We start from the raw sequence: 57495 nt of genomic DNA, 5'->3' as shown, positions 1-57495 counted from the left end.
GTCCACAGCCGTCGATGAAGCCGAGCAACTGAATCAACCGGTAGTGCTCTATGACCCGGAGAGCCCAGCCGCACAAGGGTATAAGCGGGTCGCGGAGATCCTGAGCAATGGCAAGTAGAGACTTCAAGAAGCAGTTGAGCGAGCGGAAGGCGAGTACACCTCGCGTCGCCATCCCGCAAGTTGATCCCGAGGCACCTAAACCGACGCCGGCCGAGCCCGTAGCTCCAGCTCAATCAACAGCCGCACCACAACAGGTAGAAACCAGCGACCATCCGCGTACCGCGGTGCCCGATGAGTCGGCCGTACCTACCGCGCAAGAGATGGCGCCTGTTCGCCTGGCGACCGTGGACACCAACGAAGCGCCCGTAAACCGGGGCTTCCACATGTACCCGTCACGCCACAAGCAACTACGAGATCTCGCCTACGTCGAGGAACGCAAGCCCTGGCAGGTCATCGAGGACGCTTTAGAGGAGTACGTCACGCGGCGCTACGGGAAGCAGTACAAGCGCAAATGAGTGGTCAGTTAAGCCCTGAAGAGTCCGTGCCCGTCGCGTCGGCTCCCAGCGACCTTACTGATAATGAGTGGAGGTATCTTGTATCCATCCTTGGTGTGCGCCCTAGAGGAAATGGGCGAAATATCAAAGAGCTGGAGGCGAAGCGACGCTCTTTCAATGGCGTTCGCTTCAAGCTGGCCAACAATCTACCATGGTCCAAAGTGCCAGCCCGATACGGCAAGGCTTATGTGTGCTACGAAAATCACCGTGGATACGAAGCGACCGGGCTATACAGCAGTCTCTACCGCAAGGCTCAAGGTAACACCTCTATGCCGGAACTGGTGGACTGGCTACGCATCATGGCAGAGAATGCGAAACAAGGGCGGCAGTCGATTGGCCCTACTGTAGATGCTTATTACGATCGGGAGGAGCCTCGGATTAATCTTAATCAGATCCTTCGTGATATCGAGATCTTCATGGAACAGAACCCATCATTTAGCGTTAAGTTCGAGGTGAAGAGTAGAGATTGGCGCGATTTGCGATAATATCTACTGGGATCATGGGTCGCACAACCTATATTTTACGACGTTAGCTAACAGGGGTAGAGTGGTGCAATCTATGGGAACGGGCCATGTCAAGGGCAACAATCGAGCAGGATGACCCCTGTTGAGATGCATATTATGCCATGTTGAATAAATTGTGTTCTAGTAGGACTCAGTCAGCTCCGCGGACACGCTTAGTCGCTGTCTTCAAGCCCTCGCCGCCGGCGCGAGGTAGATCGGCCGCTTCTACCATCCACGCGAGACCCGTGCTTCGGGCATTAAAAAAGCCTGCTCCCACCGAGCAGGTTTCGTCGCCTCAAGCTCCGTAAAAGGAGCGAGTCTTCTAAGTTGTGGCTTGCTAGCCAGGCGTCGTCGCTGGCGGCGACGTATCGCCCGGCCAGCCGCGCCATCTGTTGAGGGTATTCACTCACGGGTGCTCAGCGTGGTCGCTAGAACTGCGGCAGGAAGACTGTCTGGTTGAGTGCCAGACCCGTCTGATCCCACTGCTGTCCGCCGTAGGTCAATCCCGAGTTGTTGCCGTAGTTGTACGCCACGGCCGTATCGAACCCACTGCCACCGTTTGAAACGGTAGCGTAATACAGATCCGTATAGCCATTGCCTCTGGTGTCAGCAGGAACGAGCACGGTTGACGCGTACGGAACGTTGGGAGCACTAAACCAAATGCCTTGCCAACTCCCGTTGCCCGACGAGTCGAAGCCTTCAACCGCCATGTCGAAACCACCGTCAGGACGCTGGCTGACGTAGGCGAATGCCTCTCGTCCCGGGCCATCCCAATGAGCCGGGATGAACCGAACCTGGTTGAGTGCCAAGCTGGATTGAGTCATCTTGGTACCCGCCCACGTGAAGGGGTTGGTTCCGTCGTTCGCCATCTCTCCAGTCGAGAAGCCGGGACTACTCGGATTGGTGGAGCTGGAGTAGAGCAGATCGTCCACACCACTTCCCGTCGCGTCGATGGGAGTGAAGGTGGTGTTGTTGAACTGCACCCCGGATGAACCGGGCTCAGTCCATTTCACTCCTTGCCACGACAGGTTACCTGACGAGTCTGCCGCGAAGGTCGCGACGCTGAAACCATTGTCACTGTTCTTCGTGACGTAGGCGAACGCAGGCCCACCGTTGGACGACCACTTCCCGGCCAGGAACTTGACATCGTTCAGGGCCAAGTTGGAGAAGGTCTGCTTGGTGCCACCGTAGGTGAGACCACTGCCGGTGTTCTGCATGTACCCGATGGTGAAACCGGGCTGTGACCAGTCGGCCGACGTGGCGTAGTACAGGTCAAGCAGCCCGTCGTTGTTGACATCCACCGGAATGAACAGCGTGTTGTTGAACTGCACCCCGGACGAACCGGGTTCAGTCCACACCACACCCTTCCATTGCAGACCTGCTGAGGTCTGTTCCTGAATCGCCACGGAGAACCCATTATCTGCGTTCTTCGTGACATAGGCGAAATCCTGGCCGCTGTCTCCCGACCACCAGTGGCCCGCCATGGGAACGACGGAACCGTTCAGGGTTGTGGGAGGTGGGGGCGGAGGTGGCGGTGTACTGGGCACGTCCTTGAAGTGGATGAAGTGGTCCGGCCAGCCGGATTGACCGACATAGAACCGCTTCTTCATCGTTGTTCCGCCATAGTTGTCCTCGCTGATGTCGATGTAGGTGGAAGTCACCGCCTCGACGTATGCGACATGGCCGGTTTCAAGCGCAGGCCCGGAATATGCTTCCCAAACAGCAACCGCACCTGTGGCGGCCGTGTTATTGACTGGGATGCCGTAGGCCGTAGCGTTCTCATCCCAGTCCATGGCATTGCCAAGGTTGCCGGGATTTGTTACACCGTTCTGCCAGAGCCTGTAGGTCACATAGTTGGTGCAGTTGTGACCGTTGGCATCCACGGGGTAGCCCCACGGTTGCTGACCGGTGTAGCCCGTGTAGCTGACGCATGCGAAACTCGGCGTTTGGCCGTAGGCGCCGCAGGTGATGTCGTAGGCGTACGCCGTCCCCGAGCTGCCCATCACTCCAACGAGCGAAAGCAGCAAGGAGGCAAGCACCAAGCCCGTCGTCTTGCGGAAGATGAACATACGCAAGCGCGTCCGCCTTCCGGTTTTTCTGATTGCCAAGGTTCTCACCCTTTCCCCGGATGCTAGTGGGGGACGCGCGGCGGAATGCCGAAACCCTTCGTGATTAGCAAAGAGACGTGTCTGGTGGATTACTTTAAAACAATTGATTCAAAATCCAAAGCATGAGAATTATGAACTAGCCAGCGCTCGGCCTAGATATTGATTTCTATCCGTTTTATGCTATTCTTCAGAGAAGTATGAATGAAGCACCACTCCATAACCCACTGAAGCAAGACGGTTCAAGTAACCGCAGCACTTTGAAGACAACGTTGCTCGTCGTTCTGGCGCTTGTAGCCGTAGCCAGTATCGGTTACTCGATCTATGCCTGGATGCAGAACCGCCAGCTATCTAACGACGTCACCAACAAGAACAACCAGATAGCAACCCTGCAAAAGCAACAGACGCCTCCAGCGAAGACGACGCCAACCCCACCAGCTGATCCTTATGCGGGTTGGCAGAGTGCAACGTTGAATTATGAGAAGGCTACTTTTAAGTACCCGTCGACATGGAAGCTGACAAATACGAGTACGCCTAACGGCACCACTGGCAATATCACGCCAGGATCAGATCAAGTGAAACTATCAAGCCCTACTGGTTTGACAGTGACTATCGATACAGGCGTAAGCGGTCTTGGTGACGGCCCATACGGCAATGGTGAAGTTTTAGCTACACCAATTACAACGCTCGGTGGTAACTACTTTCTCGGCTTCGGCACGTATGGTGCTCCAACGAATTCATCGACTACAAGCGAGGGTATTGTAGGTACTACGTCAACACGTTATGCCACGTGGCCGACTGGAAAGAACACGAGTTCATCAAGCGGCAAGACCTACACTGTAATCTCAATGGCCTACTACGACGCATCTAGCCATGCCATCATTAAGCCTGTGAGTGATTTCCAATCCGATAGCTCCTACAACGACGCACTTCTTATCATTAAGTCTTTGAGTTACTAGGTATGGGCCACCGAGGCGCGTTAAGGTTGCTTAGCTTCACCGTTCTTGCCCTGGTGGCCGTTGTTGGGTTTGGCTTATCTATCTACTTCGCACAGCAAAACCACGTGCTCTCAGCTGACATCATCAACAAGAACAATCAGATAGCTGATCTACAGAAGAAGCAATCGACTCAAACGACCCCAACTCCAACAACAACGCCGACGACGCAACCCGCTCCCGCAGCAACCTACCTCGACATCAAAGAGATGGGTATTAAGATTAAGCTAAGTGACGATATTAAGGATGCGGTCTATCTTTATGACACGTCTTATCCGGCTACCCCTATGGCTAAAATATCCTCGAATACAATGCTGAATAAGCCTGGTTGGTGCGATCTCAAAAATGAGCCTGCTTTCGGTTTAATCACTGAGAGGAAGAGCTTAGCTATGCCGGACGGCGGAACGCTGAAAGTCGACAACACGACGGTCTTCCAAGTGGGAACTAACTACTTTGTATACACGTCTCCCCAGTCACCATGCGCCAAGAACTCTGATGATCAGGCTACTGAGGTCTCGCTACTTGCATCTTTCAAGCAGGCGCTGACGACTATGCAGGCAGACCAATAAGTCAGCTCTAGAAGTCGAATAGGTAAAAGCCCCCGCCCCGACAGCCCTCTAGGAGCTACCAGGACGAGGGTGTTTCCGTCTCAACTACCGGGAGCGTTGGCAGGAAGCGGAGATTGAGGGATTACCCGCCGTTCCCGATGCGGGTACCGGGCAGCCGTCCCCTCGTGCCACGAGCGTTCTTGAGAACTTCACCCATGTTCGGGGCCAGCTTGTTGAAGTCGGCCAGCTTCATGGCGATGTTCTTGGTGTGGCCGGTCGGCAGACTCACCTCCAACACCACCAGGTCGCCGATTTCCTTGAACGCCTCGACCTCGGAGGCCAGCACGTCCAAAGCTTTCGGCTGGTCGAGTTCGGGATGCTGCCGTACGACGACAGTAGCGAACTCGTGATCGGCGCCGTCCTGATTACTCAGGTCGGACACCTTGCGCGAAACGATTGCCATCTTTCTGCTCCACTGCTCGATTTTTCGGCCGATGATCCACGGCCACTCTTTATTAATTACACACAACATGCGTAGGTGGATATGGTGGAATTGGCAACGTTCGCAATAGCCGATGACTTACCGGCCGGCCTGTAATATAATTGGCCATAGATTATGACCGTCAAACAAGCCCCGACACTATCGCCAGCCGAGCAGCGGCAAACCAAAAGTCCCGCCCTCGTTAAAGAGCGGGACTGGATTGCAAAGCAGCTTGCCCGTGCGCCGAAACCGACGAAGAGTCGTCTAGCTAAAGTTCGTCAGCTACTAAACGGCTGACGCCACACGGGAGTCACGCGGCCCTCATTGTATGTCATCTGACGGCCTTTTTCGCGCACCCCTACAGCAGGAGCTATAACTATCGCCTCGAAGAGTTCCCGGATGATTGCTTGCTTCCGCTCAAACGCAAGCGTCGGCCACTCCTCGGCCACTGACATGACCTGCTTCATCTTCCGTACCTGCTGCGCCATCTGGGAGCGCAGCTTCTTCTGTTCGTCCTCAAGCTCCTTGATCGAGGGGAACACGATGGAGCCCGACATCTCACCAGCTCGGTACGCCGTCATGAGTTCAGCAATCTTCGCCGTCACCTCGTCAAGACGGGAGGTATCGGGAGTAGCTTCAGGTTCAGTCGGCTCGATCGGTTGATCGAGGTACGCCAGCACCAAGGCCGTGATCTGTTGATCGAGCCGTGGGCCTGAGATGCCCACGCCAGCGCACCCGCCTGCGTCCTTGGATTGGCAGTTGTAAGTGAAATAGCGGTCACTCCGACGCACGCGAACCAGTCGGGCGCCGCAGAGACTACAACGCAGGACAGGGCTAAGGAGCGCCTTGGTTGGTCGACGTCGATCAGGCTTCGGCTTCAAGAGTTCACAGAGCACTTCCCAGGTAGGGACGTCAATGAGACCACCGTCCTTGCGCTTGATCGGCTGACCCTCGGTGTCGCGCTGGAGCTCTTTCTTGTACTCCACGAGGCCAGCGATGCCTGGGGCGATCAGGATGCGGCGCACGGTTTCGCCAGTCACGCGACCACCGCGCGCCGTCGTGATGCCCTTCTCACGCCACTCTTCGGCGATGGCTGTCGGACGAATACCGGCGAAGACATCTGCGATGGCCCTGTGCGTGATGGTGGCCTTGTTCTCGTTGATCGACCCATCCTGGTTCCGATAGAACGCCGGGTAGTTGCTGAAGACGTTTCCCTTCAGCGCTTCGTCCCGATAGAAGTTAGTCACCCGCTTCACCGTCTTGGCGCTGGAGTGGTTGGCGATGTTCACGAGCATCCGGGCGATCATCTGGCCGTCTTCGTCCGTGAGGTCGATGCTCATGGAGGGGAGCCAGAGCACAGGCTTAGGTCGCTTCTGCTTGAAGTAGGCGTCGCAGTACGCCTTGATCACGCGTTCCAGGTCAGCGGGCTGCCGGAAGATCCGATCTAGATCCCACCCAGCGATGCCGTCGTTGTGACCTGCGATGAAGTCTTGAAGCCAGGGTTCAAAGCCTTCATCGCGGATGACCTCTGGCTTATACGCTGACTTGTCGTTGTCGATGTACTCCCGCGTGGCGACTCCACCACGCGTCTCAATGAGTGGCAGTACGGTGCGAAACTGCCGGTCAAGACCGGGGGCACGCTCTTCATCCGTATCCGAGATACGGGCGTACGGGCTAACGCGTGGTGTGGAGTTGTCCTGCTTCATGTGGATATACCCTTATTGTACCATTTTGGGTATAGTCCTCAAAGCATTGAGAGGGTTGAACGCGCACTACTCGCTCGACACCCTCGCCGAGGCGTACGCCGAGCTGCGCGAGGCCGCCGGGATCGACGTGCGCGGGACGACGTAGGGTCGCCCACATGCACAGCGAACTCGAACCTGGGACCGGACTCGAACTCGAACCTGAACCCGAACTCGAACCCGGGACCGAAGCCGAACGCGAAGCCGATGCCGAACCCCATGCCGATGACCTGGGCGGTTCCGACCCGGGCGACGCCGGTCTGGCTGCCGCTCGTCGTATGTTCGACGCCGACCGGGCCTCGGCGGGTCTCGGGATCGAGCTCGTCGATCTCGCGGTGGGGCGGGCGGTGGTGCGGATGCGGGTGGCGGGGGGCATGTTGAACGGGCATGGCATTGGTCATGGTGGGTACGTTTTTTTGCTCGCTGACACGGCTTTCGCGTTGGCTTGCAACAGTCGTGGGCCGGCGACGGTGGCGGCTGGTGGGGATATCAGCTTCTTGGCGCCGGTCGCGGAGGGCGATGTGTTGACGGCGCGGGCTGAGGAGCGGGTGGTTTATGGGCGTAGTGGGATCTATGACGTGACGGTCGTGCGCGGGGAGGAAGTGTCCAATTCGGGGAGGAATAGGCCGGAAATCGTCGCTGAGTTCCGTGGACGTAGCCGAAACGTCGCCCGTCGTTGACTTTTCGCGACGGGTCAGCAAGATGTCTGTAACCCAGATCACATCGGGGGCAGCATCTTCAGGAGGCACCGCCATGTCCTTGGCCGACCGCGACCGGTTGGTCTTCGAGGAATACTCCGACCTCGGCCGGCATCTGTCCGGTGTCTGGCGCCGCGAGCGGGTCCGCTGTCTGGCCTGCCGCTGCGGGTGGGTCGTGATGACCAGCTTCGCGCGCGCCGGTTTGACGATGGTCGGCATCAATCCGAACGAGGTTCGGAACGAGTCGGCGGAGCGGCGCCGGGCCGCGGGGGCGTCGCGGGCGGGAACGGGCGCGGAACGCAACGTGGCCGACATCGATGCCGACCGTGAAGCCGGCCTCACTGCCGACCTCGATGCCGACGTCAAGAACCCCAAACGCCGAAACGCCCCCTAACTGCCGCGGACCACGCTGTTCCGTTGATCGTCGTGCGGATAAAGTGCCCGCCATGGCTCCCCACTCCACGCTGCGCGGCTCCGATCTGCTGATCGCGGTCGACGGCGGCAACAGCAAGACCGATGTCCGGCTGGTCCGTCTCGACGGGACGGAGGTACGGCGGGCGGTCGGCGGGCCGTTCCGGCCGCAGGCGCTGGGGGTGCCGGCGGCGATGGCGGTGCTGGCCGGCCTGGTGCGGGAGCTGCTGGCGCCGGGCGACGTGGCCGGTCCGGTGCGCGGGATAGCGGCCTTCCTGGCCGGGGCCGACCTCCCCGAGGAGGTCGAGACGCTGCGCACGGAGATCGAGGCGCGCGGCTGGGCCAAGGAGGTCTACGTCGCCAACGACACCTTCGCCGTCCTCTACGCCGGGGCCGGGTCGGACCGGCGCGCGGGCGTCGCAGTGGTCTGCGGCACCGGGATCAACTGCGTCGCGGTGGCGCCGGACGGCCGCATGGCGACCTACCCGGCGCTGGGCGCCGAGTCCGGCGACTGGGGCGGCGGCGGGGACCTGGGCCGCGCCGCACTGTGGTGGGCCATCCGCGCCGAGGACGGCCGAGGCCCGGCCACCAGCCTGGTCGAGGCGGTCACCAGCCACTTCGGGCGACCGCGGGTACTGGACGTGGTCCTGGCCATGCACCGCGGCGAGGAGTCGGACCGCCGGGCGGCCGAGCTGGCCCCGGCGGTGTTCGCCGCCGCGGAGGCCGGCGACGAGGTGGCCGGGCTGCTGATCGACGTCCTCGGCGACGAGATCGCCGGGATGGCCTCGGCCGCCGCGCGCCGCCTGGGGCTGGAGGCGCCGGCGGTGCTGATCGGCGGCTCGGTGGCCGCCGCCGGGCACGTCAGGCTGCTGACCCGGGTGCGGGAGCGCGCGCCGGGGCCGGTGACGGTGGTGACGGAGGCGCCGGCGGTGGGCGCGGTGCGGTACGCCGCCGGGCGGTGGGGCGACGCCGCGGCGCGGGAGTACTGCGACGTTTAGCTTCCGGCAGGAAAAGGGTCCCGGCCCTCGCGAACACAGCGAACACTGCGAACACTGCGGACACGAACACGAACACGAACACAGCAAACACAACGGCCTGCGAAAGCCGGGACCCGGAAGCAAAGACCGGTGGATCGCGCCGTCGACAGCGGCGCGATACACCGGATCATGACAGCGTGGCAGCCGCACCTGAAGTGTTCGTGAAGGCCGCACCGATCCGGTGTTCCATCTCTGCTTCCGTCGCCGCCGGGTCCGGAGCGGCCGGTGTCCGGGGCCTGAGACCGACCCACACCAGCGCGGCGCCGCCGAGGGTGACCACGACGTCGACGGCCAGCGCGAGATGAGTGCCGGCCAGCTCGCCGGAGCGGGTGGCGGCCACCGCGCTCAGGATCGGGATGCCGGAGGTGATCGCGACCTGCTGGGTCATCAGCGTCAGGCCGGTGGCCAGGCCCTGTTCGGCGTCGGGCAGGCCCGAGGTGCCGGTGACGGTGTAGGCGACGATCGCCGAGACGTGGCCGAAGAAGCCCACGAACAGCGCCGGGACCAGGATCGCGAGCGCCCAGCGGCTGCCGCCGGTGAGCAGCAGCGGCAGCGTCGCCAGGCCCTGGACGGCCAGGCCGGCGACCAGCACCCGGCGGACGCCGTGCCGTCCGATGAAGCGGCCGGCGGCCACGCCCGCGCCGATCGAGGCCAGGCCCGGGACGCCGAAAACGAAGCCGGTGGCCAGCGGCGACAGGTGCAGCGTGCCCTGGAGGTAGAGGGTCATCAGGAAGATCATGGCCGGCTCCATGGTGAAGGCCACGAACCCGCCGGCGTTGCCCCACCGCACGGTCGGCCGCCGCAGCACCGGGATCGGGACCAGCGGGGCCGGCGCGCGGCGCTCGACGGCGAAGAAGACGGCCAGCAGCACCATCGCCACCGCGCCGACCGCCCAGCTCCGCTCGATGACGGCATAGGTCCCGGCCAGCAGACCGCCGGTGACGGTGACCGCGCCGGGCAGGTCCAGCCGCACCTGCCCGCTGCGCGCGCCCTCGACGAGCAGCGCCGGCGCGACGGCGAGGATCAGCACGGCCACCGGCACGTTGATGAAGAACGCGGCGCGCCAGCTCAGCAGGCTGACCAGGCTCCCGCCGGCCATCGCGCCGACGGTGAAGCCGCCGGACAGCAGCGCGCCGTTGAGGCCCAGGGCCCGGTCGCGGGCCGCGCCCTCGGTGAAGGTGCTGGTGAGCAGGGACAACGCGGCCGGCGTCGCCATCGCGGTGGCGAAGCCTTGGAGCACCCGCGCGGTGAGCAGCGGCGCCGGGCCGGTGGCGAACCCGCCGAGCAGGCTGGCCGCGACCAGCAGCGAGATGCCGCCGAGGAACAGCCGCCGGCGCCCGACCAGGTCGCCGAGCCGCCCGAACACCAGCGTGAAGCCCGCGGCCGGGAGCATGTAGGCGGTGGTGATCCAGGGCAGCGCGTCCCGGCTGAGGCCGATGCCCGCGCCGATGTCGGGGAACGCGACGTTGAGGATCGAGAAGTCGACGGCGAGCATGAAGCCGGCGCCGAGCAGGACGAACAGGATCATGCGTTCCCGCGTGGTGAGTCGTACGCGGGCAGGAGGTATCGCGGACACAGTGCAGCTCCGTTTCGGAAAGGAGGATGCGCGGTGGAGTACCGCAGGAGTGGATGCAGGTGTGGACCGCCGCGCGCGTGGAATTCGGGCACTGCGGAGTTCGGGCACTGCCGAGGTCAGGCACGGAATTCGGGCACTACGGAATTCGGGCACGGCGGAGGTCAGGCACCGCGGAGGTGAGGCACCGCGCGCGGCGGCCGCAGAGCGCGGACACGCCGATGGGGAGCCGGGCGATGTCGGAGTCCGGACACCGCCCGACCAGTGATGGCGACCTTTTCAGTCGCTGTCAGCCAGAAACGGAAAAAGGGGAACTAGTCGCAGCTCGCGTCGAGCGCCTTCGCCGCCGCCTCGGCGGCCTCAGCAGCTTCGGCCGCTTCGGCGACCGCCTTGATCCGGGCGAGCCGGCGGTCCCAGTCGGCGGCGAGGGTCGCCATCCACCGTGCCGTCGCGTCGAGTGCGGCGGAGCGGACTTCGTAGCGGACCTCGCGGCCGGCGCGGCGGCCGGTGACCAACCCGGCGGCGTCGAGTACCGCCAGATGCTTCACCACCGCCTGGCGGGTGACGGGCAGTTCGCCGGCCAAGTCGGTGGCGGAGGCGGCGCCGCGCGCGGCGAGCACGTCGAGCAGGCGGCGCCGGGTCGGGTCGGCGAGGGCGGCGAGCACCTCGTCGACCGGCTCGGCCGCGACGCCGCCGGACGCCGCACCGCCTGTCCTCGCCATGGAGGCCACGCTACCGGGGCGTGGCATGCTCGCGGAAACAGCCAGAGCCCTGCTGGGCGCGGCCCCGTCTCCGCCTCCGCCCCCGCCCCCGCCCGGCGCGCCCCGTGCCCGCGCCGAGCGGCCGACGACGTCCCCCTCCTCCGTCACGCCGCCTCTTCGGCGGTCTTCTTGAACGCGTCCAGCACCTGCGGCCATCCCTCGGTGTTGTCCTTCAGCGCCCCGCGGCGCTGCTCCTCGGGGGCGTCGAGGACGGAGAAGCCGCTCTCGACGACGCGCAGGCGGATGCCCTCGGCCTCGGGGATGAGGGTGAACTCGATCAGGGTGGTGCTGCCCTCGCGCAGCTCGTGGCCGCTGAACGCGCTGGCCCAGCGGTAGCTGACGTAGCTCTTGGGCTCGACCTTCTCCACGCGGACGGGGAAGTCGCCGTACTCGTCGTGGTGCGTGACGGTGACCTCGCCGACGGCGGCGGGCACGCCCGTGGAGGCGATCCAGAAGCCGGTGTCGGTCACCAGCGACCAGACCCGGTCCTGGGAGGCGGCGATCAGGGTCTCGCGCTCGATGCGGTCCTGGATATCGGTGGTCATGGCTGTGCTCTCTTTCGCGTAGGCGGCCCGGTGGGCCCCGGAGGCCGGTGCGGCCGGTTCTGAGGACTTCTCGTGCAACTCCAGAGTTGCACATGCCGCCCCGGACGCGCAACCTGTGAGTTGCACATCAAGGAGCGCCATCGGACCGGCCACCCCACCCCCGCCCCCCTCACCCCACCACCGACCTCCGCCACGCCACGCCCAGCCCGCACGCCGTCACCAGCCACGCCGCGAAAGCCACCCACAGCAGCACCCGCCCCAGCGGATCGAGCCACCCCACCCCCGCCGCCGTAGCCGTCGACAGGCACGCCGCCGCCGACATCCCCATCGGGAACACCGTCGCCCACCGCCGGATGTCGTATCCGGGCCGCGGCCAACGCACCTCGGCCACCGCCAGCACCGCGTACCAGGCCAGCGCCGCCGCCAGCACCACCAGCGTCAGCCAGCGCAGCAGGGAGTGGCCGGTGCCGGTCCAGCCGGAGAACGCCGTCAGCTTCGAGGCGCCGAGCGCCGAGATGGCCAGCGCGCCGCCGGCCACCCAGTGGTCCCCGGCGCCGGTCCGCACCTGCCGGAGGTCGAACCGGTACAGGGCCTGGCCGTAGAGCACCAGCCCGAACAGCAGCAGCACCACCGCAATCGTCGCCAGCCAGGCCAGCGACCACAGTCCGGCCAGCGTCGCGGCCAGCACGGTCAAGCCCTGCGTCGCGACCGTCACCAGGAACACCGCGCCGGGCATCCCGCGCTTCCAGTGCCGCACCACCGCGATCAGCAGCACCGGCCACACCAGCGCCGCGCCGACCAGCAGCGCCGCCGCGACCGGTTTCCAGCCGAACAGCGCCAGCCGGGTCCCGAGCACGCAGGTCCCGGCGATCCCGGTGAGCGCCGGCGGCGTGGCGGCCTCGGTCAGCCACCGCGACCGCTCGGTCAGGAAGCGGGAGGTGAACACCGCGACGAAGGTCAGCCACACCGCGATGTCCAGCGTCATCAGGACCTTGGACAGCACCTCGGAACCGGCCAGGTGCAGGCCCACCGAGACGATCCCGGTGGCCATGACGATCCCGCCGCCGGCCGGCGGCAGCCCGGTCCAGAACCCGGCGACCTTTTTGTCCACCTCGCTACCATTCCCGCCCCGCCCCGGCCCGCTCTCCTGCTGGGCCGGACAGGTGACGCCCTGGTTCGCGACCCGTGAACGGGTGACTACACAGCTTGAGACAGCCGACCGTCAACGGCACACACCGGGAGGCGCGGTGGCACGCGACGCATCGAAGGAGCCGGACAAGCTCCTGTTGGAGACCGGCAAGTTCCTGCGGCGCGGCCGTACGGCCCCGGACCTGCACAGCGTGCGGTACAGCGGCGGCCGGGAAGGCGACGTCTTCTACCGGGACCGCTGGAGCCACGACAAGATCGTGCACTCCACCCACGGCGTGAACTGCACCGGCTCGTGCCGGTGGAAGGTGTACGTCAAGGACGGCATCATCACCTGGGAGACGCAGGCCACGGACTATCCCTCGGTCGGCCCCGACCGCCCGGAGTACGAACCCCGGGGGTGCCCGCGCGGCGCCTCCTTCTCCTGGTACACCTACTCCCCCTCCCGCGTCCGCCATCCCTACATCCGGGGTGTGCTGCTGGAGCACTACCGGGAGGCGAAGGCCCGGCTGCGGGACCCGGTCGCGGCCTGGGCCGACGTGGTCGGCGACCCCGAGCGCCGCCGCGCCTACCAGCAGGCCCGCGGCAAGGGCGGCCTGGTCCGCGCCTCCTGGGACGAAGCCGCCGAGATCGTCGCCGCCGCGCACGTCCACACCATCAAGACCCACGGCCCCGACCGCGTCGCCGGCTTCTCGCCGATCCCGGCCATGTCGATGGTCTCCCACGCCTCCGGCGCCCGGTTCATCTCGTTGATCGGCGGCACGATGCTGTCGTTCTACGACTGGTACGCGGACCTGCCGGTGGCCTCTCCGCAGGTGTTCGGCGACCAGACGGACGTGCCCGAGTCCGGCGACTGGTGGGACGCCGCCTATCTGATCATGTGGGGCTCCAACGTCCCGGTCACCCGCACTCCCGACGCCCACTGGATGGCCGAGGCCCGCTACCGGGGCCAGAAGGTCGTGGTCGTCGCCCCCGACTACGCCGACAACGCCAAGTTCGCCGACGAATGGCTGCACCCCCACCCCGGCACCGACGCCGCCCTGGCCATCGCCATGGGCCACGTCATCCTCACCGAGAACTACGTCAAGAAGAAGACAGAGTTCTTCGACACCTACGTCAAACAGTTCACCGACCTCCCGTTCCTGGTGACGCTCGCCGAGCACGACGAGGGCGGCTACTACGTCCCCGACAAGTTCGTCCGCGCCGCCGACCTCCCGAACCGCGAAGACTCGGAGAGTTCCGACAGCACCGACAGCTCCGGGGATTCCAAGGACTCCGAGGGCTCGGCCTGGAAGACCGTCCTGCTCGACGCCGCCACCGGCCGCCCGGTGGTCCCCAACGGCTCGCTCGGCTTCCGCTGGACCGACTCCGGCGCCGGCCGCTGGAACCTGGACCTGCGAGGCGTCGAACCCCGCCTGAGCCTGCACGGCCTGCCCGGCGCCACCGGCACCGAAGTACTGCTGCCCCGCTTCGACACCGACGGCGGCGCGCACGGCCAGGGCCGCGGCGAGGTCCACAGCCGCGGCGTCCCGGCGATCCGGCTGCACCCCGGCGGCCCGCTGGTCACCACCGTCTTCGACCTCTTGCTCGCGCAGTACGGCGTCGCCCGCGAAGGCCTGCCCGGCGTCTGGCCGGCCGGCTACGACGACGCCGGCCAGCCCGGCACCCCGGCCTGGGCCGAGGCCATCACCTCGGTCCCGGCCGCCCGCGCGGTGAAGATCGCCCGCGAGTTCGCCGACACCGCCGTGCGCTCCCAGGGCCGCTGCATGATCCTGATGGGCGCCGGCACCAACCACTGGTTCCACTCCGAGACCATCTACCGGTCCTTCCTGGCTTTGCTCGCCCTCACCGGCTGCCAAGGCCGCAACGGCGGCGGCTGGGCCCACTACGTCGGCCAGGAGAAGTGCCGCCCGGCCACCGGCTGGGCCACGCTGGCCTCGGCCAACGACTGGTCCCGTCCGCCCCGCCAGGGCATCGGCGCCGGGTTCTTCTACCTGAACACCGACCAGTGGCGCTACGACCAGTTCCGCTCCGAGGTGCTCACCTCGCCGCTGGCCTCCGGGGCGCTGGCCGGGATGAGCGGCGCCGACTGCTTGGCCCGCTCGGCGCGCCTGGGCTGGATGCCGTCGTATCCGACGTTCGACCGGAACCCGCTGGACCTGGCCGACGAGGCGCGCGCCGCCGGCAAGGAGCCGGCCGCGCACGTCGTCGACGAGCTCAAGGCCGGGCGGCTGGGCTTCGCCGCCGAGGACCCGGACGCGCCCGAGAACTGGCCGCGGGTGCTGACCCTGTGGCGGTCGAACCTGCTGGGCTCCTCGGCCAAGGGCGCGGAGTACTTCACCAAGCACCTGCTGGGCACGCAGTCCTCGCTCCGGGCCGAGGAGGCCCGCGAGGACGTGCGGCCGCGCGACGTGAGATGGCGCGAGCAGGCTCCGGAAGGCAAGCTCGACCTGCTGCTGTCGCTGGACTTCCGGATGACGTCCTCGGCGCTGCTGTCCGACGTCGTGCTCCCGGCCGCGACCTGGTACGAGAAGCACGACCTGTCCTCCACGGACATGCATCCCTTCGTCCATTCCTTCAACCCGGCGGTGGACCCGCCGTGGCAGGCCCGGACCGACTTCGACGCCTTCCACACCATCGCCCGGCGCTTCAGCGAGCTGGCCGCCGGGCACCTGGACACCCGGTACGACGTCGTCGCCTCCCCGTTGCAGCACGACACCCCCGGCGAAGTGGCGCAGCCCGGCGGCGTGGTCCTGGACTGGAAGCTCGGCGAGTGCGAGCCGGTGCCGGGCCGGACGATGCCGGGGCTGGCGGTCGTCGAGCGGGACTACACGGCGGTCGCGGCGAAGATGGCCGCGCTGGGCCCGAACGTGGAGAAGCTCGGGCTGCCGGTCAAGGGCCTGAAATTCGTGCCCGAGGAGGAGGTCCGGGCGCTGAAGGCGCTCAACGGCGTGGTGCGCGGCGGCCCGGCCGACGGCCGTCCGTTGCTCGACACCGCGGTGAAGGCGTGCAACACGATCCTGCGGCTGTCCGGCACCAGCAACGGCCGGCTGGCGGTGCAGGGCTTCCGCGAGCTGGAGAAGCGGGTCGGCACACCGTTCGCCCACCTGGCCGCCGAGCACGAGGGCAAGCAGATCACCTACGCCGACACGCAGGCCGCGCCGGTGCCGGTGATCACCTCGCCGGAGTGGTCGGGCAGCGAGTCCGGCGGTCGCCGCTACGCGCCGTTCACGCTCAACACCGAGCACCTCAAGCCCTGGCACACCCTGACCGGCCGCCAGCACTTCTTCCTGGACCACGACTGGATCCACGAGTTCGGCGAGGCGCTGCCGGTCTACCGGCCGCCGCTGGACATGAACCGGCTGTTCGGGGAGCCGCGGCTGGGGCCGGAGGGCCAGAAAGAAGTCACGGTCCGATACCTGACGCCGCACAACAAGTGGTCCATCCACTCCGAGTACCAGGACAACCTGTTCATGCTCTCGCTGTCCCGCGGCGGGCAGAGCATCTGGATGTCGTCGCAGGACGCGGCGGCGATCGGGGTCTCGGACAACGACTGGATCGAGGCGGTGAACCGCAACGGCGTCGTGGTGGCCCGGGCGGTCGTCTCGCACCGGATGCCGAAGGGGACCGTGTACATGCACCACGCGCAGGACCGTACGGTCGGGGTGCCCAAGACCGAGGCCACCGGGAAGCGCGGCGGGGTCCACAACTCGCTGACCCGCGTGATGCTCAAGCCGACCCACCTGATCGGCGGCTACGGGCAGCTGTCGTGGGCGTTCAACTACCTCGGCCCGACCGGCAACCAGCGCGACGAGGTCACCGTGATCCGGCGCCGCTCGCAGGAGGTTCAGTACTGATGCGGGTGATGGCGCAGATCGCGATGGTGATGAACCTCGACAAGTGCATCGGCTGCTCGGCGTGCTCGGTGACGTGCAAGCAGACGTGGACCAACCGGCGCGGGGTGGAGTACGTCTGGTTCAACAACGTGGAGACCCGGCCCGGGCTGGGGTATCCGCGCCGGTACGCCGACCAGGAGAAGTGGAAGGGCGGCTGGGAGCTCGACAAGCGCGGGCGGCTGAAGCTGAAGCAGGGCGGACGGCTCAAGAAGCTCGCCGAGATCTTCGCCAACCCGGTGCTGCCGACCGTCGAGGACTACTACGAGCCGTGGACGTACGACTACGACGACCTCCAGCAGGCGCCGCTGGGCACCGACTACCCGGTGGCGCGGCCGCGCTCGCTGCTGACCGGCAAGCCGATGGACACCGTGCGGTGGAGCGCGAACTGGGACGACAACCTCGGCGGCGCACCGGAGTACGGGCCCGAGGACCCCGTGGTGCAGCGCATGCGCGCGCAGGCCTCGACCGTCGGGGAGAAGGTGAAGTTCGAGTTCGAGCAGGCGTTCATGTTCTACCTGCCGCGGATCTGCGAGCACTGCCTGAACCCGGCGTGCGTCGCCTCGTGCCCGTCGGGGGCGATGTACAAGCGCAGCGAGGACGGGATCGTGCTGGTCGATCAGGACCGGTGCCGGGGCTGGCGGCAGTGCGTGACGGCGTGCCCGTACAAGAAGGTGTACTTCAACCACCGCACCGGCAAGGCGGAGAAGTGCACGTTCTGCTACCCGCGGGTCGAGGTGGGACTGCCGACGGTGTGCTCGGAGACCTGCCCGGGACGGCTGCGGTACCTCGGTGTGATGCTCTACGACGCCGACAAGGTCGCCGACGCCGCACGCACCACGGACGACCGGGACCTGTACGAGGCGCAGCTCGGGGTGTTCCTGGACCCGGCCGACCCGGCGGTGGTCCGCGCGGCGGAGGCCGCCGGGATCCCGCACGACTGGATCGGCGCGGCGCAGCGCTCGCCGGTCCGCAAGCTGATCTGCGACTACCGGGTCGCACTGCCGCTGCACCCGGAGTTCCGGACGCTGCCGATGGTCTGGTACGTGCCGCCGCTGTCGCCGGTGGTGGAGGCGGTCGCCGAGTCCGGGCACGACGGCGAGGAGGCCGGGAACCTGTTCGGTGCCATCGACGCGCTGCGGATCCCGGTGGAGTACCTGGCGGAGCTGTTCACCGCCGGGGACGTGGTGCCGGTGCGGGCGGCGCTGGGGCGGCTGGCCGCGATGCGGGCGTACATGCGGGAGGTCAACCTCGGGGAGCGGCCGGCGGAGCCGTCGGCGGAGATCGAGGAGCTGTACCGGCTGCTGGCGATCGCCAAATACGAGGAACGGTATGTGATCCCGACAGCGGCGATGTCCGACGCGCACGCGATGGAGGAGGCCGCACTTGCCTCAGGGTGCAGCGTCGACGACTACGACACCTCGGACCTGGACCGCAACGGGCCGTTCGGCGACGACTCGGGGCCAAAGAACCTGCCGATGGTGACGCTGGAGGACTTCCACGCGATGCGGCGGCGGCAGACGGCGGACCGGGAGGAGGACGCGTGACGGCGGGGCTGGGGCATCGGGAGCGGGTGGTGGTTCGGGCGGCGGCGTGGTTGCTCGACTATCCGGGTGGGGGTTCGGACTCGGGCTCGGGCTGCGGCTCTGGTTCGGAATGGTGGGCCCGGCTGCCGCTGGTGCGCTCCGCACTCGCCGCCGTCGGCGGACGGGCCGCGCGGCAGCTGACCGGGTTCGTGGACCGGGTGGCGGCGCTGCCGGCCGGGGAGTTGGCCGCGCACTATGTCGAGGTGTTCGACTTCAAGAACCGGCACAGCCTGTATCTGACGTGGTGGCTGGACGGGGACACCCGGCGGCGCGGTGCCTCGCTGGTGGAGCTCAAGGCCACTTATCGGGAGGCCGGACTCGACTTCGCGGACACCGAGCTGCCCGACTTCCTGCCCGTGGTGCTGGAGTTCACCGCCGCGACCGGGGATCGCGCGCTGCTGCTGCGTCATCGGCCCGGGCTGGAGCTGCTGCGGTTGGCGCTGGCCGAGCACGGGACGCCGTACGCGGACGTGCTCGGCGCGGTGTGCTCGACGCTGCCGGGGCCGTCGCCGAAGGACCGGGCCGCGGCGCGGGCGCTGGCCGCGGCGGGACCGGCGACCGAGACCGTGGGGCTGGATCCGGCCACCGCGGCGCTGCGGCCGTACGGGCACCTCGACCTGCTGCCGGTGCTGACCCCGGACCGCTGACCGACCACTGAAACGGAGGGATGCCGTGAAGACGTTCCTGTGGGGCGCGCTCCCCTACATCGCCGTCGCGATCCTGGTCACCGGCCTCGTCTGGCGCTATCGCTACGACAAGTTCGGCTGGACGACCCGCTCCTCGGAGAGCTACGAACGCAAGGTGCTGAACATCGCCTCGCCGATGTTCCACTACGGCATCCTGTTCGTGCTGGTGGGCCACCTGATGGGGTTGTTCGTCCCGGCGTCCTGGACCGACGCGATCGGCTTCGACGAGCACTGGTACAACCTGCTGTCGCTGTTCGGCGGCGTCGCCGCCGGCGCGCTGGCCGTGATCGGCATCCTGATGCTGATCTATCGCCGCCGCACCACCGCCGCCGTGTTCCGGGCCACGACCCGCAACGACAAGCTGATGTACGTGGTCCTGCTGTCCGCGATCGTGCTCGGCATGGTCGCCAAGCTCACCCACGCCGGCATCCACGAAGGCTACGACTACCGCTCGACCATCGCCGTCTGGTGCCGCAGCCTGTTCACGCTCAACCCCAAGGTCTCGCTGATGGCCGGCGCCCCGGTCCTGTTCCAGATCCATGCCGTGGTCGGCCTCCTGCTGTTCGCGCTGCTGCCGTTCACGCGGCTGGTGCACATGTTCAGCGCCCCGGTCCAGTACCTGTTCCGGCCGTACATCGTCTACCGGAGCAGGGATCCGCGCCGCCTCGCCGAGAGCCCGACGCGGCGCGGCTGGGAGGGCATCGGGAGCTGAGTAGCGCGCATGAAGGACCTCGGCCGGCCCGCCCCTAAAGGAGCGGACCGGCCGAGCCCTTCATCTCACTGCGCCGAGCCCGAACCGTTGCCCGAACCGGAACCGGAACCGGAACCCGAACCCGAACCCGAACCCGAACCCGAACCCGCCGCGAGCGCGTATCCCACCGCCCGCGTCGTGAACGTCCCGCGGCCCTGCGTCCGGCTCCGCAACCGCGTCGCGTACCCGAACACCTCGGCCAGCGGCACGGTGGCCGTCACCACGACCGTCGCGCCGCGCGCCGTGGAATCGGTCACCCGCCCCCGCCGGGCGGCCAGGTCGCCGAGCACCGCGCCGACGCCGTCCTCCGGCGTGCTGACGGTCAGCTCGACCACCGGTTCGAGCAGCGCCATGGTTCCGGCCCGCAGCGCGTCGCGCAGCCCGAGCTTGCCCGCCGTGCGGAAGGCCATCTCGGAGGAGTCCTTCACGTGCGTCGCCCCGTCCGTCAGCACCACGCGCAGACCCGTCACCGGGTGCCCGCCGAGCGGACCGGCGGCCAGCGCGTCCCGGCATCCGGCCTCGACGGCGCGGATGTACTCGCGCGGGACGCGCCCGCCCACGACTTCGGACTCGAAGACGAATCCGGTGTCGCCGAGCCGCTCGGTCAGCGGATGCACTTCGAGCACGACATGAGCGAACTGGCCCGACCCGCCGTCCTGCTTGACGTGCCGGTAGACGAAGCCGGTCACCCCTCGCACGACGGTTTCGCGGAAGGCCACCTGCGGACGCCCCACCGTCACCGCGACGCCCTTGTCACGGCGGATCTTCTCGACAGCCACCTCCAGATGCAGCTCGCCCAGCCCGGACAGCAGCGTCTGGCCGGTCTCGGAGTCGGTGCGGACCACCAGCGAAGGGTCCTCCTCCGCGGCCCGCGCCAACGCGACCGCCAGGCGTTCGGTGTCGGCGTTCCGCTCGGCCTCGACCGCGACCGACACCACCGGATCCGCCGAGACCGGCGCCTCCAGCAGGATCGGCGCGTCCGGCGCGCTCAGCGTCGCCCCGGTGCCGGCCGCCTTGATCCCGACCAGCGCCACGATGTCGCCGGCCACCGCCTGCTCGACCTCGCTGTGCCGGTCGGCCTGCACCCGCAGGATCCGGCCGACGCGTTCGGTCCGCCCGGCGGCGACGTCGAGCAGCGAGTCGCCCTTGCGCAGCGTGCCGGAGTACAGGCGCACGTAGGTCAACCGCCCCGTGCCGGTCGACTGCACCTTGAACACCAACGCCGCCAACGGCTGCTCGGGATCGGCTTCGCGCCGGCGCGCGCCGGAGCCCGCCGCCGAACCCGCCACCGAACCCGCTGCCGAGACCGCCGCCGAACCCGCCACGCCGCCCTCGACCCCGGCGATCGCCGGCCGGTCCAACGGCGAAGGCAGGTAGGCCACCACCGCGTCCAGCAGCGGCTCGATGCCGCGGTTCTTGTACGCCGCGCCGCAGAGCACGACGACGACGTCGCCGGACGCAGTCAGATCGCGCAACGCCAGGCTCAGCGTCCCCGCGGACAGCCGCGACTGCTCGACGAACTCCTCCAACGCCACCGCGTGCCGCTCGGCGACCGTCTCCTCCAGCGCCCGCCGACGCCGCGCGGCCTCGTCGCGCAGCTCGGCGGGAACCTCGGAGGCAGCCAGCTCGCCGCCGCCGTCCGCGTCCCAGGTCAGGGCCCGCATACCGACCAGGTCCACGACGCCGACGAAGTCGCCCTCGGCCCCGATCGGCAGGTGGACGGCGACCGGAACCGGATGCAGCCGCTGCCGGATCGACTCCAGCGCCGCGTCCAGGTCGGCGCCGGGCCGGTCCATCTTGTTGACGAACGCGATGCGCGGAACGCCGTAGTGGTCGGCCAGCCGCCATACGGACTCGCTCTGCGGCTCCACTCCGGCCACCGCGTCGAACACCGCCACCGCGCCGTCGAGGACGCGCAGCGAGCGCTCGACCTCGGCGGCGAAGTCGACGTGTCCGGGGGTGTCGATGAGGTTCAGCCAGTGTCCGTCCCATTGGCAGCTGGCGGCCGCGGCGAAGATGGTGATGCCGCGGGCCCGCTCCTGCGGGTCGTAGTCGGTGACGGTGGTGCCGTCGTGGACCTCGCCGCGTTTGTGGACGGCGCCGGTCAGGAACAGCACGCGCTCGGTGACGGTGGTCTTGCCGGCGTCGACGTGCGCCAGGATGCCGATATTGCGAACGAGGGCCAGGGATTTCCGGGCCTGGTCGCGCTGGGTCTGGGATTGCGTGGACAGCTGGGAACGCATGACGATCGGTCCTTCGAGAAATCGCTGTGAGATCCGCGAGCGATGCTCGCGGCGGATCAGGACAGCGCGATACCCGGATTCGGCCGTGCCCGGAAACGAAAAGGGGGCACGGAGCCACGTCGGAATCAGACCTCTGAAATCAGAGGCCGATCACACCGGGGAGGAGTCTCAACGCAGGCCGCGCAGCCGGCGCCGAGCCGGCGAAGACACGAGGATCACGTCGAAGGGGTGCCGGGAGGCGACGATGGCGGAGCCGCCGCGTGTCATGATCCCTCCCCGTCCTCGAACACCGAATGTCGATCCCACGCCCGGATCCTGGTTCTCCTCCTCGGATCACCGGTCACGGACGCATCGCAGCGAGGCTAGCGGACCGCGCCGGCCTACGGTACTCATTTCCGCGAACCGGCTCCGCCCGACGGCGCCGGCGGCGGTGCCGTGGACCCGCCGACCACCAGCCGCACCGGCAGCACCCGCCACCGCGTCGCCCCCGGCACCCCGGGCCCGATCTCGGCGTCCAGCAACGCCATCGCCGTCTGTCCGGCGCGGCCCAGCGGCGGCGCCACCGTCGTCAGGCGCGGCGTGCTGGCCGCCGCCAGCGGGATGCCGTCGAAGCCCGTCACGCTGATCCGCTCCGGAACCTCCACCTGGCGCTCGCGCAGCCGCACGATCGTGCCCAACGCCATCAGGTCGTTGAAGGCGATGACCGCCGTGACGCCCTCGCGCAGTGCCCGGTCGGCGATCTGCGCGCCGGAGGCGAAGTACGGCGGGAACGCTCCGAGATCCACCACCCGCAGCCCCCCGGTCCGCCCGGACTCGGCCAGGCCGCGCCGCCGCTCGGCGTCGCCGAAGGAGGCGCGCGGACCGCCGGCGTAGCCGACGTGCCGATGGCCCAGGGCCGCCAGATGGGCCACCAGCCGCCGCATGCCGTCGACGCAGTCCACGACGACACCCGGCAGCCCGGGTATCAGACGGTTGAAAAGCACGGTCCGGCCGGGGATGCTCAGGGCCCGCAGCCGGTCGCTGGGCAGCCGCGGCGAGAGCAGCACCAGCGAGTCCACCTGCCGGGCGATCAGCCGGAGCAGGTCGGCCTCCAGCGCCGGGTCCTCGACGGCGTCGAGGGAGAGCACATGCCGCCCCTCGGCCGGCGGCGCGTTGCGCATCCCGCGCAACACCGCCGGAAAGAACGGGTTCGCCAGATCGGGGACCACCGCGCCGACGAAGCCGGTGCGCCCCGGGCCCGCGCCGGCCCGGCGCGGGCGCCGCGAGGAGTACCCCAGGCGCCGGGCCGTGTCCACGACCCGGCTCCGCGTCGGCTCGGCGACCAGGTGCGGAGTGTTCAAAGCACGCGAGACGGTCGCGATCGACACCTCCGCCTGGCACGCCACTTCCCGGATCGTCGCCATCGGATCATCCTCTCGTCGCGCGCCACAAAGCTCGGTTACGGCGTCACCCCGATGTAACACAGTGAAACATCGGATGACCGTCTGTGTCCGGCCGGAAATGCGAGGTAGAGTCCAGATTCGCGTCCCGGGCCGTTCCCTTCCATTGATGCCCCAGCTCAGGAGTCTCCCTGTGAAGAAACGCCGCCTCCTCCTGGCCGCGACCGCCGCCGCGGCGGGCACGCTGCTCGTCCTCGGTCCTCTGACCACGGCCGCTTCGGCGGCGCCCAAGCCCCCGAAACTGCCAAGACTGGCCGTGCCGCACACGGTCCTGCTCGACGGCCCCACGATCGCCGCCGTGCGAGCCAGGATCTCCGTGGGCCACGGTACCGCTGCGCAGACGGCCGCGGTGGCCGCGCTGGTGCGGACCGCCGAATCCGACCTCACCGCCGGACCCTGGTCGGTGATGGACAAGGCCGAGATCCCGCCGAGCGGCGACCGGCACGACTACATGAGCCAGGCCCCTTACTGGTGGCCGAGCCAGCCGATGACGCCGGACAACCCGCTGGGCTGCCCCTACATCCAGAAGGACGGGCAGCGCTATCCGGGTGCGGACGCGATCACCGACCACACCGAGCGCGGCGTGGCGTGGAACGCGATCCGCGATCTGACGCTCGCCTGGTACTACACCGGGCGCGCCGACTTCGCCCAGCGGGCCGAGCTGGACGTGCGCACGTGGTTCACCAACCCGGCCACGGCGATGAACCCGACGCTGGCCTACGCCCAGGGCATCCCGTGCCAGACGCCGGGCCGGGGCACCGGCATCATCGAGTCCTCCGACCAGATCGTGGACGTTCTGGACGCCTTCGCGCTGCTGGACGCCGGCGCGCCGGGGTGGACGCACACGGACCACGCGAAGTTGCAGAGCTGGATGACCCAGTATCTGAACTGGATGCTGACCAGTACGAACGGCAAGGACGAAGAAGCCTCGACGAACAACCACGGGTCGTGGCTGGACCAGCAGGACGCCGCCATCGCGCTGTACGTGGGGCAGCGGTCGCAGGCGGCGGCGATCGCGCAGTCGGCGAAGGCGAACCGGATCGCGGTGCAGATCCAGGCCGACGGCAGCCAGCCGCTGGAGCTGTCGCGGACGCGGTCCTGGCACTACAGCAACTTCAACGTGACGGCGCTGTGCCGGCTCGCGGAGGTCGGACGCCATGTCGGAGTGGATCTGTGGTCGTACACGGCGCCGGGCGGGGGTAGTCTCAGCAAAGCGGTGGACTACTTGATCCCGGCCGCGGAGAACGGCCCGAGCTCCTGGCCGTATCAGGAGTTGGGGACGTTCGACCAGACGCTGGCGCTGTACGAGCTGCACGCGGCGGCGTCGGAGGCGCACGACGGCGCGGCGAGGGCCGCGGTGAGACTGGCGCCGGCGCAGGGCGGGACCGATCTGTGGCCGGTCGAGCCGGACTGCCAGGCGACGAGTTCGGCGGGGTGAGGCCCGCCGCCGCATCGCGTCCGACCGCGTCCGACCGCGGCGGCGAACGCTTGACCGGATCCGGGACCCGCTCCTAGTCTCGTCGGCGGATCGTATATCAGATCTCAGCGACACCGGTCTCCGCCGGCTCCGCGGCGGGCGGCCGGTGTCGCCGCCGTCGTCCTTGGGGGAGCCGCCGTGCCGGAGTCGTTCAGCCCGTCGACCAGCCCGTCGGCCCGCCCGGCGCTGCCGCGTCCGGGCGCCCTGCCGTCCCGCTCGGAGTCGGTGCTGGAGGCCATCAGGCATCTGATCCTCGTCGGCGACCTGCGCTCCGGGGCGCAGCTGGTGGAGACCGAGCTGGCCGAGCGGCTGGGGGTGTCGAAGACGCCGGTGCGGGAGGCGCTGCGGACGCTGGCCGGGTCGGGGCTGGTGACGATCAGCCCGTACAAGGGCGTGACGGTGCGGATCGTGGACCGGGAGCTGGCGCGCGCCGTGTACGACATGCGGCTGCTGGTGGAGCCGGTGGCGACGGCCCGCACCGCGGCCTCCGGCCAGGGCGACTGGGCCGCGGCCGCCGCGGCCCTGGACCGCGCGGACGCCGCCGCCGACGGCGCCGAGCGCTCGCTGGCCAACCGCGCCTTCCACCGCGCCGTCTACGCCGGCTGCGGCAACCCGATCCTGGTGAAGGTGCTCGACGAGCTCCAGGACCAGACGGCGCTGGTGTCCAGCATGGTGTGGAGCACGCTGCACTCCTGGGAGCAGGAGGCGGCCGAGCACCGCGCGATCCTGCGGGCCTGCGAGGCCGGGCAGGCCGAGGCCGTCCGGGACCTGATGCGGGGCCACATCAGCTCGTTCGTGGCCCGGAGCTTCCCGGAGAATGAAGCACTCTGAATCCGGGTGCCCCGCTCCCGCGCGGATGCTTCACTGAAGCATGCGCATCGAGCTTGCCGTCGACGGCCATCCCGTCACTGTCCGCGACCTGGAGCCCGCCGATGAGGACGGTGTCCTGGCCCTGTTCATCGCCTGCGAGGACTGGTTCGTCGCCGCCACCGGCCAGCCCTCGGCCCCCGGTGACGTCCAGAGCGCCTTCTACTCCCTGCCCGAGGGCTCGGACCTGGACGACAAGGTCCTGCTGGTCATCGAGACCAGAGGCCGGGTCGTGGGCTTCGTCGACGCCGTCCGCCGCTGCCCCCACATCGCCGCCGTCTCCGTCGGCACCTTCCTGATCGACCCCGACTACCGCCGCCTCGGCATCGGCCGCGCGGCCGCGCAGGCGCTGTTCAGCGCGGCGAGCGACGCCGATTTCGCCCAGGTCAACGCGCACGTGGTGGACGGCTGGAGCCCCGGCCGCAGGTTCTTGGCGGCGCTGGGCTTCTCGTTCTCGGCCCCGCGCCGGCCGACCACGGCGATCAACCGGAACCTGGCGCCGGGCGAGGACCGGGCGGTCGTCCCGGCGCTGATCTCGTTCTGACGGTCCAGCAAGATGGAGCCATGGCAACCGAAGCGGCCGAGTTCGTTCTGAGCATGGAGGATCTGCGCGAGGTCACCGCCTTCGCCGAGGCGTGTGCACAGGAGGCGCTTGAGATCTTCGAGGCGGAGCGGCCGGACGATACGCGGCCTCGCGACGCGGTCAACACCGCCCGGGAGTTCGCCAGCGGCGGAAAGCGTGGGAAACCGTTGCGCGATGCGGCTTGGGCAGCGCTCAAGGCAGCCAAGGAAGCGGACGGCGCCGCAGCCGAGGCAGCGCGGGCGGCGATGGCGGCGGCGGGCGCCGCCTACTTGCACCCTTTGCCGAACGCCACCCAGGTCAAGCACATTCTCGGGTCGGCAGCGCACGCGGCCAGGGCGGCCGAGCTCGCCGCCGGTGACGATCGAGCCGTCGGCGACGAATGGGTCACGAAGGCGGCGCACCACGCGACCCCAGTCCTCGTCGACGTGCTCAAGCGCTATCCGGTGGCGCCGACCGGCGGCGGACGCATCGGCGAACTGACCCGCCTGTTGGACGCCGCCCTCCGCCGCTGAGCGTCCATCCGTGCGCGCTTGCCTCCGCTCGGCCGGCCCTTCGGTATACGAGCGCGGCTCGACATCCTTCGCCGTGAGCGCTCACGGGCCTCGAAATCCCATGAGTTAAGAACCTTGACACATTATCGCAGAGCTATTAGATCGTATATCGTACGGCACCTCCCCGAGGCATCGAGAGGATGCGGCGTTATGCGAAGACCCCTTCGGAGAGTTCTGCGAACCCCCCTGGTACTGGCCGTCTCCGCGGTGTTGGCGTGGGGCGGAGCCGGGACCGTGAACGCACGGTCCGCGTCGAGCGGAGCCGCCGCCACCGACTGGTCGGTGGCGGTCGTGCACTCGACCATGAAACGTTTCACCGCTTCGACGATCGGCGGCTGGTCGTATCCGGTCGGGCTGTACCTGTACGGCCAGTACCAGGTGTATCTGCGGACGCACGACGCGTCCTATCTCGCCTACCTCAAAGCGTGGGTCGATCGGTTCGTCGCCGCCGACGGCACGATCAATCAGAGCTTCGACAGCCTGGACAGCATGCTGGCCGGGCGCCTGCTGGTGATCCTGCATCACGAGACCGGGCAGGCGAAGTACGCCGTCGCGGCCGCGACCATCCGCAAGCGGCTGGACACCTATCCGCGCACCGCCGACGGCGGGTTCTGGCACGCCGACACGTCCTCGCGCGCGCATCAGCTGTGGGACGACGGCCTCTACATGGTCGTGCCGTTCCTGCTGGAGTACGGCAAGGAGTTCGGGGACTCCGCCTACACCGACGCCGAGGCGGTCAAGCAGCTCACCGTCTACGCGAACCACTTGCAGCAGCCCGACGGCCTTCTCCAGCATGCCTACGACGAGTCCAAGACCGCCGGCTGGGCGAATCCGGCCACCGGCCTGTCGCCGGAGCAATGGTGCCGGGCCAACGGGTGGTACGGCATGGCGCTGGTCACCGCGCTGGACGACGTACCGGCCACCCAGCCGGGACGCGCCGCGCTGATCAGCAGCCTGACACACTTCGCGGCGGGCCTGCAGCGGTATCAGGACCCGGCGTCGGGCCGCTGGTACCAGGTGATCGACCAGCCCGGCGCGGCCGGGAACTGGACCGAGACCTCGTGTTCGAGCATGTTCGCCTACACGCTCGACCGCGCCGCGCGGAAGGGCTACATCGACGCCGGCTACACCGCGGTGGCCCAGAAGGCTTACAACGGCGTCCTGGCGCGGATCTCCCTCGGCACGGACGGTATGACGAATCTCACCACCATCTCGGTCGGGACCAACGTCGGCGACTACGCGTACTACATCGCCCGGACCAAGGCGACCAACGATTTCCACGGGTTGGGGTCGTTCCTGCTGATGAGCGAGGAACACCGGTGAGCCGGCGGGGCCGGGCGCGGTGGGAGCACGCCCGGCCCCGCCCCGGTGCAGCCACCGGTCGGGAGCCGGTTCGGACTCGGTTCGGACTCGGTTCGGACGCCGATCGGATGCTGATCGAGCACCGATCGGGCGCCGTTCGGACACTGATCGGACACCCTCAGCGATTCCGGCGTCATCCTGAGTAGCCGTCGTGACCCTCGGTGCGATAGTCTTCACAAGAACTGAACATTGGTTCACACGACATCGGTCTGCCGCGCTCGCGCCGGAATCAGGCCTCTGATCCCAGGGGGGAGCATGCGGGGAGCTCTCGGCTGGGCGCCGACCCGAGCCCGGCTGCTGCCGCCGGACACCACCGACTTCACGGGGCGGCCGGCCGAGGTGGCCGCGCTCACCGACTCCGGCTCCTTCCCCCCGCACGCCGCCGCGCTGTTCGCGGTCACCGGATCCGGCGGGACCGGGAAGACCGCGCTGGCGGTGCGGGCCGCCCGGCTGGTCGGCGGCGCCTTCCCGGACGCCCACCTGTACGCCGACCTCGGCGGCTACGTCGGCACCCCGGCCCCGGTGCCGGACGTGCTGCGCCGCTTCCTGCGGGCGCTGGGCGCCGACGGCCCGCTCCCGGACGATCCGGACGAGCTGGTCGGCATGTTCCGGACCGCACTGGCCGGCCAGCGGGTGCTGATGGTGCTCGACGACGCCGCCGACGAGGCCCAGGTCCGCCCGCTGCTGCCGGCCGGGCCGGACGCGCTGGCCATCGTCACCAGCCGGAACTGGCTCGGCGGGCTGGCCGGCGCGGTGCCGCTGCGGCTGGGCCCGATGCCCGAGGCCGAGGCGGCCGCGATGCTGGCCCGGATCCTGGGCGCGCGCTGGACCGGCGAGGAGGACGCCACCGATCTGCTGGCGCTGTGCGGCCACCTGCCGCTGGCGATCCGGATCGCCGCCGCCCGGCTGCTGTCCCGCCCGCAGATGACCGTCGAGGACCTCTGCGACCAGTTGCGCGACGAGGGCCGCCGGCTGCGCCGGCTGCGGGCCGGGGACATCACCGTGCACGGCGTCCTCACCTCCTCCTACGACGCCCTGGAGGCCGGCGACCGCAAGGTGTTCCGCCGCCTGGGCCTGCTGCGCGGCTACGACTTCTGCGCCGAGGCCGCGTCCCAGGCCGCCGGGCTGGCCCGGGACGAGGCCCAGGAGGCCCTGGACCGGCTGACCGACCGCAGCGTGGTCCGCGCCGAGGCCGCCCCCGGCCGCTACAGCCTGCACTCGCTGGCCCGGCTGTTCGCCGCCGACCGCTTAGCCGCGGACGAGGACGCGGCAGACGTGCGCGCCGCCGAGGCCCGCCATCTGGAGTGGGTGCTGAACCGGCTGCACACGGCCGCGGACCTGATCAATCCGTGTCTGGTGCGGCTGCCCCGGGACGGCGCGGCGCACCCCGGCGGCGCCGCGCGCACCGACGGCACGGCGCTCGCGGACGGCGCCGGAACGCGGGGGACCGGAAGCGGATCCGGCTCGGTCGCGGGTCCTGGCTCAAGCCCAGCCTCAAGCCCCGGCTCAAGTTCCGGCTCACGCTCACGGTCGGGATCCGGCTCACGTTCCGGCTCAAGTCCCGACTCGGGTTCCGGCTCGGACTCCGGCTCGGACTCCGGCCCCGGCTCCGAAGCGGACGCCGATCCCGGCCCCGACCCGGCCGGCGGACCGGCCGAGGCCGGCCCGCCCGGCCCGACCAGCCGCGACGCCGCCCTGATCTGGCTCGACGTCGAGCGCCACAATCTGCTCGCCCTGGTCCGCCACCACCGCCGCAAGGGCGACCAGACCGTGTGCTGGATCGTCTCCGACGCGCTGCGCGGCTATTTCCACGCCCGTCGGAACCTGCGCGAGTGGACGCGGATGGCGGGCATCGGACTGGCCGCCGCGCGGCACGCCGGCGACCTGCGCGCCCAGGCGGCGATGCACCTGAACCTCGGACTGGCCGCGTATTCCGGGGGCCGGCTGGACCAGGCCGAGGAGCACTACCACCGCACCGTCGAGCTGGGCCTGGGCACCGGCTGGCGCGAGGGCGAGGCCGCCGCGTACCGGAACCTCGCGGGCGTGGCGCTGCTGCACGGCGATCCCGCGGCCTCGGAGAAGTACCTGTCGCTGTGGGCGGATCTGAATGCGGTCCTGGGGCAGTGCCCCGACTCGGCCGCGGAGATCGCGCAGTGCGCCGCGGACCTGGGGGACGCCGAGACCGGCGACTGGGAGCGCCTCAGCCACCGGGAGCAGACCGTGGCCCGACTGGTGGTCCAGGGGCTGACCAACCAGCAGATAGCCAAACGCATCCGCTGCTCCCCGGAGACGGTGAAGTTCCACCTGCGCAACATCTTCCGGAAGCTGGAGATCGGCTCGCGGGTGGAGATCGCCCGGTTCGTGCTCTCCCCGGGGCGGGCCGCCCCGCCGGGAGTCGGGGTCTGAGCGGGCGCGGCGACCGGTGCCGCGGCACCGGCAGCGGCCGCCGCGGTCCGTGCTCAGCCCGCCACGATCTCCAGCAGGCTGACCTCGACCCCGATCCCGCTCAGGGCCCCGCCCTGGCGGCGCCAGGTGCGCAGGCCCAGTCCCAGCTCGTCGGCCATCACCTGCAACCGCTCCAGGTTGCCCAGGGTGTTGAAGCCGAGGAACAGGCGGCCGCCGGGGGTGAGCAGACGCGGGCCCTGGCTCAGATAGCGGCGGTGCGTGGCGTAGTCGCGGTCGAAGAAGGCCCACTGGAGCTCGTCGAGGTACTCGAACTCCGCGGGCGCGTCTATGACGTTGGAGTTCCAGTAGACGACGTCGAACCGCTCGTCGGGCCCGATCTCGGCGAACAGGTCGCTCTTGAGCACCCGCACCCGGTCGGCGACGCCGTGCCGGGCCGCGTTGGCCTCGGTGTTCGCGACCGCCGCGGTCGCGATGTCGACCGCCGTGACCCGGGCGCAGCCGGACAGGGCGGCGGTCACCGCGGTCACGCCGGTGCCCGAGCCGACCTCCAGGAACGAGCCGCCGGCCGGATAGGGCAGCCATTCGGTGAACGCCTGCGTGGTGATCGTGTGCACCGGTGCGAACACCCCGGGCATCAGGGTCCAGGTCCGGCCGCCGAGCTGGAACTCGTCGGGCCGGCCCTCCAGGGCGCCGTGGCGGAGGCGCAGTGCGGCGCCGGCGGCCATCACGTCCGATGCCGGATCCGGATCCGGGCCCGGGCCCGTCCCCGCTCCGGAATGCTCCGCGTACTCCCCCGCGTAGTCCCGCCCGTACTCCCGCTCGTACTCCCGCTCGTGCTCCCCCGCCTGATCCCCCGTCGGATCGGCCTGCCCGCTCGCCTGCCGTCCCTCGATCGTCATGCTGTTCTCCGTCCCGTACCGCCGGCGCGGGCCCGCTCGGCCCGCCGTCCCTTGTTCGAGGATGAACATCAGGGCTCTGATTTGCAAGTCCGGGTCACGGTCCGGGTCCGGGCCCGGGCCCGGACCCGGGGAACGCGAATGCGCCCGGGCGCCGGTCCCACCAACCGGCGCCCGGACTCGGCCGCCATCATGCGACCCGCCACCTGCCACGGCGGCCGCTCATCGGTCGGCTCGGCGGTCACCGCCGGTCGGCACCGGCCCGCCCTCCCGACCCGGTCTCACCCCGCCGGCGCCGCCGCGCCGAGCGCCGTCAGGGCGCCGGCCTCCAGCTCGCCGGCGTGCGCGTGGTCCCGGCCCACGGCCAGGAACTGCCCGGACGGCCCGGCCGGCCCGAACACGCCGGCCGGGCCCCGGACGCCGCCGACCGCGCCGTCCCCGGCGCCGAGGGCCGCGCCGAGGTCGTCACCGGTCAGCAGCACCCCGGTGCGGGTCCGCGGGTCGAAACCCAGTCCCTCCCGCGCCAGCACCTCCTCGGCGGCGCCGAGCGCGGACCACCGCACCCGGTCGCGCACGATCAGCACCCTGGTGTCCAGATAGTCCGTGCCGACCGCCAGCCGGGCGACCGCGTCCAGATGCGTCGCCGCGGACAGCCCGCAGGTCAGCCCGGTGAACAGCACCCGGCCCGAGGGGGTCAGCGCGGCGTCCAGGCTGCCGTACCCGATGTGGCCCAGGTCCCGGACCGTCGCCATCACCTGGGTGGCCTGGCCGATGAAGTCGGCGAGGTCCGGCACCAGCTCCGGGCGCGGCGGGATGACCAGGGCGTCGCGCGGCGCGGCGGCCGGGGCGTGGCCGTGAAAGAGCACGGACACCCCCTCGGGGGCGGCCAGGAACTCGATGTGGAGCCGGCCGCAGTCCAGGATGTAGTGCTCGACGACGACCGGGGACGCCTCGTCCCCGCGGTAGCGCCGCCAGTTCTTGTCCAGGTACTCGGCCAGGGTCTCGCGGTCGCCGATCGCGACCGTGGTCCCGGCGTCGGCGCCGGGCCGACCGCCGACCGGCACGATGAGCTCGTCGGCGGCCCCCGGCTCGCTCCCGCGGCCGGTGCGCACCAGGGCCGAGCGGCCCCCGCACAGCAGCCGCCAGACGAAGTCCTCGGCCTCGCGCGGGCCGGCGCAGACGCGGCCCTCGGGGATCGGGGTGGCGGTGCCGCCGGCCACCGCCCGGAACTGCGAAGGAGTGCCGACCAGCCCGCCGTCCTGCTCGGCGGGGTCCGCGGCGGCGCCGGGCGGTCCGTCCAGGCCCGCCGCACGGGCCAGGCGATGGACCGCCGCGTCGCCGCGGACCGGGAGGACCCGGTCCACGCCGCGGGCACCCGCCAGCATCCGAAGCTCCCCCACGAAGCCCGGGACGGCGAGCCGGTCGTCGTCGAGCCACTCGGCACCCTGACGTCCCGCTGGGGGGACCGCGATCCGGGGCTCGCCGGCCGGCAGAGCGGCGAGCCGCCGTACCCGGTCCAGGAAGTCCCCCGTCGGATGCGACGGCAACACCACCACGTCGCCGCTCCGGGCGAACCACACCACACGGTGTGCGAACGGCCCGGGCAGCCGGTTGCCGATGACGAGTGAGCTCATGGCCTTCAGCCTGGTCGCGGCGCCGGGGCGGGACAACTGCCCGTTGGGGTAGGGCGCCGCGGGCCGGCCCGGCGGCCGGGCCGGGGTGATCACCTACCCGAACGGGTGGGTATGAGGGCTCTGCGATTCTGCCTAGAGTCGTGTCGCGGCGCCGGCGCGCGGCCCGGTGCGGTACGAGGTGGGGGGCGGCTCATGAATCCACGGGTGGCGGTGGTGGACGGCGTCGGCGGCGGCCGGTGGCTGACCCGCGAGCTGACCGACCGCGGCGCCGACTGCGTGCACGTCAAGAGCCGGCCGGCGCTGGAACCGTATCTGGACAGCGGCTTCCGGCCCGACGAGTACGCCCTGGACCTGGGCTACGACCACGACGTCGGCCGGCTGGCCACCCGGCTGGGCAACCTGGGCGTGGCCTGGGTCGTCGCCGGCCACGCCGGCGGCGCGGCCACCGCCGAGACCCTGGCCCGGCTGACCGGGCTGCCCGGCGACGACCCGGACCTGGCCGAGGCCCGCCACGACCGGCAGGCCATGGCCCGCCGCCTGTACGAGGCCGGCCTGGACGCGCCCCGCGGCTGCCTGGTGACCGCGGCCGACCAGGCCGTGGCCTGGTTCGCCGACGCCGAGCTCGGCGCCGTCGGGGCGGTGGTGCGGCCGGCCGACGGCGCCGGGGCGGGCACCGACCGCGCCCGGTTCTGCGCCGACGCCGCCCAGGTGCACGCGGCGGTCTCGGCGCTGCTGGGCACCGGCGGCCCGGGCGGCTCCGCGAACGTCTCCGCGACCGTGTTCGGCGGCGCGCACCACAGCGTCCTGGTCCAGGAGCGGCTGGCCGGCGCGGAGTTCGTCGTGGACACCGTGTCGATCGACGGCGTCCACCTGGTCGCCGACACCTGGCGCCGGGTCAAGGAGGTCCGCGACCTGGCCGCCACCGGCACCCCGATCTCCGACTTCGAGGAGCCGGCCGACCCGGCCGCGCCGGAGGTGGCGGCGATCCACAGCTACGTGCTGCGCGCCCTGGACGCCCTGGGCGTCCGGCACGGCGCCGCGCACAGCCGGGTGGTGCTGACCGCCCGCGGCCCGGTCCTGGTCGACCCGGGCGCCGGGCTCGGCGACGACACGCTGCCCTGGGTCGCCGAGAAGTTCCTGGGCTACTCGACCGTGGGCCTGCTCGCCGCCGGGATCCTCCAGCCCCGCGACACCCTGCAGCGGGCCGCGCGGCTGCCCGAGCGCTGGCCGGAGCCGATCCGCCGGGTGGCGCTGATCAACCGGCGTCCGGGCCCGGTCCGGCCCTCGCCGCAGTGGGCCGGCGCGCTGGAGGCGCTGCCGACCGCGGTCGCGGTGTCGGCGGCGGCCGGCGCCGGGATGGAGCTGCCGGTGACCCGGGGCCCGGGGACCTCGCCGGGCTTCGTCTACCTCAGCGCCCCGGACCCGCAGCTGATCGAGCGCGACTATCTGACGATCCGTGAGTGGGAACAACAGGGACCTTACACCGGGTAGCCGGACCGGTCGCGCACCAGGGCCGGCGGGGCGGCTGGTACCCGCCACAACGCGGGGCGGGCGCCGTTTGTCGCTCCGAACAAACCCGCGGCGGGCGCGTGACGCGGCGGCGCGCGCGGCGTTTTCCAGGCGTGGACATCCAGGAAGCCGACATCGCCGCCATGGGCCGGGCCGAGCTCGAGGAGCTCATCGACCGCGCGGTGCGCCCGGACGTGCCGTTGCGGGTGTTGTTCGCGGCCCTGGACCGCTATACGGAACTGTTGCGGCCGGTGCTCGACGACGAGGTCGAGGACGGGACCGGAACCGGAACCGGAACCGACGGCGCGGCCGGGGCGGAGGTGCCCGCCGGGGTCGGGCGCGCGGCCGGGGTCCAGGGCGCCTCGGGCGCGGCCGGGCGGGCGGGGCTGCCAGGTCCCTGAGGCGGCGCCCGGACCGATCGCAGAATCTTGCGCGTGGAGGCCATGACACATCACTGACGCGAAGCTGTCGGTGTGTCAGCTCCTCCGTCGGGCCCGATCTCCGTTCACGGAGATCGGGCCCGATGCACGCGGTCAGGTCTCGATTCTGCAATACGTTGACGTCGAGTCGAGCCGATCTACTAGGTTTGCGGAGGGGGTTGGGGTGATTCCTTCCAGGCGGAACCCCTATCCTGCTGTCCCGGATTCGGGGATTCGACATCGATTTCAAAGTGGGGGTCAGCATGCAACCGCTGGACGCGGGGGATCCGACACGCATCGGGCCTTATGCCATTCTGGGCGTGCTCGGCAGCGGCGGCATGGGCAAGGTGTACCTGGGCCGGTCCACCGGCGGCCGGACGGTCGCGGTCAAGGCCGTGCGCCCGGAGCTGGCCGACGACGCCGGATTCCGGATCCGGTTCCGGAACGAGGTGGAGGCCGCCAAGTCGGTGTCCGGGGCGTTCACCGCCGCGGTCGTCGACGCCGACACCGAGGCGCCGGTGCCGTGGTTCGCCACCGCGTACATCGCCGGCATCTCGCTGGGCGACGCGGTGCAGCGGCACGGGCCGCTGCCGGAGCCGGCGCTGCGGACGCTGGCGGCCGGCCTGACGGAGGCGATATCGGCGATCCACCGCACCGGGATCATCCACCGGGACCTGAAGCCGGCGAACGTGCTGCTGGCGCTGGACGGCCCGTACGTCATCGACTTCGGCATCACCCGGGCCACCGAGGGCACGGCGCTGACCACCGCCGGCACCGTCATGGGTTCGCCCGGCTTCATGTCCCCGGAGCAGGCCTCCGGCATCCGGGTCGGGCCCGAGACCGACCTGTTCTCGCTCGGCGCGACGCTGGTGTTCGCCGCCACCGGCCGCAGCCCGTTCGGCGACGGCCCCACGCCGGCCCTGCTCTACCGGGTGGTCAGCACCGACCCGGACATCACCGGGGTCCCGGACTCGCTGCTGGACATGATCCGCGCCTGCCTGAGCAAGGAGCCGGCGCGCCGGCCCACCACCCAGCAGATCGCCGACTACCTGGCCCACAACGCCCCGGCGCCCACCACCGGCGGCTGGCTGCCGCCGGACTACACCGACGCGATCGTGGCGGCGAGCGCCGTGATGACCCACATGGGCACCGCCACCGGGCCGGCCGGGCACCTGAACCCGACCAAGCCGGAGTATGGGCCGAACCAGGGCTATGGCACCGGTCCGAATCAGACCACTCCGCCGCACGGCGCCTACGCGCAGCAGTACGGCCCGACCGCGCAGAGCGGGGTCATGGGCGTGGGCCCGGGGCCGAACGGCCAGGGCGGGCCCGGGGGTCCCGGCGGCGGCAAGCTGAGCCGGCGGGCGCTGGTCGGCCTGGTCGGCGGCGGCGTGGTGGTGCTCGGCGGCGGGACCGCGGCGGCGATAGCCCTGTCCGGGGACAAGAACTCGCCCGTGGCCGACCCGACCACCTCCTCGGGGCCGACCACGGCCGGTTCCAGCGGCCCGACCTCGGGTCCGCCGACCTCCGGCGGCTCCTCCTCGGCCGCCGCGCCGACCACCGCCGACACCGCGCCCACCACGACCAACCCGCCGTTGCAGGACCCGAACAACCCGCCGCAGACCACGATGGGCGGCAACCAGGCGGCGACCTCCTGGACCGCGCAGACCACGGACCAGATCTGGGGCACCGCGCTGAGCAAGGACGTGCTGCTGCTGCTCGGCACCGAGAAGACGCACGGCCTGAACATGCAGGGCCAGACGAAGTGGCCGGACATCGACTGCGGCTCGGGCACCGTCGGCATCCTGACCGCGCTGGAGGGCGACACCGTCTACACCAGCGGTATGAACCACGTCGGCGACGAGCCGGTGTACGCGATCGACATGGCCACCGGCAAGGTCCTGTGGACGCTGCCGCAGGCCGACCGGCAGTGGTCGCCGCAGGGCGCCGCGGGCGTGCTCGGGGACCAGATCATCATCACGGCGAACATCAACGTGCAGGGCGACGGGGTGTTCGCCGTCGACAAGAACAAGCACACGCTGCTGTGGAAGGCGAACACCCCGAAGATCGGCTCGGTGCACGTCCCGCCGAAGGGCAACCTCATCTTCGTCGGCGCCAAGACCGCCGGGAACGACAACACCAACACCATCACCGCCCTCGACGTCACGGCGGGAGGCAAGGAGTCCTGGCACTACGACCAGAAGTACGGCGTGTTCGGCTCGGCCGGCGAGGACTTCTTCGCCGCCACGGACAAGTTCGTCTTCATCGGGGGCCAGAAGCTCACCGCGCTGAACATCGCCAACGGGACGCTGGCCTGGGAGGCGAAGATCGGCGACCCCGACGGCTCGCCGAGCCTGGTCAACATCCCGATCCTGGACGGCAAGGGCCGGGTCCTGGTCACCGCCGACGAGTACCTGGCGGCGGTGGACGCCACCACCGGCAAGATCCTGTGGCAGGCCAAGGGGCCCAACCAGTTCCAGATCGACAGCCCGTTCGCGGCCGCCGACGGCAACGTGTACTGCGTGGACTACAAGGGCACGCTGTACGCGGTCGACGCCAGCAGCGGCGCGCCCAAGTGGCTGTACGCGAACGCGCTGCTGGCCAGCCAGTCGCCGACGACGATCACCGCGGGCAACGGCAAGGTGTTCTACACCGCCGGCCAGGCGGTCATGGCGTTCAACGCCACCGGGAAGTAGGCACTCGGCAGTCAGGCACTCAGTAGTCAGGCATTCCGCGCCGGCGAGCGGCGCCCGGTCCCTCAGGGAGCGGGCGCCGTCGGCGTTTCAGCGGTCAGGGTTACCGGCGGCGGCTGCGGCGGCCGGCGGCGTGCGCCCCGAGCGGGACGGCGAGGGCCGCGGCGGCGGCGAGCAGGCCGAGCCACAGGGCGTGGGAGGTCGCCGAGTCGGAGGACGAGCCACCGGTCCGGGTGTACCGCAAGACCACTACCGACGGGGGCAGTGAAGAGTCGACGCCACTGCCAGGTGAGGCCGTGTTCTCGTTGCCGGTTCTCGTGCCGAGTGAGGACGAGGTCTGCGACGGCGCTGCGGTGTCCGGGGAGTCCGGCGCGGTCGGGGCCGGCGTGAGCGGCGTGGTCGGGGCGGGGGTGGTCGCGGCCGGGCTCGTCGCGATCGGAGCGGTCGGGGTGGTCGGCGCGGCGGAGGTTGTCGCGGCCGGCGTGGTCGGCGTGGCGGTCGGCGCGGTCGCCGGCGGCGCGCCGACCTGTGCGCCCGATCCGGTGCCCAGCGTGCCCACGGCCTTGACGCGGCCGTCGGCGGCCAGCCCCCAGTCCATCAGCTTCGCGGCCTGATCGAAGATGTCGGTGCCGCCGAGCATCAGGGTCTCGATGACCGTGTGGCCGTCGCGGGTCGCGGCGCCGACGTAGGTGTGGCCGGCCTTGGTCGTGATGCCGCCCTTGATCCCGATCATGCCCGGGTAGGTCATCAGCATCGGGTCGTGGCTCTTGAGCGCGATGCCCTTGCCGCCGGGGCCGGGGAACGTGGCCTGCTTCAGCGCGCAGTAGGAGCGGAAGTCCGCGTTGTGCAGGCCGGCGCGCGCCAGCAGCGCGAGATCGTAGGAGCTGGTGACCTGACCGTTGGCGTCGTAGCCGTCCGCGTCGGCGACGACGGTGTCGTGGGCGCCGAGCGCGCGGGCCTGCTTCTGCATCAGCGCGACGGTCGTGTCCAGTCCCCCGGCCAGGTGCGCGAGTTCGGCGACGGCGTCGTTGGCGGAGTCGATGAAGGTGGCGCGCCACAGATCGGCGACGGTGTAGGTGACGCCCGCGGTCATGCCGACCACGCTGCCGTCGGGCTCGGCGGCGAAGTCGGAGGCCTTCGGCGTCACGGCGAGCGTCGGCGACAGGCGCGGGATGAGGGTGTCGGCGGTCAGGACCTTGAGAGTGCTGGCCGGGTAGAGCTGCCGGTGCGGCGCCTGTTCGGCGAGGATCTGGCCGGTGTCGTAGTCGGCGACGACGTAGGAGACCACGTCGAGGTCCGGCACCGCCGGGACCGGGTCCGCGGCGCGGGCCGGCGGCGGCGCGGCCGACAGCGCCAGCACCAGGACCGCGAGCAGCGCGGCGGTGCGGGGAACAGGGGCACGCGAGCTCAGCCTGACCGCCACACGCCGGACCGTATCAGGGCTTCGCGGTGCTGCTCCACAGAGGTCGCCGCGAGTGATCCGACATTCGACGTTGACACTGTCATATGACAGTGTCACGATGGAGTCGTGAACGGAGAACCGGCGCGGTGGACCATCGACCGGCTGGCGCGGCTGACCGCGGCGGCGTTGGCCTCCGGCGCGCCCGCCGCCCAGCCCAACGGCCGGATCAGGGAGGTGCCCGACGTGCGGACCATCCGCTACTACACCTCGATCGGGCTGCTGGACCGGCCGGCCGCGATGCGCGGGCGGACGGCGCTCTACGGCCGGCGGCACCTGGCGCAACTGGTGGCGATCAAGCGGTTGCAGGCGGCCGGACTGACGCTGACCGAGGTGCAGGAGCGGCTGCTCGGGACCGACGCGGCGGCGGTGGAGCGGATCGCGCTGCTGCCCGTGGACGGGGATCTGGACGCGATGGAGGCGTTCTTCACGCAGAACGAGCTGGAGGTGCTGGACCGACTCGACGACGAGCGAACGACCGGTCAGGCGGACGACGCCGGAACGGATGCGGATATTACGGACACTACGGACGCTGACGGGTTCACCGAACCGCGGCGGCGGTTCTGGTCGGCGCGCCCCGCGACGGCCTCCGCCGGCCATGACGAGGAGGCCGCCGCCGAGGAGGACCTGTCGTGGCAGCTCCCAGCCGTCCCGTCCCTGCTGTCCGGCGTCCGCCTGGCGCCCGACGTCACGCTGCTGCTGACGGCGCGCCCCGGCCCCGGGCCGGACGCCGCCGACCTGGCCGCCATCGCCGAAGCGGCGCGGCCGCTGCTCGACCTGCTGCATCGACTCGGGTTGTCGGAGTCCTGACTTCCCGATCTTCCTAAGGGGGAACTGGCATGACTGTTCGAACCGGATCCGTGGACGTCTTCGAGGTCGCCGAGGAGGTGCCGCGGCTGGCGCCCGAGGGCGGCCTCGGCGCGCTGCGGACCGAACGCGGCAACCTGCCGCTGGAGCTGGTCGACGTCCGCGCGGCGGTGGTCGGGCTGGCCGTGCGCACCGAGCTCGCGCAGGGCTTCCACAACCCGTACGACGAGCCGTTGGAGGCCACGTACGTCTTCCCCCTGCCGGACCGGGCGGCGGTGACCCGGCTGCGGATGGAGACGGCCGACCGCGTCGTCGAGGGCGTGGTGAAGGAGCGGGAGACCGCGCGCGCCGAGTACGACCAGGCGGTCTCCGAGGGCCGCCGGGCCTCGATCGCCGAGGAGGAGCGGCCCGGGGTGTTCACGCTGCGGGTCGGCAACATCATGCCCGGCGAGCGGGTGGTGGTGCGCACGACGCTGTCCGGCCGGCTGCCCTACGAGGACGGGCAGGCCACGTTCCGCTTCCCGCTGGTCGTCGCTCCGCGCTACATCCCCGGCGCGCCGCTGCCCGGCGGCGCGGTCGGCGACGGCACGGCCGCGGACACCGACCAGGTCCCGGACGCCTCGCGGATCAGCCCGCCGGTGCTGCTGCCCGGCTTCCCGAACCCGGTGCGGCTCTCGATCGAGGTGGCGGTGGACCCGACCAGGCTGCCGCTGGCCGGGCTGGCGTCGAGCCTGCACGGAGTGTCGGCGGCCGAGGACGGCGCGCGGCACGTGGTGCGGCTGGACCCCGGGGCGCGCTGCGACCGGGACTTCGTGCTGCGGCTGGGGTACGGCGGGCAGGCCGCGGCCACGTCGCTGGTGGTGGCCCGGGACGCGGTGATCCGGGACGCGGTGGTCGGCGATGGCGATGGTGCTGACGGCGGCGCCGAGCGTGGCCTCACCGACGGCGCCGGCCACGGCGCGGCGGACCGCGGCGGCGCGGACGGCACCTTCCTGCTGACCGTCCTCCCGCCGGAGCCGACCGGCGCCGTCCGCCCGCGCGACGTGGTCCTGGTCCTGGACCGCTCGGGCAGCATGAGCGGCTGGAAGATGACGGCGGCCCGGCGCGCGGCGGCCCGCATCGTCGACACCCTGACCGCCGCCGACCGGTTCGCCGTGCTGGCCTTCGACCACGACATCAGCACCCCGCCGGACCTCCCGGACGACCGCCTGTCCGCGGCCACCGACCGGCACCGCTTCCGCGCCGTGCAGCACCTGGCCGCGATCGAGGCGCGCGGCGGCACCGAGATGGCCCGGCCGCTGCGCCGCGCCACGGACCTGCTGGCCGCCGCCGGACCGGAGCGGGACCCGGTGCTGGTGCTGGTCACCGACGGCCAGGTCGGCGACGAGGACGCGCTGCTGTCCGACCTGTCGGCGGCGCTGTCCGGGCTGCGCGTGCACACCGTCGGCATCGACACCGCGGTCAACGCCGGCTTCCTGAACCGGCTGGCGACGGCCGGCGGCGGCCGCTGCGAGCTGGTGGAGTCCGAGGACCGCCTGGACGAGGCGATGGACGCCATCCACCGCCGCATCGGCACCCCGCTGGTCACCGGCCTCCGGCTGACCGGCGCCGACGGCTTCGCGCCCGATCAGGACTCGATCACCCCCTCCCGCCTGCCCGACCTGTTCTCCGGGGCCCCGCTGGTGGTCGCCGGGCGGTTCGCGGCCCCGGACGGGACCCCGGCCGGCTCCCTTTCCCCGACCGGCGCCCTGCTCCTGACCGGCACCGCCGCCGACGGCTCCGCCTGGAGCCGCCAGGTCGCGGCGGTCGCGGCCGAGGACGCCGAGCTGGCCGCGTTCTGGGCCCGGGGCCGGGTCCGGGACCTGGAGGACCGCTACGTCTCCGCGTCCACCGGCCAGGACGAGCTGGAGCGGGCGATCGTCGACACCTCGGTCCGCTTCAACGTCCTGTCGCGCTTCACCGCGTTCGTGGCCGTGGACACCGTCGTGGTGAACGAGAGCGGGACGCTCAAGCGGGTCACCCAGCCGGTGGACCTGCCGGCCGGGTGGGAGATGCAGAAGGACGTCGCGCTGCCGGTCAGCATGCCGATGTACGGCGCGCCGCCGCCCGCGCCGATGCCGGCCTCCGCCCCGCCGATGGCCTCCGGTGCGTCGGTGAAGCTTTCCAAGCGCACCATCGCCGGCGACGAGATCTTCGCCAGCATCGCCGCCGACAGTCTGGACCTGGAGGCGCGGTCGACGAAGAGTGTGCGGACCCGGGCTCCGCAGCCGCAGCCGCCGCGTCCGGGCGGACAGCCGGGAGCGGCTCCCGCCGGCCCGGCGCAGGCGCCGTCGCCCGAGCCGAGCGCGCCGCGGCCGGACGCCGAGGCCCTCGACGCGTTGGCGAAGCTCTGGCTTTCTCGTCTGAGCGAGGTCGCGGGCCGGCCGGAGGACGAGCAGGAAGCCTTGGTGCACGAGGTGCGGTCGGTATTCCGCGACCTGGAACTCCCCGACGCCCTCACCGCCGCCCTGAACGCCTTCTGGAACGGCACCGGCGACCAGCAGGCGGACACCGCGGCCCGCCTCGAAGCCGCCGTCACCTTCCTGAAGGCCCTGCTCAAGCCCGAGCGGCGCCCCTTCTGGAAGCGGTGACCGACACCGTCAGCCCTCGATCATCAACGCCGCCGCGTGCTCCCCGATCATCAGCGCGGCGGCGTTGGTGTTCCCGCCGACGATGCTCGGCATGATCGAGGCGTCGGCCACCCGCAGCCCCGCCACCCCGCGGACCCGCAGCGCCGGGTCCACGACCGCGCGCTCGTCGACGCCCATCCGGCAGGTGCCGACCGGGTGGTAGACGGTCGTGGCGCGGTTCGGGAGCTCGGCGGCCAGTGCGGCGCGGTCGGCGTAGGACGAGCCCGGGGACGACTCGCCGGCGACCCGGCCGCCGAGGCCGCGGTGCGCCATCGCCTCGCGGACCAGCTCCATGCCGTCGAGCAGCAGCTCGGCGTCGGCCGGGTCGCGCAGGTAGGCCGGGTCGATCAGCGGGGCGGCGGTCGGGTCGGCCGAGGCCAGCCGCAGGGTGCCGCGGCTCTTGGGGTAGATCAGGGTCGGCATGACGGTCAGGGTGCGCCGGGGATCGGCCTTGTGCCGGACCGGGGCGTCCTGGTTCGGGCCCGGATAGGACCAGGGCAGCACATGGAGTTGCAGGTCGGGGACGGCGTCGGCGGCCGGGCTGCGGACGAAGCCGACGGCCTCGAACACCGTGCGGCCCACCCAGGTGCCGCCGCGCGTCAGCTCCTTGAGGAAGCCGCGGGCGAAGTACGGCGCCGTGCCCTTGTTCCGTGCCTCGGGCATCAGGAAGCACATCGGCACGAACAGGTGGTCGTGCAGGTTGTCGCCGACCGGCAGGTCCTCCGCGACCTCGATGCCCAGGGAGCGCAGGTGCTCGGCCGGGCCGATGCCGGACAGTTGCAGCAGCTGCGCCGAGCCGAACACTCCGGCGCTCAGCACCACTTCGCGCTCGGCGCGGATCACCTGCCGCGCGCCGCTGTCGGTGATGATCTCGACGCCGACCGCGCGGCCCTTCTCCAGCACGACGCGCGCCACGGTCACCCCGGTGGCGACGTCCAGGTTCGCCATGCCGTGGTCGTCCAGGTAGCCGACCGAGGAGCTGTAGCGCAGGCCGGCGTCGGCGCTCTGCTGGACGATCGCGATGCCTTCCTGGGACTCGGCGTTGTAGTCGTCGAGCACCTTGACGCCGGCGGTGTCGGCGAAGGCCTCCATGAAGCCCAGGGTCGCGGTGGTCACGTCGGTCTGCCGCCGAACCTTGATCGGGCCGGATCCGCCGCGGAACTCGGTGTCGCCCTCCTCCCAGCTCTCCAGCTTCTTGAAGCTGGGCAGCACGTCGGCGTAGGACCAGCCGGCGCAGCCCTCGGCGGCCCAGGAGTCGTAGTTGGCGGCGTTGCCGCGCACGAACAGCATGCCGTTGACCGAGGCGGAGCCGCCGAGCACCTTGCCGCGGGTCTGCGGGACCCGACGGCCCAGCGCGTCGTCCTGCGGCACCGAGTAGTAGCCCCAGTCCAGGCGCTTCTTCAGCTGCGGCACGCTGTGCACGGCCGCGATCAGGCCGGGCTTGCGCACCAGCGTGGTGCGGTCGGACCCGCCGGCCTCCAGCAGCAGGACCTTGGCCCCGGTCGCGGCCAGCCGGGCGGCCAGCACACAGCCGGCGCTGCCCGCTCCGACGACGATGTAGTCGGCCTGTCCGGCCACCGAACGCTGCGCCATGGGACGTTCCCCTCCCGCGGCCCGCGCCGCGCGATCACGTTAGGTCGCTGCACTGTAGGGGTGAGGGCGTGAGGGTTCAATAGCCATCTTCGGCTGGTCGGCGCGCCCGGTTCGGCGCCGGATCCGTGGCCCGATCCAAGGCCCGATCCGACGCCGGACCCGGCACTTGATCCGGCACTTGATCCGACACCAATTCCGGCACCGGTGAGCAGCACTCCGGAGCAGGCCTCCAGCCGGGCTCCGCACGGACCGGAGGGCCGACCCGGTATCACAGGGCTCGAACACGCGCGGTATCACCGCGCTCACTCTGTGCCAAGGAGGAGAACCCATGCGCCCCACGATCGGCAGCAAGACCCTGCGCACCTCAGCGCTGCTGGCCTCGGCCGTCGCCGGCCTGGCCGTGGTGCCGGCCGGCACCGCCTCGGCCTGGCCCGGCCCGACCAAGATCTACTGCGCCAGCACCACCGCCACCGGCGTGTCCACCGTCAACTGCACCAACGACCTGTTCAACTTCTCGTGGTTCCAGTCCTGGAGCCACAGCGGCGACACCGGCGTGAGCATCTACCAGCCCTACGCGCTCACGCTGACCTGCGTGTCCGGTGCCGCGGTCAGCGTCACCCTGCACGTCTCGGACGGCAACCCGTCCTGGTCCGGCACCTGCGCCTGACCAGGGACGTATCCGTAGCAAGCAGCTGAGGGAGTGCGCCGGGGTAGTCAAGGCCCCGGCGCACTCGCGCGTATTCTGGACCGCCATGGACACCCTGGAGTTCGCCGACGGCCCCGCCTGGGAGTCCTGGCTGGAGACGCACCACGACGACGCCTCGGAGGCCTGGCTCCGCATCGGCAAGCGCAACTCCGGAGCGCCGTACCTGTCCATCGCCGACGCTCTGGACGGCGCCCTGAGCTTCGGCTGGATCGACGGCCAGCGCCGCGGCCTGGACGAGGTCTCCTTCCTCCAACGCTACTCCCCGCGCGGCCGGCGCAGTCCTTGGTCGCAGCGGAACGTGGACAACGCCGAGGCGCTGATCGCCGCCGGACGGATGCGGCCCGCGGGCCTGGCCGCGATCGAGGCCGCCAAGGCCGACGGACGGTGGCAGCGGGCCTACGAGCCGCAGAGCACTGCCGAGGTGCCGGCCGAACTGGTCGCGGCCCTGGCTGCGGACGAGGCGGCCGGGGCGGCCTTCGCGAAGCTGGGGCGGTCGGAGCAGTACCTGCTGATCCTGCCGTTGCTCAAGGCGGGAACGGAGAAGTCGCGGGCGACGGCGGTCGCCAAGGCGATCGACTCGCTCAAGCGGGACGAGTGACGTCGGGCATCGGGGCCTGAGCCGACTACGCCTCCCCCGCCGCGACGAACATCGGCAGCGCGACGAAGATCCGATCCCGGCGGGCGCGGTCGGCCTGCTCGGCGAGCCAGCCCTCGTCGTCGGTGAGGCGGCGCAGCAGGGCCAGGGCCAGGTCGCCGGTGAGAAGCAGGGTATGGACTTCGACGACGACGTTCGTGAAGCCGGCGTCGAGCAGCAGGGCACGATGGCGGCGGGCGACGCGTGGCGACGGGAACGTGTCGGCCTTGGCGTGGACGAGGCGGCGGGTGGCGGCCGGGTCATCGGAATCGATGACGATGGTGTCCCAGTCGGAGCCGAGCAGAACCGCGCGGCCGCCCGGGGCGAGGACGCGGCGCGCCTCGGCCAGGGCGCGGGGCGGATCGTCGAGCAGGTGCAGCACCTTGTCGGCGCGGTAGCCGGCGGCGGAGCCGGTTTCGAGGGGCAGGTCGTAGGCGCCGCCGAGGCGGAACTCGGCGGCCGGCCAGCGGTCGCGGGCCGCGGCGATCATGACCGGATCGGGGTCGACGCCGAGCGCGCGGGCACCGCGATCGGCCAGCTCGGCGACCGCTCGGCCGCCGCCGCAGCCGACGTCGACCACGGTGTGGTCGGCGCGGTCGGTACTGTCGGTGTGGTCGGTGTGGTCGGCGTGGTCGGTACTGTCGGCGTGGTCGGCGCAGTAGCCGAGCAGCTCGTAGGAACGGCTACGCAGCGCAACGCTCTGCGGCTGGGCATCTCCGGCGTCGAGGACGGCCAGCAGACTCGAAGTGGACATGTGCCCCATGCTCCGACTTAATGTCGACATGAAGTCAAGCCCACTGACGATCGGCCAGGTAGCCGACCACTTCGGCCTGCCGACCCACGTCCTGCGGCACTGGGAGTCGGTGGGCCTGCTCACCCCGGCGCGCGCCGAGGCCGACCGCCGCCGCTACTCCCCCGACGACCTGGTCCGCATCGCCACGATCGTGGCTCTGAAGCGCGCCGACATGTCGCTGCCGGACATCGGCGCGTTCCTCGACACCCTCCACACCCCCGCACGCAAGGAAGTACTGCGGCGGAACCAGACCGAGCTGCGCGCGAAGATGGCGGCGCTCCAATCCGCGCTCGACCTGGTGGAGGCGGGCCTGAAATGCACGCACCAGGACATCGCCACCTGCCCGACCTATCGGGCTCAGCTCTCCGAGTCGGTGAGCGGGGTCGACGGGATCGGCGCGGTCGACGGGCAGGTGTGATTATCTCCGGGCACTGATACCGAATTGAGCAGCGGCGGTGCGTCGTCGTCGCACACGAAGACGAACTCGACCCCGCTGGTATCAGCCCGGACCGCCATCTGGCCGGGTAGCGTCAGTGGCGGATAGGGTGCCCAGGCGACCTCTGCCGCGTCCAGCGCGCCGATCACGTCCTCATAAGTCGGCTCCCCCGGAAACGCCTCGCACCCCGGCCGGTCGGCATACGGCAGCTGGACTTCGGCCTGCCAGGTCTGCAGGCAGATCAGGTTCACCCGCCGGCACCGGCAGACCCAGAGCTCGGCATCGCCGAGGCCGAGCAGCCGAGGCCAGGCCCGGCGGTTCGAAACAATCATGTCGAACGTCTCGCCGTGGACCCGCTCCACGTCGGCCAGCTGCGCGCCGATCGCGATCTCACCGATCGATGCCGCGTCGGCGAACTGCGCGAGACGGTTCACCAAGGTCATCAGGCGATGATGTCACGCCGGCCCCCCCAGGCGGCGTGCCCGCCTCCGGGGAGGAAACGGAGCCTGGAACTCCTTGACGGGCACGCCGGTCATGGGGTCGCGTCGTCGCGGCGCGGATACCGGAGTAACGCGCCGCGCGGTCCGGGAAGTTCACTGTCGACGCCCTCGGCCCGGACCGGTTTTTCTGTTACCCGGTCCGGGACCGCTGACGCCACTCAGTCCCTTGAGGTTTCGGACTCACCGGCTCGACGCGCCGGGTGGATGCCCGAACTATTCGATCCGCGGCGCGCGCCGCCGCAGGATGCTCCGCCCCGGCAGCAGCACCGCCGCCGCTCCCGGGATCGCGACCGCCGCCACCATCCCGAGGCAGGCCAGCGGCGGGATGGAGAGCATCGGCAGGCCGACGACGCCGGCCGCGTAGGCGAACAGCGTCACTCCGGCGACGGCGGCGCCGACCAGGGTGCCGGTGCCGATGATGATCACGGTCTCCAGGCGCAGCGACCGCAGCAGCTGGTCGCGGGTAGCGCCGACCAGCCGGAGCAGGGTCAGTTCGCGGCGGCGGGACGCGGTCGCGACGCCCAGCGTGGTCACCACGCCGACCAGGATGAAGCCGGCGATCGCGAACACCGCGATCAGGCCGACCAGGCCGTCGTGGCGGGCCTGTTCGGTCAGGGCGCTGCCGTAGTCGGCCGCGGAGGCGGTGTGCAGGCCGGCGAACCGGGTCGTCAGGGCACTGAGGTCGGCGGGGCCGTCGACCAGGACGTAGTCGTCGAGCGGGGTGGCGGCGTGCGCGGCCACCAGGTCGCGGGGCAGCAGCACGTCGCCGAAGCCGAGCCCCCGGTCGTAGAGCGCCACCACTTTCAGCGTCACCGGTGTCCCGTCGCCGAGCCACAGCTCGCGGGTGTCGCCGACCTTGGTGTCGTGCGCGACGTTCGAGCTCAGAGCGACGGTGCCGGGCTCGTTGAGCCCGGCCAGCGAGCCGGCGGTGACCTGGGCGTCCAGGGTCCGGGCCGAGCCGCCCGCCAGCCCTTGGGCCTGGAGCGACTGCAACGAGGTGTCGAGATTCCACACCGGCATCACCACCGTGGTCCGCTTCACGGCGGTGACGTCGGCCGCGCCCGGCAGGGCCTTCGCGGCCTCGTAGGCGCCGTGCGGGATCCCGGGGCCGGTGGAGGTCAGCACGTGCTCGGCGCGCATGCCGTCGCGGGCCTGGACGGTGGTGGCCTTGGTGGTCGTCGTCTGCGCGAACACCTGGACCCCGGCGAACGACAGCGCCAGCGCGATCGGGGTGATGACGGCGGCCATCCGGACCGCGGCGGCACGCGCCGAGGTGGCGGCCAGGCCGCCGGCGATCGGGGAGAACCGGCGCAGCGGCGCGCCCAGCAGGCGGATCCCGGCGCGGGCGATCCACGGCCCGAGCAGTGCCACGGCCCACATCAGCGAGATCACCAGGCCGGCCAGCGAGGAGGTGGCGGCCTGCCCGCCGGCGGTGAAGGCCAGCACCAGCATCAGCACGCCGAGAGCCGCGAACACCAAGCCGATCGCGACGCGCCAGCGCGCCGGGCGGCTGGGTTCGACGGCGCTCTCGCCGAGGGCCTGCACCGGCTTGATCTTCGAGACCCGGCGGGAGGCCAGCCAGCCGGTGCCGACGGTGGCGAGGACGGTGACCAGGGCGGCGCCGAACACCGGGATCGGGCTCAGCGCGAGGGTGAAGCCAGCGGGCAGCGCGCCTTGGGCCACCATCACCGACTTCAGCAGCGCGCCGAGGCCGAGCGAGGCCATTCCCCCGATCAGCGCGGCCGGGATCGCGATCCTCGCCATCTCGCGCACGATGATCCGGCGGACCTGGCGCGGAGTGGCACCGACCGCGCGCATCACGGCCAGTTCGCGGGTGCGGTCGCGCACCGACAGGTCCAGCAGCCCGGAGACGACGAGCAGGGCCACCAGCAGCCCGGCGCCGCCCAGCGATCCGGCGTTCGCCACGGTGTCCAGGCGTGAGGCCTGGACGCCGGGATGCTCGACGTCGCCGCGCGCCGCGCCGGTCGCGACGGACAGGCCAGGCGCGGCGTGCTTCAGGGCGGAGGCGGAGACGTGGGCGCCGGCGGCGGGCAGGACGGCCAGCGCGTCGGCGCGGTCGGGGTGTCCGGACAGCGTCGCAGCCTGCTGCTGGGTGAAGTACAGCGTGTCGGCGGGGCCCGCGGCACTGATGCCGGAGACGCGGTAGCTCTCCAAGGCGCCGTCGATCTGGAGGGAGACGTCGGCGCCGGGGCGCGCGCCGAGCCGGGTGGCGGACGCCGGGTCGAGCACCACGTCGTGCGCCGAGGCCGGGGCCTGGCCGGAGGCGAGCGCGGGCGAGGTGAGCTTGGCGGAGTCCCAGCCGTGGCCGGTGAGCGTCTGTGCCGGTGTCGGTGTCGCTGCTGTGGTCGGGGGCGGTGTCCCTGTCGCTCCCCTGGCCCCCGCCGGAACCGCCACGACCGGCACCGAGAAGTCGGCGACCACGTCCCCGACCCCGGCCACCGCCCGCAACGCCCCGGCCTGCGCGACCGGCACCCGGTTCGGCTCGACCAGGGGCCGGCTCTCCACGTTCTTGTCGTCGCCGCTGCCCTTGACGACCGTGATGCTCTGCTCGCCGTGCACGACCGCGGCGGCGGAGGCGTAGCGCTCCACGGGGCCGTGGGACCTCAGGCCGGACTCGATCAGCACCCCGAAGGCGCCCAGCACCATGGCCGCCGCCGCCAGCGCGACGGCGACCCCGAAGGCGATGCCCTTCCTCACAGCGTCTCCCAGCGGGTCAGGACCGTGGCGGCGGTCGGGGCGGCGAGCTCGTCGACGATGCGGCCCTCGGACAGGAACAGCGCGCTGTCGGCCCAGGCCGCGGCGGTCGGGTCGTGGGTGACCAGCACCACGGTCTGGCCGGTGGCGTCGACCGCCTCGCGCAGCAGCCGCAGGACGTGCCCGGCGGTGCGCGGGTCCAGGGCGGCGGTCGGCTCGTCGGCGAACACGATCTCCGGCCGGGTGACCAGGGCCCGGGCCACCGCGACCCGCTGCTGCTGCCCGCCGGAGAGCTGGGCCGGCTTGTGGGCGAGGCGCTCGGCCATGCCCACGCGGTGCACGACCTCGGTCAGCCAGCGCGGGTCGGCGGTGCGGCCGCCGAGGAACAGCGGCAGCGTGATGTTGCGCTCGACGTCCATCGAGGGCACGAGGTTGTAGCCCTGGAACACGAAGCCGACGCGGTCCCGGCGCAGCCGGGTGAGCTGGGCCTCCTTCATCCGCCCCAGGTCGGTGTCGCCCAGGCGGACCCGGCCGGAGGTCGGGCGGTCCAGCCCGGAGGCGCAGTGCAGGAAGGTGCTCTTGCCCGACCCGGAGGCGCCCATGATCGCGGTGAAGCTGCCGCGCCGGAAGCTCCAGCTGACGTTGTCCAGGGCGGTCACGCGGCCGTACTGCTTGGTCACGCGCTCCAGCGTCACGGCGGCGCCGCCGGGGTCGGCGGCCGGGCGTCCGGCGGTCGAGGGGGCGGCGTTCGGGGCGGGCATAAGGCGTCTCCTGCGATCGGCGATAGGGCGGTGGGGCGGTAATGCGGTGGGGCGGTACGAGTTCGGCAGTCCGGCAGTCCGGCAGTCCGGGGGTCCGGCAGTCCGGCAGTCCGGCAGTCCGGGGGTCCGGCAGTCCGGCAGTCCGGCAGTCCGGGGGTCCGGCGGGCCGGCGGGCCGGTTCCCCGACCGGTTCCGGTACGCCTTCGACGCTAGTTCTGGATCTTTCTCGGCCCCAGCCGCCTGGACCCCCGATCCGGGGTGTAGCCCGCTTCACCACGAAGGCGGGGGTCCACCGGGCCGACGCCCCGCCACCTCGGCTTTAGAGTTGGGGGGACATGAAGATCCGCGCCGTGTTCGTCCGACACCTCGTCCGGAGCCTGCGCGCGACCTGGTACCTGGTCGCGGGCCTGCGGACCGCACTGCCCGCGCTGCTGGGCGTGTGCCTGCTGCCGCTGGCGCTGCTGCTGGCGTTCGGCGTGCCGGGGCTGCCCTGGGTGGCCGGCCGGATCCGGGCCCTGACCAACGTCGAGCGGCGCCGCGCGGCCCGGATGCTCGGACAGCCGATCCGCGAGCCGGTCCCGCCGCGGGCGATCACCCCGTATCAGCAGTATTTCTCGCTGATGCGCTCGGGCGGGTTGTGGCGGGACATCGCGTGGATGATCGTGCACGGATTCACCGGGCTGCTCATCCCGGTGGTCTCGGTGGAGATCTGGTTCGGGATCCCGTGGGACCTGGCGCTGCCCTTCTGGTGGTGGACCCAGCCGCCGGGCTCGCTCGGCGCGTTCCTCCAGATCTACACATGGCCGCAGGCCATCGTCTATCCGCTGATGGCGGCGGCCGTGCTCACCCTGTTCCAGCTCTGGATCCAGCCGCTGCTGGCCCGGTTCCAGGCCTGGTACGCCAAGCGGCTGCTCGGCCCGACGCACGAGACCGAGCTGGAAGCCCGCGTCGAGGCGCTGACCGAGACCCGCGCCCAGGCCCTGGAGGCGCACGGCGCCGAGCTGCGCCGCATCGAGCGCGATCTGCACGACGGGACCCAGGCCCAGCTGGTCGCCGCCGCGCTGCGGCTGGGCCTGGCCGACCAGCAGTTCGACACCGACCCGCACCGGGCCCGCACGCTGATGCTGGACGCCCGGAGCGGCATCGAGGACGCGCTGACCGAGCTGCGCACCGTGATCCGGGGCATCCACCCGCCGATCCTGAGCGATCGCGGGCTGGCCGGCGCGGTGCGGGCGCTGACCGCCGGGCGGCCGATGCCGGTGAGCGTGGACATCCCGGACCCGGACCGCCGCTGCCCGGCCGCGGTGGAGGCGGCCGCGTACTTCGTGGTCGCCGAGGCCCTGACCAACGTGGCCAAGCACAGCGGCGCCGCGCACGCGACGGTGGCGCTGCGCCACACCGGGCCATACTTGACCGTCCGGATCACCGACGACGGCCGCGGCGGCGCCGACCCCGCGGCGGGCAGTGGCCTGGCCGGCATCCGGCGCCGGGTGGCCGCGCTGGACGGCGTGACCCGGATCGACAGCCGCGCCGACGGGAGCGGGACGACGGTGGAGGTGGAGTTGCCGTGCGGCTTGTGATCGCCGAGGACAACGTCCTGCTGCGCGAGGGTCTGCAACTGCTGCTGACCACGCTGGGCCACGAGGTGGCGGCGGTGGCCGGCAGCGGCCCCGAGGTGGTGCCGACGCTGCTGGAGCACCGGCCCGACGTGGCGGTGCTGGACGTCCGGCTGCCGCCGGGCTTCCGCGACGAGGGACTGCGGGCCGCGATCCAGGCCCGCAAGCTGATGCCGGGCCTGCCGATCCTGGTGCTGTCGCAGTACGTGGAGGAGACCTACGCCGCCGAACTGCTGCGCGACGGCGCCGCGGGCATCGGCTACCTCCTGAAGGACCGGGTGGCCCGGGTCTCGGAGTTCCAGGAGGCGCTGGAGCGGGTCGCGGCCGGCGGCACCGCGCTGGACCCGGAGGTCGTCTCCCAGCTGCTGACCCGCCGCGACCCGCTCGACTCCCTGACGCCCCGCGAGCGCGAGGTGCTGGCGCTGATGGCGCAGGGGCTGGACAACACCACCATCGCCGGATCGCTGGTGATCACGGAGCGGTCGGTGAGCAAGCACATCACCAACATCTTCCAGAAGCTGGGGCTGCCGCCGGACGAGGGCGGGGACCGGCGGGTCCGGGCGGTACTGGCGTTCCTGGAGGCGGGGTCCTGAGGGTCCGCGCCGGCTGAGCCGTCCGGCGCGGGTGCGCCGCGTCCGCCGGACCGGGTCCACGGACCACGTCCGCCGGACCGGGTCCACCGGACGGGCCTCGGCATCCCCTCGCGCCGCGGCGATCCGCCCGAGCACATGCTTCCCGGCCGCCCCATGATGGATCCGAGCCTCCGACCGGCCCCTTAAAAGTTGCAGGACTCATTATCTTGAACTATTCAGGTATGCATGGATAGGTTGAGGCCATGACCCCCGCCGAGGAGCTTCGCGGCGCCGGCCTGCGGGTGACGGCGGCGCGCGTGGCGCTGCTGGAGACCGTGCGCGCCGGCGACCATCTGGACGCCGACGCGGTCGCCGCCGGGGTGCGCGGGCGGGTCGGGCACGTGTCGTTGCAGGCCGTCTACGAGGCTCTGCACGCGCTGACCGCCGCCCGGCTGATCCGGCGCATCGAGCCGGCCGGCAGCCCGGCCCGTTATGAGGGCCGAGTCGGGGACAACCATCACCACCTGGTGTGCCGCGGCTGCGGCGCGGTGGTCGACGTCGACTGCGCGGTCGGCGCCGTCCCGTGCCTGGAGCCGTCCGACGACCACGGTTTCACCATCGACGAGGCCGAGGTCGTCTATTGGGGCCTGTGCCCCGCCTGCTCAGCCCGCCCCAGTTCCTGATCCATCGCAGAGTCGCGAGAACCGCCAGATCCGGAAGGACAGCTGAAGATGTCTGAGAACCACGGCGAGATAGACGTCGACATCGACCACCGCCCCGACCCGAACATGGAGGGCGGCTCCGGCGGCTGCCCGGTCGCCCACGGCCGCGCCGCGCACCCCACCCAGGGCGGCGGCAACCGGCAGTGGTGGCCGGAGCGCCTGAACCTGCGGATCCTGGCGAAGAACCCGGCGGTGGCCAACCCCAACGGCGCCGGCTTCGACTACGCCGCCGCCTTCAACACCCTGGACCTGCCGGCGGTCAAGGCCGACATCGCGGCCGTGCTCACCGACTCCCAGCCCTGGTGGCCGGCCGACTTCGGCAACTACGGCCCGTTCATGATCCGGATGGCCTGGCACAGCGCCGGCACCTACCGGATCAGCGACGGCCGCGGCGGCGGCGGCACCGGCCAGCAGCGCTTCGCCCCCCTGAACTCCTGGCCGGACAACGCCAGCCTGGACAAGGCCCGCCGCCTGCTGTGGCCGGTGAAGAAGAAGTACGGCCAGTCCCTGTCCTGGGCCGACCTGATGATCCTGGCCGGCAACGTGGCCCTGGAGACCATGGGCTTCACCACCTTCGGCTTCGCCGGCGGCCGCCCCGACGTCTGGGAGGCCGACGAGGACGTCTACTGGGGCCCGGAGCAGACCTGGCTCGGCGACGAGCGCTACACCGGCGAACGCCACCTGGAGGAGCCGCTGGGCGCGGTCCAGATGGGCCTGATCTACGTCAACCCCGAAGGCCCCAACGGCAACCCCGACCCGGTGGCCGCCGCCCGCGACATCCGCGAGACCTTCGGCCGGATGGCGATGAACGACGAGGAGACCGTCGCCCTGATCGCCGGCGGCCACACCTTCGGCAAGACCCACGGCGCCGGCCCGGCCGACAACGTCGGCCCGGAGCCCGAGCAGGCGCCGCTGGAGCAGCAGGGCCTGGGCTGGCAGAGCGGCTTCGGCACCGGTGTGGGCAAGGACGCGATCACCTCCGGCCTGGAGGGCATCTGGACCGACACTCCCACCGCCTGGGACAACAGCTTCTTCGAGATCCTGTTCGGCTACGAGTGGGAGCTGGAGCACAGCCCGGCCGGCGCCAACCAGTGGAAGCCGAAGGACAACGCCGGCGCCGACACCGTCCCGGACGCCTTCGACAGCGCCAAGAAGCACCAGCCCACGATGCTCACCACCGACCTGTCGCTGCGCTTCGACCCGGTCTACGAGCAGATCTCGCGCCGCTTCCTGGAGCACCCCGACCAGTTCGCCGACGCCTTCGCCCGCGCCTGGTACAAGCTCACCCACCGCGACATGGGCCCCCTGGCCCGCTACCTCGGCCCCGAGGTCCCCGGCGAGGTCCTGCTGTGGCAGGACCCGGTCCCGGCCGTCGACCACCCGCTGATCGACGCCGCCGACGCCGCCGACCTCAAGGCCCGCATCCAGGCCACCGGCCTGACCGTCCCCCAGCTGATCTCCACCGCCTGGGCCGCGGCCTCCTCCTTCCGCGGCAGCGACAAGCGCGGCGGCGTCAACGGCGCCCGCATCCGCCTGGAGCCCCAGAACGGCTGGGAGGTCAACGAGCCGGACAAGCTGGCCCCGGTCCTGCGCACCCTGGAGGGCGTCCAGGAAGCCTTCAACGCCACCGGCAAGAAGGTCTCCCTGGCCGACCTGATCGTCCTGGCCGGCGCCACCGGCGTCGAGCAGGCGGCCAAGAACGCCGGCTTCGACGTCACCGTCCCCTTCCACCCGGGCCGCACCGACGCCACCCAGGACCAGACCGACGTCGAGTCCTTCAGCGCCCTGGAGCCCAAGGCCGACGGCTTCCGCAACTACGAGGGCAAGGACACCCGCCTGCCGGCCGAGTACAACCTGGTCGACAAGGCCAACCTCCTCAACCTCTCGGCCCCGGAGCTGACCGTCCTGCTCGGCGGCCTGCGCGTCCTGGGCGCCAACCACAACAACACCGACCACGGCGTGTTCACCACCACCGTCGGCACCCTGACCAACGACTTCTTCGTGAACCTGCTGGACCTGAACATCACCTGGAAGCCGACCGGCCCGGACTCCACCACCTTCGAGGGCCGCGACCCCTCCGGCACCACCAAGTGGACCGGCACCCGCGCCGACCTGGTCTTCGGCTCCAACTCCGAACTCCGCGCCCTGGCCGAGGTCTACGCCGGCGACGACGCCAAGTCCAAGTTCGTCACCGACTTCGTCGCCGCCTGGTCCAAGGTCATGGACCTGGACCGCTACGACCTGCACCAGTAACCACACCCCAGAAGCCCCGCCCGGACAGCACCCCCGGGCGGGGCTTCACCCATACCGCGCAACCCACCCCAACCCCACCCGCGCCTTCTCCGTACTCAGGCCACTCCCCGAGCCACCATGTATATGGAAGACCTCGTATCCCCCGACCCGCCGCACAGCCGCATCAACAGCAGCAGCCAAATCACTGGCAGCCAACGCGAAAAACGGCCTCCCGTCCGCAAATCGCACCTGCACCGGCTCGGGAAACACCACCGGCAGCGCCCACCGAGGCCACACCGCATCAGGCGTCGGCCAAGCCAACCGCAACACCGTGACACTCATCCCATAGGCCTCAGCCGCAATCCGACAAACCTGCTCCGCCAACCGCTTACTGACGCCATAGACATCAGAAGCATCCGGCTCCACCGCCTCATCAAGCACCCGATCCGCAAGCGCCACCGGCCCATCCGCGAACACCGACAAACTACTGATCAACACCGCCCGCCGAACCCCAGCCTCCCGAGCAGCCGCCAACGTCGCATAAACCGAGGCAACATTCACCTCAAAAGAACGCCCCAGATCCGGATACGGCCAATGCACATCGGACCGCCGCCCCATCGCAGCATGCACCACGACATCAACCCCCTCGAGCGCCCCCGCCAACACCCCGGAATCAAGGGCACTACCGGCCACATGAACAACACCCTCAGGCGCCCCCACCGGCGCCACCGGATCCAACACCCGAATAGAATGCCCGCCGGCCAGCCCAGGAAGCATCAGGGAGCCGACATAGCCTGACCCCCCGACCATCAGGATACGCATTCACCGACGGTAGCAGCCCCCTGCGGGTCTATGAGCAGCTGAACAACGCAGCAACCACGCAGCGACCGCACAACACCACCCACCCGAGACAACGACTCGAATCGGCGCCACCCGCCCCCACTGAGACTCGACCCGGCGGCCGGACCCCCAAGCCACCCCCGGGACCCTTGAGATCCGACCCGGCAGCCGCACTCCCCCTCCCCCACCCCGGCCGCCGAGATTGTCAGTCCCCTGCCCGGGTTTTCGGTTCGTTCCCCTCGGTCACGTCGGCAGGGCTTTGCCTACAGTGCCGCCGACCGGGTGTCCAGTCCACGCTGTACGCAACCGCCGCCAACACCTCAAAAGCAAGCGCGTGGACTTGACA

Annotated in this window: 48 protein-coding genes (1 of these 48 only partly in view); 30 read left to right on the top strand and 18 right to left on the bottom strand. The window is 70.6% G+C overall.

Going from position 1 to position 57495, the window contains the following annotated elements:
• The 3 genes in view from ABD481_RS31060 to ABD481_RS31050 are tightly spaced (each overlapping or abutting the next) and all read left to right on the top strand, a layout consistent with a single transcriptional unit that may run on beyond the window.
• Nucleotides 1–118, top strand: the final stretch of a protein-coding gene (locus tag ABD481_RS31060; RefSeq protein ID WP_344669363.1) for a ParA family protein. Its footprint begins 665 nt before the window's first position; only the last 118 of its 783 coding nucleotides appear in the window; the start codon falls outside the window, past its left edge; its stop codon occupies nt 116–118.
• Nucleotides 108–515 carry a superantigen-like protein SSL4 gene (locus tag ABD481_RS31055; protein ID WP_344669362.1) on the top strand — a complete coding sequence of 136 codons (408 nt, stop codon included), beginning with the start codon at nt 108–110 and terminating at the stop codon, nt 513–515. Before ABD481_RS31060 ends, ABD481_RS31055 begins: the two co-directional genes overlap by 11 nt.
• Complete coding sequence (locus ABD481_RS31050) at nt 512–1039, top strand: transposase (RefSeq protein ID WP_344669361.1); 528 nt, start codon at nt 512–514, stop codon at nt 1037–1039. Before ABD481_RS31055 ends, ABD481_RS31050 begins: the two co-directional genes overlap by 4 nt.
• Before the next feature lie 446 nt (nt 1040–1485).
• Here the strand turns inward: ABD481_RS31050 and ABD481_RS31045 are convergent, their stop codons facing one another.
• Nucleotides 1486–3126, bottom strand: a complete 1641-nt coding sequence (locus ABD481_RS31045; protein WP_344669417.1) for a CHAP domain-containing protein — start codon at nt 3124–3126, stop codon at nt 1486–1488.
• A 236-nt stretch (nt 3127–3362) separates the two neighbouring features.
• Here ABD481_RS31045 and ABD481_RS31040 point away from each other — a divergent pair, with 236 nt between their 5' ends.
• Both ABD481_RS31040 and ABD481_RS31035 read left to right on the top strand, forming a co-directional pair.
• The gene (locus ABD481_RS31040; RefSeq protein WP_344669360.1) at nt 3363–4121 is read left to right on the top strand and encodes a hypothetical protein; all 759 of its coding nucleotides are present in this window, start codon (nt 3363–3365) and stop codon (nt 4119–4121) included.
• 26 nt (nt 4122–4147) lie between these two features.
• Nucleotides 4148–4726 (top strand): hypothetical protein, encoded by a 579-nt coding sequence (locus ABD481_RS31035; RefSeq protein ID WP_344669359.1) that lies wholly within the window; start codon nt 4148–4150, stop codon nt 4724–4726.
• A gap of 121 nt (nt 4727–4847) precedes the next feature.
• Here the strand turns inward: ABD481_RS31035 and ABD481_RS31030 are convergent, their stop codons facing one another.
• Nucleotides 4848–5168: a hypothetical protein gene (locus tag ABD481_RS31030; protein WP_344669358.1), complete on the bottom strand. Its 321-nt coding sequence runs from the start codon at nt 5166–5168 to the stop codon at nt 4848–4850.
• A 296-nt stretch (nt 5169–5464) separates the two neighbouring features.
• On the bottom strand, nt 5465–6892 hold the full coding sequence (locus tag ABD481_RS31025) for a recombinase family protein (RefSeq protein WP_344669357.1): 1428 nt from the start codon (nt 6890–6892) through the stop codon (nt 5465–5467).
• Between the two features lie 155 nt (nt 6893–7047).
• On the opposite strand from ABD481_RS31025, the gene paaI reads away from it, so the two are divergent.
• From paaI to ABD481_RS31010, 3 genes are all read left to right on the top strand, one after another.
• Nucleotides 7048–7608: a hydroxyphenylacetyl-CoA thioesterase PaaI gene (gene paaI / locus ABD481_RS31020; RefSeq protein ID WP_425559334.1), complete on the top strand. Its 561-nt coding sequence runs from the start codon at nt 7048–7050 to the stop codon at nt 7606–7608.
• 73 nt (nt 7609–7681) lie between these two features.
• Nucleotides 7682–8020 (top strand): hypothetical protein, encoded by a 339-nt coding sequence (locus tag ABD481_RS31015; protein WP_344669356.1) that lies wholly within the window; start codon nt 7682–7684, stop codon nt 8018–8020.
• A gap of 52 nt (nt 8021–8072) precedes the next feature.
• Nucleotides 8073–9035, top strand: a complete 963-nt coding sequence (locus ABD481_RS31010) for an N-acetylglucosamine kinase (RefSeq protein WP_344669355.1) — start codon at nt 8073–8075, stop codon at nt 9033–9035.
• A gap of 166 nt (nt 9036–9201) precedes the next feature.
• Here the strand turns inward: ABD481_RS31010 and ABD481_RS31005 are convergent, their stop codons facing one another.
• The 4 genes from ABD481_RS31005 to ABD481_RS30990 form a co-directional block, all read right to left on the bottom strand.
• Nucleotides 9202–10602, bottom strand: a complete 1401-nt coding sequence (locus ABD481_RS31005; RefSeq protein WP_344669354.1) for an MFS transporter — start codon at nt 10600–10602, stop codon at nt 9202–9204.
• 359 nt (nt 10603–10961) lie between these two features.
• Entirely contained in the window at nt 10962–11369 is a 408-nt protein-coding gene (locus ABD481_RS31000; RefSeq protein WP_344669353.1) for an ArsR/SmtB family transcription factor, read from the bottom strand.
• Nucleotides 11370–11512: 143 nt separating this feature from the next.
• Entirely contained in the window at nt 11513–11953 is a 441-nt protein-coding gene (locus tag ABD481_RS30995; protein ID WP_344669352.1) for an SRPBCC domain-containing protein, read from the bottom strand.
• A 169-nt stretch (nt 11954–12122) separates the two neighbouring features.
• Nucleotides 12123–13064 (bottom strand): tellurite resistance/C4-dicarboxylate transporter family protein, encoded by a 942-nt coding sequence (locus ABD481_RS30990; protein WP_344669351.1) that lies wholly within the window; start codon nt 13062–13064, stop codon nt 12123–12125.
• Nucleotides 13065–13200: 136 nt separating this feature from the next.
• Between ABD481_RS30990 and ABD481_RS30985 the strand changes: the two genes are divergently transcribed.
• The 4 genes from ABD481_RS30985 to narI are packed head-to-tail and all read left to right on the top strand — an operon-like array spanning nt 13201 to nt 19976.
• Entirely contained in the window at nt 13201–16956 is a 3756-nt protein-coding gene (locus ABD481_RS30985; RefSeq protein ID WP_344669350.1) for a nitrate reductase subunit alpha, read from the top strand.
• The gene (narH, locus tag ABD481_RS30980) at nt 16956–18539 is read left to right on the top strand and encodes a nitrate reductase subunit beta (protein ID WP_344669349.1); all 1584 of its coding nucleotides are present in this window, start codon (nt 16956–16958) and stop codon (nt 18537–18539) included. Before ABD481_RS30985 ends, narH begins: the two co-directional genes overlap by 1 nt.
• Entirely contained in the window at nt 18536–19225 is a 690-nt protein-coding gene (gene narJ / locus ABD481_RS30975) for a nitrate reductase molybdenum cofactor assembly chaperone (protein WP_344669348.1), read from the top strand. Before narH ends, narJ begins: the two co-directional genes overlap by 4 nt.
• A 25-nt stretch (nt 19226–19250) precedes the next feature.
• Nucleotides 19251–19976: a respiratory nitrate reductase subunit gamma gene (narI, locus tag ABD481_RS30970; protein ID WP_344669347.1), complete on the top strand. Its 726-nt coding sequence runs from the start codon at nt 19251–19253 to the stop codon at nt 19974–19976.
• Nucleotides 19977–20041: 65 nt separating this feature from the next.
• Here the strand turns inward: narI and fusA are convergent, their stop codons facing one another.
• Nucleotides 20042–22258, bottom strand: a complete 2217-nt coding sequence (gene fusA, locus ABD481_RS30965) for an elongation factor G (RefSeq protein WP_344669346.1) — start codon at nt 22256–22258, stop codon at nt 20042–20044.
• A 389-nt stretch (nt 22259–22647) separates the two neighbouring features.
• The gene (locus tag ABD481_RS30960) at nt 22648–23661 is read right to left on the bottom strand and encodes a LacI family DNA-binding transcriptional regulator (RefSeq protein WP_344669345.1); all 1014 of its coding nucleotides are present in this window, start codon (nt 23659–23661) and stop codon (nt 22648–22650) included.
• A 169-nt stretch (nt 23662–23830) separates the two neighbouring features.
• Here ABD481_RS30960 and ABD481_RS30955 point away from each other — a divergent pair, with 169 nt between their 5' ends.
• The 6 genes from ABD481_RS30955 (at nt 23831) to ABD481_RS30930 (ending at nt 30943) form a co-directional block, all read left to right on the top strand.
• On the top strand, nt 23831–25135 hold the full coding sequence (locus tag ABD481_RS30955; protein WP_344669344.1) for an alginate lyase family protein: 1305 nt from the start codon (nt 23831–23833) through the stop codon (nt 25133–25135).
• 177 nt (nt 25136–25312) lie between these two features.
• A complete protein-coding gene (locus tag ABD481_RS30950; RefSeq protein WP_425559333.1) occupies nt 25313–26005 on the top strand; it encodes a GntR family transcriptional regulator in 693 nt (230 codons plus the stop codon).
• A 40-nt stretch (nt 26006–26045) separates the two neighbouring features.
• Nucleotides 26046–26585: a GNAT family N-acetyltransferase gene (locus ABD481_RS30945; protein ID WP_344669343.1), complete on the top strand. Its 540-nt coding sequence runs from the start codon at nt 26046–26048 to the stop codon at nt 26583–26585.
• A 20-nt stretch (nt 26586–26605) separates the two neighbouring features.
• Complete coding sequence (locus ABD481_RS30940; RefSeq protein ID WP_344669342.1) at nt 26606–27136, top strand: putative immunity protein; 531 nt, start codon at nt 26606–26608, stop codon at nt 27134–27136.
• Between the two features lie 189 nt (nt 27137–27325).
• Complete coding sequence (locus ABD481_RS30935) at nt 27326–28498, top strand: glycoside hydrolase family 88/105 protein (RefSeq protein WP_425559332.1); 1173 nt, start codon at nt 27326–27328, stop codon at nt 28496–28498.
• Nucleotides 28499–28792: 294 nt separating this feature from the next.
• Nucleotides 28793–30943, top strand: coding sequence for a LuxR C-terminal-related transcriptional regulator (locus ABD481_RS30930; RefSeq protein WP_344669340.1), 2151 nt, complete (start codon nt 28793–28795; stop codon nt 30941–30943).
• A gap of 53 nt (nt 30944–30996) precedes the next feature.
• On the opposite strand, the gene ABD481_RS30925 is transcribed toward ABD481_RS30930, so the two are convergent.
• Complete coding sequence (locus ABD481_RS30925; protein WP_344669339.1) at nt 30997–31842, bottom strand: methyltransferase; 846 nt, start codon at nt 31840–31842, stop codon at nt 30997–30999.
• A 278-nt stretch (nt 31843–32120) separates the two neighbouring features.
• Nucleotides 32121–33473 (bottom strand): preATP grasp domain-containing protein, encoded by a 1353-nt coding sequence (locus tag ABD481_RS30920; RefSeq protein WP_344669338.1) that lies wholly within the window; start codon nt 33471–33473, stop codon nt 32121–32123.
• A 192-nt stretch (nt 33474–33665) separates the two neighbouring features.
• Here ABD481_RS30920 and ABD481_RS30915 point away from each other — a divergent pair, with 192 nt between their 5' ends.
• The 3 genes from ABD481_RS30915 to ABD481_RS30905 all read left to right on the top strand — a co-directional run bounded on the left by ABD481_RS30915 (nt 33666) and on the right by ABD481_RS30905 (nt 38097).
• Nucleotides 33666–34964, top strand: coding sequence for a hypothetical protein (locus tag ABD481_RS30915; protein WP_344669337.1), 1299 nt, complete (start codon nt 33666–33668; stop codon nt 34962–34964).
• A 131-nt stretch (nt 34965–35095) separates the two neighbouring features.
• Complete coding sequence (locus tag ABD481_RS30910) at nt 35096–35383, top strand: hypothetical protein (protein WP_344669336.1); 288 nt, start codon at nt 35096–35098, stop codon at nt 35381–35383.
• A gap of 281 nt (nt 35384–35664) precedes the next feature.
• A complete protein-coding gene (locus tag ABD481_RS30905) occupies nt 35665–38097 on the top strand; it encodes a protein kinase domain-containing protein (protein ID WP_344669335.1) in 2433 nt (810 codons plus the stop codon).
• A gap of 100 nt (nt 38098–38197) precedes the next feature.
• On the opposite strand, the gene ABD481_RS30900 is transcribed toward ABD481_RS30905, so the two are convergent.
• A complete protein-coding gene (locus ABD481_RS30900; protein WP_344669334.1) occupies nt 38198–39517 on the bottom strand; it encodes a D-alanyl-D-alanine carboxypeptidase family protein in 1320 nt (439 codons plus the stop codon).
• 105 nt (nt 39518–39622) lie between these two features.
• Here ABD481_RS30900 and ABD481_RS30895 point away from each other — a divergent pair, with 105 nt between their 5' ends.
• Nucleotides 39623–40363, top strand: a complete 741-nt coding sequence (locus tag ABD481_RS30895) for a helix-turn-helix domain-containing protein (protein WP_344669333.1) — start codon at nt 39623–39625, stop codon at nt 40361–40363.
• Between the two features lie 29 nt (nt 40364–40392).
• On the top strand, nt 40393–42990 hold the full coding sequence (locus tag ABD481_RS30890) for a VIT domain-containing protein (RefSeq protein ID WP_344669332.1): 2598 nt from the start codon (nt 40393–40395) through the stop codon (nt 42988–42990).
• Nucleotides 42991–42999: 9 nt separating this feature from the next.
• Here the strand turns inward: ABD481_RS30890 and ABD481_RS30885 are convergent, their stop codons facing one another.
• Nucleotides 43000–44622 (bottom strand): GMC family oxidoreductase, encoded by a 1623-nt coding sequence (locus tag ABD481_RS30885; protein WP_344669331.1) that lies wholly within the window; start codon nt 44620–44622, stop codon nt 43000–43002.
• A 328-nt stretch (nt 44623–44950) separates the two neighbouring features.
• Here ABD481_RS30885 and ABD481_RS30880 point away from each other — a divergent pair, with 328 nt between their 5' ends.
• Nucleotides 44951–45289 carry a hypothetical protein gene (locus ABD481_RS30880; protein ID WP_344669330.1) on the top strand — a complete coding sequence of 113 codons (339 nt, stop codon included), beginning with the start codon at nt 44951–44953 and terminating at the stop codon, nt 45287–45289.
• Between the two features lie 85 nt (nt 45290–45374).
• Complete coding sequence (locus ABD481_RS30875) at nt 45375–45926, top strand: YdeI/OmpD-associated family protein (protein WP_344669329.1); 552 nt, start codon at nt 45375–45377, stop codon at nt 45924–45926.
• A gap of 25 nt (nt 45927–45951) precedes the next feature.
• On the opposite strand, the gene ABD481_RS30870 is transcribed toward ABD481_RS30875, so the two are convergent.
• Nucleotides 45952–46716 (bottom strand): methyltransferase domain-containing protein, encoded by a 765-nt coding sequence (locus ABD481_RS30870; RefSeq protein ID WP_344669328.1) that lies wholly within the window; start codon nt 46714–46716, stop codon nt 45952–45954.
• Between the two features lie 28 nt (nt 46717–46744).
• Between ABD481_RS30870 and ABD481_RS30865 the strand changes: the two genes are divergently transcribed.
• Complete coding sequence (locus ABD481_RS30865) at nt 46745–47173, top strand: MerR family transcriptional regulator (RefSeq protein WP_344669327.1); 429 nt, start codon at nt 46745–46747, stop codon at nt 47171–47173.
• Here ABD481_RS30865 and ABD481_RS30860 read toward each other — a convergent pair.
• The 3 genes from ABD481_RS30860 to ABD481_RS30850 all read right to left on the bottom strand — a co-directional run bounded on the left by ABD481_RS30860 (nt 47113) and on the right by ABD481_RS30850 (nt 51167).
• Complete coding sequence (locus ABD481_RS30860) at nt 47113–47634, bottom strand: hypothetical protein (RefSeq protein ID WP_344669326.1); 522 nt, start codon at nt 47632–47634, stop codon at nt 47113–47115. The two genes, ABD481_RS30865 and ABD481_RS30860, sit on opposite strands and share 61 nt — an antisense overlap.
• A gap of 270 nt (nt 47635–47904) precedes the next feature.
• On the bottom strand, nt 47905–50409 hold the full coding sequence (locus ABD481_RS30855; RefSeq protein ID WP_344669325.1) for an ABC transporter permease: 2505 nt from the start codon (nt 50407–50409) through the stop codon (nt 47905–47907).
• Nucleotides 50406–51167: an ABC transporter ATP-binding protein gene (locus tag ABD481_RS30850; protein WP_344669324.1), complete on the bottom strand. Its 762-nt coding sequence runs from the start codon at nt 51165–51167 to the stop codon at nt 50406–50408. Before ABD481_RS30850 ends, ABD481_RS30855 begins: the two co-directional genes overlap by 4 nt.
• 335 nt (nt 51168–51502) lie before the next feature.
• Here ABD481_RS30850 and ABD481_RS30845 point away from each other — a divergent pair, with 335 nt between their 5' ends.
• The 4 genes from ABD481_RS30845 (at nt 51503) to katG (ending at nt 56330) form a co-directional block, all read left to right on the top strand.
• On the top strand, nt 51503–52747 hold the full coding sequence (locus tag ABD481_RS30845) for a sensor histidine kinase (RefSeq protein ID WP_344669323.1): 1245 nt from the start codon (nt 51503–51505) through the stop codon (nt 52745–52747).
• Entirely contained in the window at nt 52735–53376 is a 642-nt protein-coding gene (locus ABD481_RS30840; RefSeq protein WP_344669322.1) for a LuxR C-terminal-related transcriptional regulator, read from the top strand. Before ABD481_RS30845 ends, ABD481_RS30840 begins: the two co-directional genes overlap by 13 nt.
• A 242-nt stretch (nt 53377–53618) precedes the next feature.
• On the top strand, nt 53619–54038 hold the full coding sequence (locus ABD481_RS30835) for a Fur family transcriptional regulator (protein WP_344669321.1): 420 nt from the start codon (nt 53619–53621) through the stop codon (nt 54036–54038).
• Between the two features lie 48 nt (nt 54039–54086).
• A complete protein-coding gene (gene katG / locus ABD481_RS30830) occupies nt 54087–56330 on the top strand; it encodes a catalase/peroxidase HPI (protein WP_425559329.1) in 2244 nt (747 codons plus the stop codon).
• A gap of 45 nt (nt 56331–56375) precedes the next feature.
• Here katG and ABD481_RS30825 read toward each other — a convergent pair whose 3' ends face one another.
• Nucleotides 56376–57131 (bottom strand): NAD-dependent epimerase/dehydratase family protein, encoded by a 756-nt coding sequence (locus tag ABD481_RS30825; protein WP_344669320.1) that lies wholly within the window; start codon nt 57129–57131, stop codon nt 56376–56378.
• Nucleotides 57132–57495 lie beyond the last annotated feature (364 nt).

This window comes from Catenulispora yoronensis (assembly GCF_039531695.1).
Classification (GTDB): domain Bacteria; phylum Actinomycetota; class Actinomycetes; order Streptomycetales; family Catenulisporaceae; genus Catenulispora; species Catenulispora yoronensis.
This window is presented reverse-complemented; position numbering and strand designations above follow the sequence as displayed.

What these genes read in the sequence shown, in the direction of transcription:
- ABD481_RS31055 (WP_344669362.1), top strand. Translation starts at nt 108, where the DNA reads ATGGCAAGTAGAGACTTCAAGAAGCAGTTGAGCGAGCGGAAGGCGAGT.
- ABD481_RS31050 (WP_344669361.1), top strand. Translation starts at nt 512, where the DNA reads ATGAGTGGTCAGTTAAGCCCTGAAGAGTCCGTGCCCGTCGCGTCGGCT.
- ABD481_RS31045 (WP_344669417.1), bottom strand. Translation starts at nt 3,126, where the DNA reads ATGTTCATCTTCCGCAAGACGACGGGCTTGGTGCTTGCCTCCTTGCTG.
- ABD481_RS31040 (WP_344669360.1), top strand. Translation starts at nt 3,363, where the DNA reads ATGAATGAAGCACCACTCCATAACCCACTGAAGCAAGACGGTTCAAGT.
- ABD481_RS31030 (WP_344669358.1), bottom strand. Translation starts at nt 5,168, where the DNA reads ATGGCAATCGTTTCGCGCAAGGTGTCCGACCTGAGTAATCAGGACGGC.
- ABD481_RS31025 (WP_344669357.1), bottom strand. Translation starts at nt 6,892, where the DNA reads ATGAAGCAGGACAACTCCACACCACGCGTTAGCCCGTACGCCCGTATC.
- paaI (WP_425559334.1), top strand. Translation starts at nt 7,048, where the DNA reads ATGCACAGCGAACTCGAACCTGGGACCGGACTCGAACTCGAACCTGAA.
- ABD481_RS31015 (WP_344669356.1), top strand. Translation starts at nt 7,682, where the DNA reads ATGTCCTTGGCCGACCGCGACCGGTTGGTCTTCGAGGAATACTCCGAC.
- ABD481_RS31010 (WP_344669355.1), top strand. Translation starts at nt 8,073, where the DNA reads ATGGCTCCCCACTCCACGCTGCGCGGCTCCGATCTGCTGATCGCGGTC.
- ABD481_RS31005 (WP_344669354.1), bottom strand. Translation starts at nt 10,602, where the DNA reads ATGATCCTGTTCGTCCTGCTCGGCGCCGGCTTCATGCTCGCCGTCGAC.
- ABD481_RS31000 (WP_344669353.1), bottom strand. Translation starts at nt 11,369, where the DNA reads ATGGCGAGGACAGGCGGTGCGGCGTCCGGCGGCGTCGCGGCCGAGCCG.
- ABD481_RS30995 (WP_344669352.1), bottom strand. Translation starts at nt 11,953, where the DNA reads ATGACCACCGATATCCAGGACCGCATCGAGCGCGAGACCCTGATCGCC.
- narH (WP_344669349.1), top strand. Translation starts at nt 16,956, where the DNA reads ATGCGGGTGATGGCGCAGATCGCGATGGTGATGAACCTCGACAAGTGC.
- fusA (WP_344669346.1), bottom strand. Translation starts at nt 22,258, where the DNA reads ATGCGTTCCCAGCTGTCCACGCAATCCCAGACCCAGCGCGACCAGGCC.
- ABD481_RS30960 (WP_344669345.1), bottom strand. Translation starts at nt 23,661, where the DNA reads ATGGCGACGATCCGGGAAGTGGCGTGCCAGGCGGAGGTGTCGATCGCG.
- ABD481_RS30945 (WP_344669343.1), top strand. Translation starts at nt 26,046, where the DNA reads ATGCGCATCGAGCTTGCCGTCGACGGCCATCCCGTCACTGTCCGCGAC.
- ABD481_RS30940 (WP_344669342.1), top strand. Translation starts at nt 26,606, where the DNA reads ATGGCAACCGAAGCGGCCGAGTTCGTTCTGAGCATGGAGGATCTGCGC.
- ABD481_RS30935 (WP_425559332.1), top strand. Translation starts at nt 27,326, where the DNA reads ATGCGAAGACCCCTTCGGAGAGTTCTGCGAACCCCCCTGGTACTGGCC.
- ABD481_RS30930 (WP_344669340.1), top strand. Translation starts at nt 28,793, where the DNA reads ATGCGGGGAGCTCTCGGCTGGGCGCCGACCCGAGCCCGGCTGCTGCCG.
- ABD481_RS30925 (WP_344669339.1), bottom strand. Translation starts at nt 31,842, where the DNA reads ATGACGATCGAGGGACGGCAGGCGAGCGGGCAGGCCGATCCGACGGGG.
- ABD481_RS30920 (WP_344669338.1), bottom strand. Translation starts at nt 33,473, where the DNA reads ATGAGCTCACTCGTCATCGGCAACCGGCTGCCCGGGCCGTTCGCACAC.
- ABD481_RS30915 (WP_344669337.1), top strand. Translation starts at nt 33,666, where the DNA reads ATGAATCCACGGGTGGCGGTGGTGGACGGCGTCGGCGGCGGCCGGTGG.
- ABD481_RS30905 (WP_344669335.1), top strand. Translation starts at nt 35,665, where the DNA reads ATGCAACCGCTGGACGCGGGGGATCCGACACGCATCGGGCCTTATGCC.
- ABD481_RS30890 (WP_344669332.1), top strand. Translation starts at nt 40,393, where the DNA reads ATGACTGTTCGAACCGGATCCGTGGACGTCTTCGAGGTCGCCGAGGAG.
- ABD481_RS30885 (WP_344669331.1), bottom strand. Translation starts at nt 44,622, where the DNA reads ATGGCGCAGCGTTCGGTGGCCGGACAGGCCGACTACATCGTCGTCGGA.
- ABD481_RS30880 (WP_344669330.1), top strand. Translation starts at nt 44,951, where the DNA reads ATGCGCCCCACGATCGGCAGCAAGACCCTGCGCACCTCAGCGCTGCTG.
- ABD481_RS30875 (WP_344669329.1), top strand. Translation starts at nt 45,375, where the DNA reads ATGGACACCCTGGAGTTCGCCGACGGCCCCGCCTGGGAGTCCTGGCTG.
- ABD481_RS30870 (WP_344669328.1), bottom strand. Translation starts at nt 46,716, where the DNA reads ATGTCCACTTCGAGTCTGCTGGCCGTCCTCGACGCCGGAGATGCCCAG.
- ABD481_RS30865 (WP_344669327.1), top strand. Translation starts at nt 46,745, where the DNA reads ATGAAGTCAAGCCCACTGACGATCGGCCAGGTAGCCGACCACTTCGGC.
- ABD481_RS30860 (WP_344669326.1), bottom strand. Translation starts at nt 47,634, where the DNA reads ATGACCTTGGTGAACCGTCTCGCGCAGTTCGCCGACGCGGCATCGATC.
- ABD481_RS30850 (WP_344669324.1), bottom strand. Translation starts at nt 51,167, where the DNA reads ATGCCCGCCCCGAACGCCGCCCCCTCGACCGCCGGACGCCCGGCCGCC.
- ABD481_RS30845 (WP_344669323.1), top strand. Translation starts at nt 51,503, where the DNA reads ATGAAGATCCGCGCCGTGTTCGTCCGACACCTCGTCCGGAGCCTGCGC.
- ABD481_RS30835 (WP_344669321.1), top strand. Translation starts at nt 53,619, where the DNA reads ATGACCCCCGCCGAGGAGCTTCGCGGCGCCGGCCTGCGGGTGACGGCG.
- katG (WP_425559329.1), top strand. Translation starts at nt 54,087, where the DNA reads ATGTCTGAGAACCACGGCGAGATAGACGTCGACATCGACCACCGCCCC.
- ABD481_RS30825 (WP_344669320.1), bottom strand. Translation starts at nt 57,131, where the DNA reads ATGCGTATCCTGATGGTCGGGGGGTCAGGCTATGTCGGCTCCCTGATG.